54 protein-coding genes, 1 tRNA gene, 1 other RNA gene and 2 pseudogenes (2 of these 58 only partly in view) are annotated in these 56,983 nt (G+C 59.6%); 32 read left to right on the plus strand and 26 right to left on the minus strand.

Features of this window, described 5'->3' with window-relative positions; translation table 11 throughout:
* Positions 1–551 carry the 3' portion of an NAD(P)/FAD-dependent oxidoreductase gene (locus tag AC1RT6_RS10450; protein WP_079448297.1) on the plus strand. It extends 355 nt beyond the left edge of the window, so the window shows 551 of its 906 coding nt (coding positions 356–906); its start codon lies off the left edge, out of view; its stop codon occupies positions 549–551.
* Between the two features lie 359 nt (positions 552–910).
* Here AC1RT6_RS10450 and AC1RT6_RS10455 read toward each other — a convergent pair whose 3' ends face one another.
* Both AC1RT6_RS10455 and AC1RT6_RS10460 read right to left on the minus strand, forming a co-directional pair.
* A complete protein-coding gene (locus AC1RT6_RS10455) occupies positions 911–1,519 on the minus strand; it encodes a cysteine hydrolase family protein (protein ID WP_079448296.1) in 609 nt (202 codons plus the stop codon).
* A 608-nt stretch (positions 1,520–2,127) separates the two neighbouring features.
* Positions 2,128–2,748 carry a hypothetical protein gene (locus AC1RT6_RS10460; protein ID WP_079448295.1) on the minus strand — a complete coding sequence of 207 codons (621 nt, stop codon included), beginning with the start codon at positions 2,746–2,748 and terminating at the stop codon, positions 2,128–2,130.
* Between the two features lie 335 nt (positions 2,749–3,083).
* On the opposite strand from AC1RT6_RS10460, the gene AC1RT6_RS10465 reads away from it, so the two are divergent.
* On the plus strand, positions 3,084–5,486 hold the full coding sequence (locus tag AC1RT6_RS10465) for an AI-2E family transporter (RefSeq protein WP_493029485.1): 2,403 nt from the start codon (positions 3,084–3,086) through the stop codon (positions 5,484–5,486).
* A gap of 250 nt (positions 5,487–5,736) precedes the next feature.
* Here AC1RT6_RS10465 and trhA read toward each other — a convergent pair whose 3' ends face one another.
* From trhA to AC1RT6_RS10480, 3 genes are all read right to left on the minus strand, one after another.
* On the minus strand, positions 5,737–6,459 hold the full coding sequence (trhA, locus tag AC1RT6_RS10470; RefSeq protein ID WP_493029486.1) for a PAQR family membrane homeostasis protein TrhA: 723 nt from the start codon (positions 6,457–6,459) through the stop codon (positions 5,737–5,739).
* An 82-nt stretch (positions 6,460–6,541) separates the two neighbouring features.
* Positions 6,542–6,802 carry a hypothetical protein gene (locus AC1RT6_RS10475; protein WP_309775894.1) on the minus strand — a complete coding sequence of 87 codons (261 nt, stop codon included), beginning with the start codon at positions 6,800–6,802 and terminating at the stop codon, positions 6,542–6,544.
* A 107-nt stretch (positions 6,803–6,909) separates the two neighbouring features.
* Positions 6,910–7,059, minus strand: a complete 150-nt coding sequence (locus tag AC1RT6_RS10480) for a hypothetical protein (RefSeq protein ID WP_309775893.1) — start codon at positions 7,057–7,059, stop codon at positions 6,910–6,912.
* 1,099 nt (positions 7,060–8,158) lie between these two features.
* Between AC1RT6_RS10480 and AC1RT6_RS10485 the strand changes: the two are divergent.
* Both AC1RT6_RS10485 and AC1RT6_RS10490 read left to right on the plus strand, forming a co-directional pair.
* A pseudogene (locus tag AC1RT6_RS10485) lies at positions 8,159–8,319 on the plus strand (cold-shock protein).
* Between the two features lie 652 nt (positions 8,320–8,971).
* Positions 8,972–9,259, plus strand: a pseudogene (locus tag AC1RT6_RS10490) (DUF3489 domain-containing protein); the annotation flags it as partial.
* Positions 9,260–9,613: 354 nt separating this feature from the next.
* Here AC1RT6_RS10490 and AC1RT6_RS10495 read toward each other — a convergent pair.
* Positions 9,614–9,982: a GlsB/YeaQ/YmgE family stress response membrane protein gene (locus tag AC1RT6_RS10495; RefSeq protein WP_374708930.1), complete on the minus strand. Its 369-nt coding sequence runs from the start codon at positions 9,980–9,982 to the stop codon at positions 9,614–9,616.
* Positions 9,983–10,392: 410 nt separating this feature from the next.
* Here AC1RT6_RS10495 and AC1RT6_RS10500 point away from each other — a divergent pair, with 410 nt between their 5' ends.
* The 10 genes from AC1RT6_RS10500 to AC1RT6_RS10545 all read left to right on the plus strand — a co-directional run bounded on the left by AC1RT6_RS10500 (position 10,393) and on the right by AC1RT6_RS10545 (position 15,400).
* Positions 10,393–10,536: a hypothetical protein gene (locus AC1RT6_RS10500; RefSeq protein WP_493029487.1), complete on the plus strand. Its 144-nt coding sequence runs from the start codon at positions 10,393–10,395 to the stop codon at positions 10,534–10,536.
* Between the two features lie 97 nt (positions 10,537–10,633).
* Positions 10,634–10,873, plus strand: a complete 240-nt coding sequence (locus AC1RT6_RS10505; protein ID WP_472790392.1) for a DUF3489 domain-containing protein — start codon at positions 10,634–10,636, stop codon at positions 10,871–10,873.
* Positions 10,874–10,875: 2 nt separating this feature from the next.
* Positions 10,876–11,337, plus strand: a complete 462-nt coding sequence (locus AC1RT6_RS10510) for a DUF2924 domain-containing protein (RefSeq protein ID WP_472790394.1) — start codon at positions 10,876–10,878, stop codon at positions 11,335–11,337.
* Positions 11,334–12,935, plus strand: a complete 1,602-nt coding sequence (locus AC1RT6_RS10515; protein ID WP_493029488.1) for a recombinase family protein — start codon at positions 11,334–11,336, stop codon at positions 12,933–12,935. The genes AC1RT6_RS10510 and AC1RT6_RS10515 overlap by 4 nt, the downstream gene beginning before the upstream one ends.
* 215 nt (positions 12,936–13,150) lie before the next feature.
* Positions 13,151–13,369 (plus strand): zincin-like metallopeptidase domain-containing protein, encoded by a 219-nt coding sequence (locus AC1RT6_RS10520; protein ID WP_493029500.1) that lies wholly within the window; start codon positions 13,151–13,153, stop codon positions 13,367–13,369.
* A 45-nt stretch (positions 13,370–13,414) separates the two neighbouring features.
* Positions 13,415–13,549 (plus strand): hypothetical protein, encoded by a 135-nt coding sequence (locus AC1RT6_RS10525; RefSeq protein ID WP_472790399.1) that lies wholly within the window; start codon positions 13,415–13,417, stop codon positions 13,547–13,549.
* A 72-nt stretch (positions 13,550–13,621) separates the two neighbouring features.
* Positions 13,622–13,843, plus strand: coding sequence for a DUF6894 family protein (locus AC1RT6_RS10530; RefSeq protein WP_472790401.1), 222 nt, complete (start codon positions 13,622–13,624; stop codon positions 13,841–13,843).
* 102 nt (positions 13,844–13,945) lie between these two features.
* The gene (locus AC1RT6_RS10535; RefSeq protein WP_472790403.1) at positions 13,946–14,140 is read left to right on the plus strand and encodes a DUF6894 family protein; all 195 of its coding nucleotides are present in this window, start codon (positions 13,946–13,948) and stop codon (positions 14,138–14,140) included.
* Positions 14,141–14,357: 217 nt separating this feature from the next.
* On the plus strand, positions 14,358–14,675 hold the full coding sequence (locus tag AC1RT6_RS10540) for a RusA family crossover junction endodeoxyribonuclease (protein WP_493029501.1): 318 nt from the start codon (positions 14,358–14,360) through the stop codon (positions 14,673–14,675).
* Between the two features lie 290 nt (positions 14,676–14,965).
* Positions 14,966–15,400 carry a hypothetical protein gene (locus AC1RT6_RS10545; RefSeq protein WP_079447354.1) on the plus strand — a complete coding sequence of 145 codons (435 nt, stop codon included), beginning with the start codon at positions 14,966–14,968 and terminating at the stop codon, positions 15,398–15,400.
* A gap of 60 nt (positions 15,401–15,460) precedes the next feature.
* Here AC1RT6_RS10545 and AC1RT6_RS10550 read toward each other — a convergent pair whose 3' ends face one another.
* From AC1RT6_RS10550 to AC1RT6_RS10570, 5 genes are all read right to left on the minus strand, one after another.
* The gene (locus tag AC1RT6_RS10550) at positions 15,461–15,598 is read right to left on the minus strand and encodes a hypothetical protein (protein WP_158081537.1); all 138 of its coding nucleotides are present in this window, start codon (positions 15,596–15,598) and stop codon (positions 15,461–15,463) included.
* 679 nt (positions 15,599–16,277) lie between these two features.
* Positions 16,278–16,353 (minus strand) — tRNA-Lys (locus AC1RT6_RS10555).
* Positions 16,354–16,514: 161 nt separating this feature from the next.
* Complete coding sequence (locus tag AC1RT6_RS10560) at positions 16,515–17,114, minus strand: Spy/CpxP family protein refolding chaperone (protein ID WP_079447366.1); 600 nt, start codon at positions 17,112–17,114, stop codon at positions 16,515–16,517.
* Between the two features lie 197 nt (positions 17,115–17,311).
* Complete coding sequence (locus tag AC1RT6_RS10565; RefSeq protein ID WP_079447367.1) at positions 17,312–18,871, minus strand: 2-isopropylmalate synthase; 1,560 nt, start codon at positions 18,869–18,871, stop codon at positions 17,312–17,314.
* Between the two features lie 372 nt (positions 18,872–19,243).
* On the minus strand, positions 19,244–20,263 hold the full coding sequence (locus tag AC1RT6_RS10570; RefSeq protein WP_079447409.1) for a polyphosphate kinase 2 family protein: 1,020 nt from the start codon (positions 20,261–20,263) through the stop codon (positions 19,244–19,246).
* A gap of 245 nt (positions 20,264–20,508) precedes the next feature.
* Here AC1RT6_RS10570 and AC1RT6_RS10575 point away from each other — a divergent pair, with 245 nt between their 5' ends.
* The gene (locus AC1RT6_RS10575) at positions 20,509–21,315 is read left to right on the plus strand and encodes an ATP-binding cassette domain-containing protein (protein ID WP_079447368.1); all 807 of its coding nucleotides are present in this window, start codon (positions 20,509–20,511) and stop codon (positions 21,313–21,315) included.
* Positions 21,312–22,871 (plus strand): ABC transporter permease/substrate-binding protein, encoded by a 1,560-nt coding sequence (locus AC1RT6_RS10580; RefSeq protein WP_079447369.1) that lies wholly within the window; start codon positions 21,312–21,314, stop codon positions 22,869–22,871. Before AC1RT6_RS10575 ends, AC1RT6_RS10580 begins: the two co-directional genes overlap by 4 nt.
* A gap of 156 nt (positions 22,872–23,027) precedes the next feature.
* On the opposite strand, the gene ilvC is transcribed toward AC1RT6_RS10580, so the two are convergent.
* From ilvC to miaA, 5 genes are all read right to left on the minus strand, one after another.
* Entirely contained in the window at positions 23,028–24,047 is a 1,020-nt protein-coding gene (ilvC, locus tag AC1RT6_RS10585; RefSeq protein ID WP_079447370.1) for a ketol-acid reductoisomerase, read from the minus strand.
* Between the two features lie 150 nt (positions 24,048–24,197).
* Positions 24,198–24,899, minus strand: coding sequence for a class I SAM-dependent methyltransferase (locus AC1RT6_RS10590; protein ID WP_079447371.1), 702 nt, complete (start codon positions 24,897–24,899; stop codon positions 24,198–24,200).
* Between the two features lie 4 nt (positions 24,900–24,903).
* On the minus strand, positions 24,904–25,446 hold the full coding sequence (gene ilvN, locus AC1RT6_RS10595; protein ID WP_079447372.1) for an acetolactate synthase small subunit: 543 nt from the start codon (positions 25,444–25,446) through the stop codon (positions 24,904–24,906).
* Between the two features lie 166 nt (positions 25,447–25,612).
* Positions 25,613–27,391 (minus strand): acetolactate synthase 3 large subunit, encoded by a 1,779-nt coding sequence (locus tag AC1RT6_RS10600; protein WP_079447373.1) that lies wholly within the window; start codon positions 27,389–27,391, stop codon positions 25,613–25,615.
* 317 nt (positions 27,392–27,708) lie between these two features.
* Complete coding sequence (gene miaA, locus AC1RT6_RS10605) at positions 27,709–28,641, minus strand: tRNA (adenosine(37)-N6)-dimethylallyltransferase MiaA (protein ID WP_079447374.1); 933 nt, start codon at positions 28,639–28,641, stop codon at positions 27,709–27,711.
* Between miaA and serB the strand changes: the two genes are divergently transcribed.
* Complete coding sequence (gene serB / locus AC1RT6_RS10610) at positions 28,640–29,533, plus strand: phosphoserine phosphatase SerB (RefSeq protein ID WP_079447375.1); 894 nt, start codon at positions 28,640–28,642, stop codon at positions 29,531–29,533. The two genes, miaA and serB, sit on opposite strands and share 2 nt — an antisense overlap.
* Positions 29,534–29,660: 127 nt before the next feature.
* On the opposite strand, the gene AC1RT6_RS10615 is transcribed toward serB, so the two are convergent.
* From AC1RT6_RS10615 to AC1RT6_RS10640, 6 genes are all read right to left on the minus strand, one after another.
* Positions 29,661–31,151, minus strand: coding sequence for a Do family serine endopeptidase (locus AC1RT6_RS10615; RefSeq protein ID WP_079447376.1), 1,491 nt, complete (start codon positions 31,149–31,151; stop codon positions 29,661–29,663).
* 388 nt (positions 31,152–31,539) lie between these two features.
* Positions 31,540–31,740 (minus strand): DUF2065 domain-containing protein, encoded by a 201-nt coding sequence (locus AC1RT6_RS10620; protein ID WP_079447378.1) that lies wholly within the window; start codon positions 31,738–31,740, stop codon positions 31,540–31,542.
* 34 nt (positions 31,741–31,774) lie between these two features.
* On the minus strand, positions 31,775–32,671 hold the full coding sequence (gene hflC / locus AC1RT6_RS10625; protein ID WP_079447379.1) for a protease modulator HflC: 897 nt from the start codon (positions 32,669–32,671) through the stop codon (positions 31,775–31,777).
* On the minus strand, positions 32,668–33,813 hold the full coding sequence (hflK, locus tag AC1RT6_RS10630) for an FtsH protease activity modulator HflK (RefSeq protein ID WP_079447380.1): 1,146 nt from the start codon (positions 33,811–33,813) through the stop codon (positions 32,668–32,670). Before hflK ends, hflC begins: the two co-directional genes overlap by 4 nt.
* Positions 33,814–33,968: 155 nt before the next feature.
* Positions 33,969–34,502 (minus strand): dihydrofolate reductase, encoded by a 534-nt coding sequence (locus tag AC1RT6_RS10635; protein ID WP_079447381.1) that lies wholly within the window; start codon positions 34,500–34,502, stop codon positions 33,969–33,971.
* Positions 34,499–35,293, minus strand: a complete 795-nt coding sequence (locus AC1RT6_RS10640; protein ID WP_079447410.1) for a thymidylate synthase — start codon at positions 35,291–35,293, stop codon at positions 34,499–34,501. Before AC1RT6_RS10640 ends, AC1RT6_RS10635 begins: the two co-directional genes overlap by 4 nt.
* 116 nt (positions 35,294–35,409) lie before the next feature.
* Between AC1RT6_RS10640 and ssrA the strand changes: the two genes are divergently transcribed.
* From ssrA to AC1RT6_RS10670, 6 genes are all read left to right on the plus strand, one after another.
* Positions 35,410–35,768: a transfer-messenger RNA gene (ssrA, locus tag AC1RT6_RS10645) on the plus strand.
* 167 nt (positions 35,769–35,935) lie between these two features.
* Positions 35,936–36,487: an SspB family protein gene (locus AC1RT6_RS10650; protein ID WP_079447382.1), complete on the plus strand. Its 552-nt coding sequence runs from the start codon at positions 35,936–35,938 to the stop codon at positions 36,485–36,487.
* Between the two features lie 87 nt (positions 36,488–36,574).
* Positions 36,575–37,984 carry a class II fumarate hydratase gene (fumC, locus tag AC1RT6_RS10655; protein ID WP_079447383.1) on the plus strand — a complete coding sequence of 470 codons (1,410 nt, stop codon included), beginning with the start codon at positions 36,575–36,577 and terminating at the stop codon, positions 37,982–37,984.
* Between the two features lie 228 nt (positions 37,985–38,212).
* Positions 38,213–38,401, plus strand: a complete 189-nt coding sequence (locus AC1RT6_RS10660) for a DUF4169 family protein (protein ID WP_079447384.1) — start codon at positions 38,213–38,215, stop codon at positions 38,399–38,401.
* On the plus strand, positions 38,398–38,652 hold the full coding sequence (locus AC1RT6_RS10665; protein WP_079447385.1) for a ribbon-helix-helix domain-containing protein: 255 nt from the start codon (positions 38,398–38,400) through the stop codon (positions 38,650–38,652). Before AC1RT6_RS10660 ends, AC1RT6_RS10665 begins: the two co-directional genes overlap by 4 nt.
* 309 nt (positions 38,653–38,961) lie before the next feature.
* Entirely contained in the window at positions 38,962–39,294 is a 333-nt protein-coding gene (locus AC1RT6_RS10670) for a ribbon-helix-helix domain-containing protein (protein ID WP_472790416.1), read from the plus strand.
* A gap of 110 nt (positions 39,295–39,404) precedes the next feature.
* Here the strand turns inward: AC1RT6_RS10670 and AC1RT6_RS10675 are convergent, their stop codons facing one another.
* Together AC1RT6_RS10675 and AC1RT6_RS10680 are read right to left on the minus strand one after the other, a co-directional pair.
* Positions 39,405–43,016, minus strand: coding sequence for an AsmA family protein (locus tag AC1RT6_RS10675; RefSeq protein WP_079447386.1), 3,612 nt, complete (start codon positions 43,014–43,016; stop codon positions 39,405–39,407).
* Between the two features lie 621 nt (positions 43,017–43,637).
* Positions 43,638–43,811, minus strand: coding sequence for a DUF1328 domain-containing protein (locus AC1RT6_RS10680; protein WP_079447412.1), 174 nt, complete (start codon positions 43,809–43,811; stop codon positions 43,638–43,640).
* Positions 43,812–44,077: 266 nt separating this feature from the next.
* Here AC1RT6_RS10680 and AC1RT6_RS10685 point away from each other — a divergent pair, with 266 nt between their 5' ends.
* From AC1RT6_RS10685 to AC1RT6_RS10695, 3 genes are all read left to right on the plus strand, one after another.
* The gene (locus AC1RT6_RS10685) at positions 44,078–46,528 is read left to right on the plus strand and encodes an ATP-dependent helicase (protein WP_079447387.1); all 2,451 of its coding nucleotides are present in this window, start codon (positions 44,078–44,080) and stop codon (positions 46,526–46,528) included.
* 119 nt (positions 46,529–46,647) lie between these two features.
* Complete coding sequence (locus tag AC1RT6_RS10690; RefSeq protein WP_079447388.1) at positions 46,648–47,568, plus strand: ABC transporter ATP-binding protein; 921 nt, start codon at positions 46,648–46,650, stop codon at positions 47,566–47,568.
* A 2-nt stretch (positions 47,569–47,570) separates the two neighbouring features.
* On the plus strand, positions 47,571–48,332 hold the full coding sequence (locus AC1RT6_RS10695; protein WP_079447389.1) for an ABC transporter permease: 762 nt from the start codon (positions 47,571–47,573) through the stop codon (positions 48,330–48,332).
* A 79-nt stretch (positions 48,333–48,411) separates the two neighbouring features.
* Here AC1RT6_RS10695 and AC1RT6_RS10700 read toward each other — a convergent pair whose 3' ends face one another.
* Positions 48,412–48,750, minus strand: a complete 339-nt coding sequence (locus tag AC1RT6_RS10700; RefSeq protein WP_079447390.1) for a hypothetical protein — start codon at positions 48,748–48,750, stop codon at positions 48,412–48,414.
* Positions 48,751–49,016: 266 nt separating this feature from the next.
* Between AC1RT6_RS10700 and AC1RT6_RS10705 the strand changes: the two genes are divergently transcribed.
* The 6 genes from AC1RT6_RS10705 (at position 49,017) to AC1RT6_RS10730 (ending at position 56,322) form a co-directional block, all read left to right on the plus strand.
* Positions 49,017–49,814 carry a L,D-transpeptidase gene (locus AC1RT6_RS10705; RefSeq protein ID WP_472790421.1) on the plus strand — a complete coding sequence of 266 codons (798 nt, stop codon included), beginning with the start codon at positions 49,017–49,019 and terminating at the stop codon, positions 49,812–49,814.
* A 150-nt stretch (positions 49,815–49,964) separates the two neighbouring features.
* The gene (locus tag AC1RT6_RS10710; RefSeq protein ID WP_079447392.1) at positions 49,965–51,572 is read left to right on the plus strand and encodes a phytoene desaturase family protein; all 1,608 of its coding nucleotides are present in this window, start codon (positions 49,965–49,967) and stop codon (positions 51,570–51,572) included.
* Between the two features lie 299 nt (positions 51,573–51,871).
* Entirely contained in the window at positions 51,872–52,141 is a 270-nt protein-coding gene (locus tag AC1RT6_RS10715) for a hypothetical protein (protein ID WP_079447393.1), read from the plus strand.
* Between the two features lie 133 nt (positions 52,142–52,274).
* Positions 52,275–53,171 carry a 50S ribosomal protein L11 methyltransferase gene (locus AC1RT6_RS10720; protein ID WP_087881178.1) on the plus strand — a complete coding sequence of 299 codons (897 nt, stop codon included), beginning with the start codon at positions 52,275–52,277 and terminating at the stop codon, positions 53,169–53,171.
* A gap of 51 nt (positions 53,172–53,222) precedes the next feature.
* A complete protein-coding gene (locus AC1RT6_RS10725) occupies positions 53,223–55,046 on the plus strand; it encodes an aminopeptidase P family protein (RefSeq protein ID WP_079447395.1) in 1,824 nt (607 codons plus the stop codon).
* A gap of 250 nt (positions 55,047–55,296) precedes the next feature.
* Positions 55,297–56,322, plus strand: a complete 1,026-nt coding sequence (locus tag AC1RT6_RS10730) for a class I SAM-dependent methyltransferase (RefSeq protein ID WP_079447396.1) — start codon at positions 55,297–55,299, stop codon at positions 56,320–56,322.
* A 119-nt stretch (positions 56,323–56,441) separates the two neighbouring features.
* Here AC1RT6_RS10730 and AC1RT6_RS10735 read toward each other — a convergent pair whose 3' ends face one another.
* Positions 56,442–56,983: the 3' portion of a DUF899 family protein gene (locus AC1RT6_RS10735; protein WP_079447397.1), read on the minus strand. Its footprint extends 178 nt past the window's final position; the window shows 542 of its 720 coding nt (coding positions 179–720); the start codon falls outside the window, past its right edge; it ends in the stop codon at positions 56,442–56,444.

A 56,983-nucleotide genomic window follows, 5' to 3' on the forward strand; every position in this document is an offset into this window, starting at 1 on the left:
GCATCGAACCGCTCTACGGGATTTCAATCCATCATTGTCTTTACTGCGATGGCTTTGAGTACGCAGGAAAGCCTGTAGCCGCGTTGGGGAAAGGGGATAAAGGCGCGGAGCTTGCCCTTATGATGAAACACTGGATCCAGGACATTGTGGTTTGCAGCGATGGGAGTGAAATCAGCGCGAAAGCTATGCGAAAGCTTGACAAACATAATATTCTAGTGCGTCCCGAGCCCATTCAACGTCTCGAAGGCACGAACGGGGAGCTTACGAAGATCATATTCAAAAGCGGACCTGATTTGCCCCGGGTCGGCCTATTCTTCTCGACCGGCTGCCATCAGGCATCTGACCTTTCGAAGCGTCTCGGCTGCCAGCGGGATGCGAAGGGTGGCGTCGTGATGGACACTGATACAGAGGAGACTAGTGTCCCCGGCGTATATGTTGCCGGCGACGTGTCGCGCGACGTCCTTCTTGTCGCAGCAGCCATCGCGGAAGGAGCGCAGGCGGCCGTCGCCATCAACAAGGTGTTCCTTCGCCGCGATGGATTTTGCGACTGAGGCATCCTTGCTATTTCCTTCGGCGCGTTTGTATACCAGCGCCACAAGCCGCCAAGAATTGCGTGATTCGTTGGCCCGAGTGGCAATCGCCCGCCGCGGGAGCTCCCCGGCCAATCTATCCTACAAGGACCGCCAGAAGTGCGGTCGCCCCACATGACTTCGACGACCGCAATGCTTCCTCGGTCTCGCCGCCGCCGCTGAGTCAGAAACCCAAACCCGAAGGGCGCTGAAAGCTCGTGGCCCGCCGAACTTATCCGCTAAGTCTTCGAGAAAACCGCCGAACCAGTTCTTGCTGCCAGTTTCCTGGGGCAGGAGGATCCGCACGAGATGCGAGGGGCCCGAATTCAAGAGATTTTGCCTTACCAGCACTCAAGGAGAGTCTCCGTCGTGACGGTCTCAACCTGCTCTCCGAACCGATTCATGTAGATATTCATCATCGCGTCGTGCGTTTCATCAGCCGAACTGCAAAGCGCGTCCTGTACGAGGATGACCCGAAAGCCCCAGTCGATCGCTCCCAACATCGTGCACAGAACGCAAACGTCCGTTTCCCCGCCGGTTATGATAAGGCTGTCGATTCCAGCACCGCGCAGTTGCTGATGAAGGTCGCTTCCGGTCCAAGGGGAGTAGACATGCTTGTCAAAGACCCTGCCGGGAGGGACGAACGCGGCGAGGTCAGGGACCAGCCCCACCATGTCAGACCCGATTCGGTCGATAGTCATTGAGGCCCATCGCTCGTAATAATGCCGCCACATCCCCACGCCGTGTCCGGGCTTCTCGGCCGGGATAAATCGGGTGAAAAACGTTCTCTCGGGATGAGCGGACGTGATCGCGATGATGTTCGGCAACACCCGCTCAAGCCAGGGCATCTTCCATTCGGTGCCTTCGGCAAACATTCTCTGCATATCGACGCAAAGATGCACCGCGCGCTCTCCCGGAGGGCCGTACCGTAATGTATCGCTCTTTGACATGACATTCCTCGAGAGCCCAATCCAACCGGCAGCCAGGGGTTAGTTCCTGGGAAGATATGAGGCGGCATTGTTAAATGCGATCGAAACGTCCGGCATCGAGCAGGCGAAACTTGAAGTCGAACGCACCTCATGATGTTTGACAACATTCATTATTCTTTGGCGCCTCCGCGACCAGACATCACGGCCCAGGGCGACGATTAAGCGTACCGGTCTGCTGGATAAAAATGGCAACCTGATCGACGAAGAGGCCTACGCTGAAATTCCTTACGAGGGGACCCAAAAACATATCCAGCCAGGGCGAAAAAAGGTACATCGCGCACTTCAGCGACGATCCCGAAGCACCGACGGGAAGGTGCTAGCAAGTCAAGGATGCCCTGGAGGCATGCCTGGAGAGCGCGCCCGGCAGGCGTGAGGAGCGGCAGCTGATCGTGCTCGACAAGCTCCCCTGATCGACGCTTCGTTCGAACGGCGAGGACCGCCAAGCCAAGGGTGGCGCACCTTCGCCGCCTGGCGACCGGATATAACAAAATCGCCGAAGCTATCTCGGCTTCGCAGCCATCCGCCTCTGGATCAGACACTTTGTCAAACCGACCTAGAATGTTGCTACGTCAATCGGTTCCTGACGCAGAGACAAAGTCACCTTGAAGAACAACCAGACGGGCCAGGGTCTGGGTAATGGCCTGGCGTGCGGGCAACACCTCTCGGCGAGCAGTGCGAATGTTCTGCTGGGCCTCGGCTACCTTGCCTGCATCGATGAGATCGAGCGTCTCGCTGGCCGCCGTACCCAACCAGCCGGCCAGTTGGTGAATGGCCAGATCCATCTGGGAATCGCCATAGCTCAGCGCTTCGAAGAGCCGCTTCATGGTTTCCGCCTCCTGTGGCGACAGCACCCGGTGAAACCAGCGGTCGAGGTGCTTCTGGTAGATGTTGTAAATCTTGTGACAGTGGCCCCGGGCTTCGCCCATTCGAACCGTGAGCTGACCGCTTTCCAATGTGAGTAAGACCTGCCGCTCGGCCGCCAGATTACCCGCCGGTTCGAAATGCAGGCTGAGGAAGCGGACCAACTCGGATTCGAGGGTGGAATAGATTTTCGACAGCTCGTCGAGCACGGTCGCCAACTTGTCTGTGGCTGCATCCGGATTGCGGAACAGCTTTTTCTTGACGCCGTCTAGCAGGCCAAGTTTGTCGGCGATGTCAAGGAGGGCAGTCGGATCGAATGGGATGGTCATTTGGTTACATGCGTGCTGTTCAGGAGGGCTTTCTATAGCCCATAGGAGCGGCTTAGTGCATTCGATTCTCGCGCCAACAATAACACCGACGGACCCGGTTCAGCTTGGCGAGCTTCCGTCCACCTCTCGATGATTACGTCGTGTTTCTTGAAAACCATTATCGTCGTCCACTCATTCCACCGTATTTGCGCGTTCGTGGCGCCGTTAGTAGCACAGCGGATTTAAGCGCGCCCTGATCTGGGGCAGTGCGAAATCGGCGTGACGAGGCACGCTCGCGACATTGGCATGAAGGAACTTGCTGGGTCCGTTCGCGTTTTGGTGTGAGGCGGAGCAGAATGCCTGATTTTCCTACAGTCCCAGGACGTCCCTTACCAAGCCAGGTCCGTGCGGATCCGGTCACGTCTCGCGAACTGGATATTGTGAAAATTGCGGCCGCCCTGGCGACGGCCACTATCCTCCTTGCCGGCCTGTACTACGGCCGCGATATACTCATACCGCTCGCGATCGCCTTCCTGATCACGTTTGCACTGAACCCGCCGGTCACCTGGTTTGTCCGAAAAGGCCTCCCCAGACCGCTTGCGACGGGTCTCGTCATAGTGACCGTCGTGTGCGCTCTGCTGGGACTAGGCGTCGTTCTCGGCGCCCAGGTCCGTTCGATGGCGGTCGAATTGCCGACCTATCAATCGACCATACTGACGAAGCTGTCAGATCTACGCGAGAATCTCAAAGCACCCGGATTTTTGGACGGCGTGCTGAGAACCGTCGAACGCTTACAGAAAGAGGTGGAGTCAAAGGACGATAAACCAGCGGGCGGCCCCGTCCCGCAGCGCGTCGAAATCGTTCCCATACCGCCAACACCGTTCGAGCAGGCATTTGGCTGGCTTGTGCGTTCAGTGGAGCCCCTGGCTACCGCCGGCATCGTCTTGATCTTCGTCATTCTGGCGCTGCTTGATATCGGCGATCTTCGCGACCGGCTTCTGCGCCTATTCGGAGGGAACTTCCATCGCTCAACGGATGCGATTCAGGAGGCCGGTGCGCGTATCAGCAGATATCTTCTGATGCAGCTGCTCGTGAACGTCAGTTACGGTGTGCCGCTCGCTGCCGGCCTCTGGATCATCGGCGTACCCGGCGCACTGCTGTGGGGCGCCGTGGGCGCGGTCATGCGCTTCGTTCCCTATGTCGGCCCGCTGATTGCTGCGATCTTTCCGATCGCGCTCGCCTTTGCCGTCGACAGCGGCTGGAGCATGCTGCTCTGGACCATTGCGCTGATCGTCATCCTCGAGTTGATAAGCAACAACATCGTCGAGCCGCTGCTCTATGGGTCCAGCACCGGCCTGTCGGCCATATCGCTGATCGCCGCGACGATATTGTGGACAGCGCTCTGGGGCCCAGTGGGGCTGATCCTCTCCACCCCCCTCACCGTTTGCCTGCTGGTTCTCGGGCGCAATCTGCCACAACTGCGCTTCCTCGACACCATGCTCGGCTCGACGCCTGCACTGGACGTTCCGGCCCGCATCTATCAGCGGCTGATTGCAGATGACGCCGACGAAGCTGCCGAGATCGCAAGCACCGAGATCGAGAAGACTTCAGTCATATCGTTCTACGATGCAATCGGCATTGAGGTCCTTCGTCTGGCAAGCGAGGCGTACCTCCAGAACGCAAGCGCCGAGCACCGCATGCGCCTAACAAGCGGAATGGACTCGCTCCTCGACGATCTAAGAGATGAATACCCCTCCTCCCTGGGTCCGGAGGCAAAGCCCAGGGTCCTGTGCATCGGAGGAAAATGGGAGATTGATGCCCTCTCCGGCGAGATGCTGGCCCATGCGCTCGCATTCGAAGGGATCGCCGCAGTTTCCCAACCCGCTGCAAGCGTAAATGCCGACTATCTGGCCAAACTCGACCTGAAGGGCGCGGACATTGTCTGTCTCAGTTACGTTACGCCGAATCCAGCCATCCCCGCTCGCCACGCCTGCCGGCGTCTGCGACGACGATGGCCGAATATGCGCATCGTTCTGGCGCTGTGGAACGCGCCGCCAGAGCTGTTGACCAACGAATCCCTTGCAAAGCTCAAAGCCGATGCTGTCGTGACTTCGGTCGAGGAGGCGGTTCGCCGTATTCACCGTATCATCGACCCTGAAGAAGCCACGGTTGTCCAACAAGCCCCCGTGCCTGACAACGACGCAGAGCGTGTCGACGCGCTGAAAGCGACCGGGGTCTTGGAAGGTAATAAACGTGAAGCGCTGGATGCTCTCGCCAAACGTGCGGCCGACGTATTCAACACCAGCGTTGCCGTGATCACCACTATTGATAAGGACCGCGAATACTTCGTCGGACAAAGTGGAAAATTGCCGGACGCCATCACTGACGATACAGGCACGCTGCTGCCGATGGACCGCGAACACGCAATCTGCAACTACGTTTTGGCCAACGACAAAACGCTGGTGGTTTCGGATATCGAGCGCGACCCACGGTTTGCCGATAACGAGACGATCGAGCAATGGAACGTGCGGTTTTACGCTGGGGCGCCGCTACGTGCAGCTGATGGTCTAATAATAGGAGCGCTATGCATTCTCGACTCCGCACCCCGTACCCTTGAAGCAAACGAGATCGCATTGCTTGAAACGATGGCCGCCGATGTCGTAGCAAACATTACAACGAGTGATGCGGACGAAGTTGCGTCGGTTAAATCAGCACCTGCTGCCTCATCGACAACGGTCGGTCAGGAGGTGCCTCAGTAGCCCGAGCGGAACGATAGCCAGTGTCGCTTTTTGACTTCAATGGATCCGCTTCTACTTCGTTATCATCGTCTCAGCTCTGCTGCCCCTCCTTGGCGCAACCGGCATATTCGTGACAAAGACCGCCGACCTCGTGCCGCACGCCCGCACGCCCGCACGGTCGACGTCGCTGGATCGAGATAGATCAATAAGAGCCCTCGCGACCCGCGCGGCTGGGTAAAGCCTCTGAAAAGAATTGCAGGCTTTCGATTCCTTAAGTGACAGCAAGATTCCAGACCGCATTAAAGTGGCAGGCGGCGCCCAACAACACGAATGCGTGCCAAATGGCATTTTGGTAGTGCAAGCGCTTCCATAAATGGAAGATAACTCCTAACGTATACAATACTCCGCCCGTTGCGATGAACGTTAGGATTGAGCCCGAGAGTGACGCGACAGCCTTGTCGTAAACAATAATGCCGCTCCATCCCATGGCAATATATAACACGAGGGAGAGGCGCTCGAAACGATCCGGGAAAAGCAACCTCAGGACGGTGCCGACAGCAGCCGCAGACCATATGGCGACTAATAAGGACGCTGCTAAGTCGCGGTCGTTAAATTGCGTGATGAACGGTGTATAGGTAGCCGCTATGAGGAGATATATCGCGGACTGGTCAAACCGCCTCAGCAGCCACTTCTGCGGCGATACCGGACAGAGGTTATAGGCCGCAGAGAACACCAGCATACTAAGTAAGCATAGTGCATAACCTGTAACAATGACCGGATGGATGGATGCACTAGAACCACTTGTCAGGACGATTAACGTGGTCGTTGCGCCCAATCCCATGCCAACGCCGACAACATGAATCGCTCCATCTGCAATTAATTCGGAACGATCATAATTCCATGGGATTTCACCTACTGTGGTGCGGCGGTTCGCGCTCTTATTCTTTTCCAACAGTCTGTCCGTTTCGAGCGCTTTGGGGTCACGTTGATTCATCGATTTCGACCCCGCTATGTTACCGAGTGTAAACGACGCCAACGTTGAAGTGTTCCTAGATGGCCACGCCACGATTCACGATCTAACTGTTTGAATTACGCTCATGATCGTCAGTCCTTTCGATTCTCGCGCCGAAGGGAAGCTGAAGTGCCGTCAGAGTTGAGGCCGCGGTCCCTGCCGACAGAAGTGTCTTGAACCCAAGATGCCAGAGTGGGACATTGCCGGGGAAATAGTCCGCCAATCCCTGCTCCGCCCAAACCTCCTGATCAGAGGACTGCATTTCCTGATCGGACAGAATACCAGTCCGGCCTGCCTCAACATCACTCTTTATCTTGAGAAACACGTTCGAAGCGATCTCGTAAGAAAATGTATCGAGATCGATATTGTAGTTGTCCGCTTACTATTCTTTGCGACGGCACTCCCGACCAAAGCGGGCCCCCCAGAAAGCCGCTATAGGTTGGTAATATGGGCCTGCAGAAGCGCTTGCGTCGACCCCGTCAATTCATAATAGCGGAGATAGAAGCCTCCCCTGTCGTGATTGACAACGAGGAGGTTGTTGAGTTCAGCGGTATCGGCAGCGTTCGGTTGGCTGACGGTCATCGAATGCTCTCCTCATTTGGGCCACAAGACGTTATCCAGGATCGAAGCGTCGCCTTCCGATAACGCACGCGCTCGTTGGCATAACGCAGCCAGCCGTGCAGACGTAGGTCCATGAAGCTGGCACTGGCACTTATGTGGTCACAGACTTCCAACTCATAAGTGCACCAAAAATCGGGATGGGTCGGTTCGCAACATCTCGCGGCGAAAAACTCTTCGGTATTATTCGGCGATTAAAGGTCGATAGACGCTCCAAACGACCCTAATCTGCTCACGATGAGCCCCTCAAAGGAGCCCCGATCGACGTACTGAGAACTCTCGTATCGCTTTAGAATTACCTGCGAGGCGGAAGGGACAGTGTAGCCTAGCCTGACAGTGGCAACCTCCGCTCGCAGCGTATCCCGGAGCAGGGTAGCAGAGTCCCTCTTGTCCTTATCGCAAATCAAATCCGGGTATATTGATGATGCAGTCCGCCCAGGATTGGTTGGCAGATAATACGCCCGGCTGTATCGGCGGCGCGTGGTACAGGTGCATCCTTGTTCAATGACAGGTGTGTTCGCGCGTCGTTCTTAACGGCGCGGAAAACCACCGACGCCGCGGAAGCGCTCCAACTGCATGCTCGCCGTGCTTTGCTCCTAGAGGGCCAACTGATTACGAGCAATAGCAGTACTCCCAACATAATGGCCGCCACCACAAAAGCGGCTCCCAGCAGGATCTTTTCAGGCGGCAGAAGCTCTAGTTTTGGCTCCCCGCGAATGACTCATTTGTCAAAAGCTCACCCTCTTCAGTCCCGAAGAAATCATCCGCCGGGGGGATCGCCTTTCGACGATCCGGAAATTGGACAATGTTGCAATTCTCACCCTCGGCGTGACCGTTGGGCTCTTGGACGGCTTTCTCGGGCCTACAGGAACGCCGGTCATCCATGGCTGCCTCCCTCCGTGAGAGAAGGCATGCAGCCAATTTCAACGCGACAAACGTCGTTCCAACGTGGGCCTTCACGACTGCTAGTACGAATAGGCGAGCTGACGGCCGCGGCCTCTGGGCTTGCGAGGGACGACGCAAGCGGTCATATCGGTGGATCGTTCAATAGGAGTTTGCGGCAGTGGCAATCGGTACTGTGAAGTGGTTCAACGGGCAGAAAGGTTACGGCTTCATTCAGCCGACAACGGCGGCAAGGACGTGTTCGTCCATATCTCGGCCGTGGAAAAGGCGGGCCTGAGCTCGCTCGATGAAGGCGCCAAGGTGAGCTACGAGGTTGTCTAGAACCGCGGCGAGGAGACCGCGGAAAATCTGAGGATCGGTTGATCCGCTTTGGCGCCGGCCATAACCGTTCATTCCGATGGATCGCGCGGATCGACAGGCGGCTGCAATCCCGGCGACCGGGACCGGAGCGAGCTCTTTCTTGCCGGTTGATTGTCTAGCTCATGATCCCCTCGCAGCTTGGCTGCGCACGGCGGATTATTGTGCGGCCGACAAAAAGGCCCGCCGGAGTTGGAGCCAAAGCGGGCCAATCCGAGTTCGGGGATCAAAACGGGCGGCGAGTGATCGAGCGTTCCGCCGGTTCAATACGGCGCCGGATGCATTTTGGGGCTCGATTGGATTGTCGGAGCGCCTGCTCCCATTGGATGTTCGACATCAGCATTGAGATTCTTGCAGAAAGGACTGGCATTCGCGGGCGGAGCGAGCATTGCTGTGGCGTGAGATGACCCTTAGATCGGCCCCGCAGCGCAACATCGCTGACGGGCCTCGAGTGGTGCGACGCTGATGTCGCATCATTCGGAGGGTCTATGGAGAAGTTATCTCGCAGTAGGAAGTCATCGAAGCGCGCTGGCCGTGCAAAAGCTGCTCGCGTGGCTAGACGGCAAAAGCGGCACGTCAGTCGTCCGCACGGCCTCCAACCCGGGAACGGGCGAACAAGCAAACAGAACTGCTCGACCTTCTGAGGCGCCCGGCTGGTGCCACCATTGCCGCACTCTCAAACGCCTTCGGTTGGCAGCAGCATTCCGTGCGCGGATTTTTGGCCGGCGTGGTCCGCAAGAGGCTTGGGCTCGAGTTGGTCTCAGCCGTTGAAACAGATCAGCGCATCTACCGCATCGTTGCAGCGAAGCAGGCCTGGGTGGCTACCGCCTCGAAGGGTGGGATCGCGCGTATGCGGGACGCGCGGAGGTGCCCTGAGACTGGCGTGGGTCATTCTCGATTTTGATTTATAGCCCAGCATCTCTGGCGAACTTCATGGCAACAACGATAATCCCAAGAAGCCCGACCTTACACGTCACGCGTGTCGGCGTGGGAGCGCTGCCTTTCACTAGAAAGTCGGACGACGAGCCGGGAACGCTTATGAACCTGCCGTCAGATGGCGCTTTATCTCGACGGCGACAACACCAATGTGCGTTTGGGCCAAGTCGTGGATCTGCACCGGAGAAAACGCAGAGACGTGCGTTCGGAAACAAAGCAGATAGCCGTTCACCAACCGCCACGGGACTTATCGGGTCGGCGTCACCCCACAGAAGCAATGGGAGGGCCTCAATAGCGGGAATCCGACTTGAGATGATTGAACTCAGGCGATAAGCCGAGCAGCCAGTATCACCAGCACCGCACCGATAGATGCTGTGACAATCCGGCTGGTGAGCGGGTTCCGGATGCCAAGTTCGATGCCTAGGCGATCTAAGAGAAACGCGCCTACGAAGGAGCCGACAACGCCAGTAAGCACGTATCGTAGCAGCCCACTACCGCCGACGATCCAGCTTGCCAGCCAGCCTGAGACGAGGCCGATGCCGAGTTGAGCGGCGAGGGCTTGCTTATCTAGGACGGCAAGTGCCTCGCGGTTGATGGTGATCCGGACAAGCGGACGGAGACGCGGCGGCTCAGGTGAGCCTCCACCATTTGGACGCCGCTTAGTGCAACCGCCGCTCGAAGTAGTAGTCATGGCGCTGTTACGGTGCCTACCTTGATGTTGTAGAGGCTCGCCTGAGGCTTGGAAATAATGAAAGCAGCTGACTGCGGCGGTATTTGGTCGGAGAAAGCGAGCAGGCGCCAGGCATCGTGTAGAGGGTCGGCATCTGATATTCTCCTTCCGCGCTTGTGTTCTGGATGCGCGGGCTACGCCAGTCGGGTCGTATGCCAGAGCCAAAAATCCAAACGAGGCCATTGCTGTGCGGTTACGCTAGCCCGTTTAAAAACCCAGCGACATTGTGCCTCTTAGGTAACCACCGCATCCACGTGAATGGAAGGCGATCACAGGACCGCTCCCCCGGATGTTCAACATTGGTATTGTTGAGACTCCTGCAGAAAGGACTGGCATTCTTGGGCGCAGCGAGCATTGCTGTGGCGTGAGAGATGGCCCTCGGACCGGCCCCGCAGCGCAACATCGCTGACGGGGCTTCGGGTGGTGCGACGCTGATGTCGCATCATTTTGGAGGGTCCCATGCAGAAGTCATCCCGCAATCGGAAGCTGCCATCGAACCGCCGCGGACGCGGTAAGGCCTCAACGAAGGCAGCAAGGACAGCAACTCGTCCTGTGAGCGAGCCGACGAAACGACGTCCAACGCTTCCTTCACGCCCGGCTCGAGCGGGCGGCGTGGTCAGCGCGACTGCTGAAGCCAACAAACGGGCGAACAAGCAAACCAATCTGCTCGATCTTCTGAGGCACCCGGCTGGTGCGACCATTGCTGCACTCTCGGAAGCTTCAGGCTGGCAGCAGCATTCCGTGCGTGGATTTTTGGCCGGCGTGGTCCGCAAGAAGCTCGGGCTCGAGTTGGTCTCAGCCGTTGAAGCCGACCAGCGTATTTACCGCGTCGTTGCAGCGAAGCAGGCTTGACGATGGCTGAAGCCTCGAAGGGCGAGCTCGCGCGTCGTCGCGATCTCGGTGGTCGGCGACCGCAGTCTCGTGGTCGTCGCTCAAGTCGGTCCACGCTGGCGCATCTTCCGAAGCATCTACAAACAGCCATCGTAAGCTATCGGCGACAGGCAGATCAGTCGGGCGATCTCGATCCGGCGATACGCCAGTTCCTTGATCGCATCGTCGAGGCACCCGAATCCGTTACGGCCAAGCTCGTCGCCTTCGACCGGGGCCAGGTCGAGCTGAAGGCCGGCACTATCCTGTCCCGTGAATGGAACGGCACCATCCAGCGAGCGATCGTCGTTGAGGATGGCTTACTGTGGGAGGGGACACGGTACGACAGCCTTTCGGCCATCGCCTTCGCCATCACCGGTACTCGCTGGAGCGGCCCCCGCTTCTTTGGCCTTCGGGATAACACGGTCTGTGGGGAGGATGGGCCGTGAGGACGGGAAAAGCGTTGCCCCGCGAGCTCGTCCGGTGCGCAATCTATACCCGGGTCTCGACCGACAACGGCCTGGACCAGGAGTTCAACTCGCTGGATGCTCAGTATGAGGCTTCCAGTGCCTATATCAAAAGCCAGGCCCATGCCGGTTGGGTTCAGGTCAAGACCCGCTATGACGATGGTGGCTTCTCGGGCGGATCAACCGACCGACCGGCGCTGCAGAGCCTGCTGGAGGATATCCGGGCCCGCAAGATCGATGTCATTGTGGTCTACAAGGTCGACCGTCTGACCCGCTCGCTCGCCGACTTCGCCAAGTTGGTCGAGCTGTTCGATGGCCATCGGGTGTCGTTTGTCTCGGTCACCCAGCAGTTCAATACCACAACGTCCATGGGACGCCTGACACTCAACGTTCTCTTGTCCTTTGCCCAGTTCGAACGGGAGGTCACCTCGGAGCGCATCCGGGACAAGGTGGCGGCCTCCAAGAAGAAGGGCATCTGGGTCGGAGGCCCCCTCCCCCTCGGCTACGTCACGGAGAACGGCAAGGTGACCGTCGTCCCAGAAGAAGCCGAACGGGTTCGTCACATCTTCAGCCGCTATCTCGAACTCGGCAGCGTCCGTTCTCTGATGCGCGACCTCAAGCACCGCAACATCGTCAGCAGGCGGCGCCAACTCAAGACCGGCGTAACCCGGGGCGGAGTTCCGTTCGGCTGTGGCGCCTTATTCCATCTGCTGCGCAACCGCTTCTACATTGGCGAGGTCAACTACAAGGGGCAGATCTATCCGGGCGAGCAGCCCCCGATCCTCGATCGCGACCTGTTCGAGCGCGTCCAGACGATGCTCACAGACCAGCGCAGTCATCAGACCAAAACCAGGACCTCCTTCAGCCATCTCCTGACCGGTCTGATGTTTGACGACGCCGGCCATCGCATGGCGCCGACCCAGGCCCAGAAGAAGGGTCGGCACTACGGCTACTATGTCTCGCGGCCACTTCTGTTCGGCAATGCAGCGACCGCCGCAGTTGGTTCAGTCTCACGGGTGCCTGCCCATGATATCGACGATCAGGTTCGCAAGGTTGTTCTGGAGCCGCGGATGAAAAACAAAACCACGAGCCCGATCGACAACACCTACGCCTCCTTGCTGATCGAACGGATCGAGGTCCAGCAAAACCGCCTCGTCGTGCAGCTGAAGCAGGATCCGGACAATCCCGCCGAAGAAGACCACTCCACCATCATCATCCCCTGGATCAAGCCACCCTCCAAACCCGCGCGATCAGTCCTGCGCCCAACCTCCGCAAAACTTCTACTCCACCCGATGAAGCTGGAGCGACGCGCCACGCTGGTCGCAGCAATCGCCCGCGGCCGGCGCTGGCTTGATGAACTCATCACCGATTCGGCGACAGATGCCCAAGCAATCGCAACGCGCGAGCGATGCAGCCTGCGACACGTCAACATGACACTGTCGTTGGCCTTCCTCTCTCCGGCACTCACCAAGGCTGCCGTTGAAGGCCGGTTACCTCGTGGCATCGGTCTCGAACAACTGCGCGAGCTCCCACTCGAATGGGATCGTCAGTTCGAAGCGCTAGGTCTCGATCTGATCTGACGAGCGATACCTCCGTTTGGTCTTGCCACTTCGATGGCGTGAAGGAAGCTCCCCCCGCCGGCAGGGTTTCGCGCAGACGGGCAGACCATCGACGTCCCGGTCTTTCATCAATTACGCGAACGCCGGCTATGTCCCGTTGAACCGATTGGCTGCAGGGTCGAATTGGCTGCCCCCCAGTCAGCGAACCGGTCTCTGCCGCTCGGCCAGGAACGAGAATTTTCGATGCAGAGACTAAGCTCGTGGCGGAGATAGGAGCCGCCATGACCTGCGCGCACCTGCAAGTCAAGGGAGAGCTTCGCCATGCGAGCCAAGTCGACCACTGGCTCAAAGTGCTCAAGCAGGACAGCCGACCAATACTGTGGCTGCCAGCATGGCATCCAAAGCCGCGGACTACCTTCATCCTTCTCCCAAGCCGGGCGAAAGCAGCCGCATGATCCGCATCAACCGCGCGTTCGTCAGGCGGCTCGAGGAACCTCATCGTGCAGCTCGATAGCTCGTTCTCCGATATCGAGAGCTCGCACACCAAAGGCTACCTGTCGCGGGACATGGCCGTCCTCCACAAGGAGGCCGACCACATCCGCGACAGCAGGAACGCAATGGCGAAGAAGACCTGAGGACTGATTGGCCGTCCTTTTCTTTGTGGGTGCAAATTAGGAACGCTGGCTTACGCGCGCTGTTCGGTCATCGTGCAGACTTTCACCTTCATCGTCACGGATCTTGCCGATTTCGAATCCGAGCCCATAAAGATGGAATTCGAAAGCGATGAGAAGGCCGTCACTTACGGCTCTCTCTTCGTCCGCGAGATGCTGGAGCAGATGCCTGACATCAGCGGCAGGGGCATTTGCGTCACCGTCTATGACGACGAAGGCGCGCCGATCGCTATCGTGCCCGTCGATCCGGTGAACTGAGGTGCCGCCGAGGGCCGCATGCCGCGAGCGGGCGGCGTTAGGAACCATCCAACCGCGCCCGCATTCAGCCGGATGACAGTCTTCAGATACACTATAACCGACATGGACGATTGCACGTCAGACCCAATCGCGGTGGCGTTGGAGTCGAATGATGAAGCCCTGGCATTCGGAAGCCGCATCGCCCGAGAGATGCTCGAGCGGATGCCCGACCTGACCCGCAAGAGCTGGTGTATTTTCGTATATGACAGCCAGGGAGGCTGCATCTCCGTCATGCCGATCGGGGCACTGAGCAGCTGAAAAGGCGCGCTTTTCTTCTGGTATCATCAGTGGATGGTGGTCGCATATTCAAAGCGCGCCTCACCCGCCTGCTGGGAGAGGCTGGAGAGAAAAAATGTTGGCCGCGGTGGCGCGACCTGCTTTGCCTGCCGCCCATTCCTGAACAGCGCATATAGCAGGAGCCATTACTACGCTAGCCATCCCGCAAAGTGATCATCACGCTCTCGGGCGAACCGAAATCGACGCAGCACATCTACGGCCTCGTATGCTACGGCGGCATCCTAAGCGTTACATGACCCACGAAGGGCGCGCGCTTAAGGAGAAGTACCATTGGGAAGCGCGGGCGCAGTGGAAGGGGAAGCCGCTCAAGGGCGAGGTGCGCATGCACGTTACGCTGTACTTCGGCACCAAGCGCCGCGCGGACTGGGACAATTTCCACAAGCACGCGCTCAACGGCATCGCCTACGAGGACGACAGCCAGATACGGCAGGTTACCGGCATGCTCGCGTACGACAAGCAAAACCCCTGGATAGAACTTGCGGTTGAGCCGTATTGAGGCCTTCCGGGGAAATTTCGCGCCTGTAGGAACGTTTGCCGTGGGCTCTTGTTGTTTCGCCTTCAAAGCGGAGGAGAAGCTGTGCAGAATCTAGGCCGGAGCACCAATGATCGGAACGAAGGCTCCGAACTGCTGGACGAGGAACGGCTCGTGCGGGGATCGAAGACTAGGGAGGGACGAGGAGCGATCCGGGACCGCGGACAGACCCCTGTGCAGGGCTGCGCGCACCCTGTCCCCGAGTTACGCAACACTCAGGTGAATTGTTCCCTGAACACGCATTGGGTTTCTTAATGTCGAAAGGCTCGATGTTCGCTGCTGCCGCGGTTGCCGCGTTAGTCCTTGCTGCAATAGCGGCGTTTGTGACCGCCCTGGTACCTTCGAGGGGCGGGCTAGAACGTCGCGCAGCCACGAGCCCCGACCGTAACCGCCAATGGGATACCTATTCAGTTTCCGATTACTACCGAGGCGAATACGACTGGCCGGGGCTGAAGCTTGGGGACCCGGCGACAAGGCAGAGCATCATTCATGACATCGTCCCGCAGATCGAGCGCCTCACTCCTGACCAGTTGGCGCGGCTCGCGAAGCAGCAGGATTTCTGCTCGGGTCCTCTTGCAATCAAATGCTTCGGGATTCCTGCCAGCAAGCTGAGGGGGTATGTCGAATGGACCCTGGGCAGGCATGTCCATGACATGGCAGTCCAATCCTCGAAGACAGTAGAGCGCTGAGCCGCCGCTTAGTTGGCGCCAGGAAGCCCCACCGGCGCCCGTCGCGGAAACGACCCAGCCTTACTCGGCTTGCGTAGACACTGCCGTTGAGCCTTCGGGCCGGTAATGCGTGCCCTTGCCGTTGTAAAACGACGAAAAGAGGAACAGCGCTATGACGACCGCGCCCCCGATAACCCAGCCTTGTCTGACGCTACTCATGTTTTCGAACTCCCATGGAATGCTGCCCAATACCATGCTGCGCTTTGAAGAAACAGCAGCCTGACAACGCGTCCATTCACGCGCGCGTGATACCATGAGGAAGAGCCGTAGGGTTCGCCGCTCGTCCGTTTGAATGCGGGCAACAAATAACGCGAGTTCGATTCCGCGCGCCGTGAAACTCGGTATGACTTCATAGCCTGGTCGGCTTATCCGGGGCGGCTGCGGTTCGACTCCTCACGGCTCAAAAGCGCGTGGTACGATTGGCGTACGCCGCCGCGCCATGAAACCTACCTCAGGCACATCCTCGAAGGCATCGTGCTCCAGCCCGAGCATATGCGCCTCGAGCGCACGGAGGACCCGCGCGGCATCCTCTCCGCATCCGAAAGCACGTTTCAAGCCGACGAGAGACCATCGCCGTCCCGAACTATCTTCGTTAGTACGACGCCGGCTATGTCCCTATGAAACGATTGGCAGCGGCTGAATTGGCTGCCCTACCCAGTCAGCGAACCGGTCTCTGCCGCTCCGCCAGGAACGGGAATTTTCGATGCAGAGACGGAGCGCCCTCTTGCGATATTTCTGGGGCCAGAGACGCACGCAGAGACCAGACGGATCGAGGAAACCCGCAATTTACGGGACAAATTGACGGATGTGTCACCGAGCTCGTTCCCTGCGAACTGGGTGGTGGGCGATGTAGGGCTCGAACCTACGACCCGCTGATTAAGAGTCAGCTGCTCTACCAACTGAGCTAATCGCCCGGAACTGTCCGAAATTCCCTTGCGGGAGGGGGTCGTTTAGCAAAGCGAACCCGCGATGTCCAGCAAAGCAGCCCTGCTTTCCCCTGCCGCCGCAACCTTCGGAGAGACGAAAAAGCCGCCGATTTCCGGCGGCTTCCTCTTGGCTATCTTATGTCGGCGGATCAGAGGCGTCCGGGCTTCTGCTGGTCATGGTGATCGGAGTCCCCGTCGCGGTCCTTGCTGTGATCGGACCAATCACCGCCTCGGTCAAAGTGATGATGGTGCCACCCGCTTCCCATTCCGAAGCCGTGATTCATACGGGTGAGAACCATCAGGCGCCGCTTTTGGCCATCGTCGAGGGTCTTGTAAAGCGGATCGGCAGCATCAGCGATCTTTTTCAAAGCCGCAGCTGTCTCGGCCATGCGATCGGCGTGCGCGCGAAGCCGCGCCACCTGATCGACAGGCGCCTGCTTTTCCGCGTCATCATTCTTGGCTTCGTTCTTGCTTTCCTTCTTGGCCTGCATCTTGGCGTCGGCACGATCGATCCGAAGCTTGGCAAAATCACGGATTGCCTTTTCCACCGGCGGCCACAGCTTTTCCTGATCCGGCGTCAGAGTAAGACCGGCGTGGACCGCCGCAATCCGCGCATCGGCGATAGCCGTTCGGTCCTGCTGACTGAGTTGTACGCGATCACGAGACCACAGGTGATGCGGGTGAGCGTACACCGCTGTCGAACCGGCGATGACGAGCGCTGCGACACCGGCGAGGATGGCCTTCTTCATTGGAACTCTCCTTTGCAAGGTCCAATCAAGATGGGGGCGCGCAGCACACCAAGCAAATTACATCTTCGAAAGGGAACCCTATCTTACGAAGATGTAATGTCGCCTCGCGATTCGTCGCGATGATATGTCGCGTCAGGATCTGTCGCGCGCACAAACGGCGGTTGACGCACCGTCCGTTTCGCTTGCGGAACGAGCAGTCAACTGGCAGCGGCCGAAGGAAGGTCGCGCTGATGTTTCATCACGATCTTGTTTAGCGCACCGAGATAGGCCTTGGCGGATGCAACCAGCGTGTCAGGATCGGCGGCCTTCGATGTCATCGCGCGGCCGTCCTGGCTGAGACGCACCGACACTTCCGCCTGTGCGTCAGTGCCCTGGGTCACCGCATGAACCTGATAGAGTTCGAGCTTGGCCTCGTGCGGCACTAGCCTCTTGATGCAGTTGAATACGGCGTCGACCGGCCCGTTGCCTTCGGCCTCCTCGATCCGGGTCTGGCCATTGACGGTGAGCTTCATGGTCGCTCGCTGCGGGCCATGGGTGCCTGCGATCACTGTCAACGATGACAGCTTGATTCGATCGTGCGACGCGGCCATTTCCTCGTCCACCAGCGCAATGATGTCCTCGTCGTAGATGTCCTTCTTGCGGTCGGCCAGTGCCTTGAAGCGCACGAACGCATCCTGCAACTGGTTCTCGGCCAGCTTGTAGCCGAGTTCTTCCAGCTTGTGCTGAAAGGCATGGCGGCCGGAATGCTTACCCATCACCAGCGAGGTCTGTTTCACGCCGACGCTCTCTGGCGTCATAATCTCGTAGGTCTGCGCGTTCTTCAACATGCCGTCCTGATGAATGCCGCTCTCGTGCGCGAACGCGTTCCGGCCGACGATCGCTTTATTATACTGCACCGGAAATGAGGTGGCGGCCGAAACCAGCTTGGAGGCACGAGTCAGCATGGTGCTCTCGACGTTGCACCAATACGGCATGACATCGCCGCGGGTCTTGATCGCCATCACGACTTCTTCCAGCGCGGCGTTCCCTGCCCGCTCGCCAATGCCGTTGATGGTGGATTCAACCTGGCGCGCGCCACCCTCGACGCCGGCCAGCGAGTTGGCGACGGCGAGACCCAGATCGTCATGGCAGTGCACCGAGAAGATCGCTTTATCCGCGTTCGGCACCCGCTCGCGAATGGTCTTGAACATCCGCCGGTACTCGTCAGGCACCGCATAGCCAACGGTGTCTGGCAGGTTGACGGTGGTGGCGCCGGCTGCAATCGCCGTCTCTACGCATTTGCACAGGTAGTCAATTGGGGTGCGGGTCGCGTCCATCGCCGACCACTCGACATCCTCGACCAGGTTGCGGGCCTGCGTCACCGTGGCGGTGATGATTTCCAGCACCTCCGCCTCGCTCTTTCGCATCTGATGCGCCAAATGGATCGGCGACGTGGAAACGAAGGTGTGGATGCGGCCCCGCCGTGCATGACGCACCGCTTCACCGGCACGAGCGATATCGCCGGAAATGGCGCGGGCCAGACCTGCGATCACCGCGCTTTTGGCGTTCTTCGCGATCTCCGCAACCGCTTCGAAATCGCCGACCGAAGCGATTGGGAAGCCGGCTTCGATGATATCGACTCCCATGTCGTCGAGCATCTCGGCGACTTCGATCTTCTCCTCGAAAGTCATGGTGGCGCCGGGGCATTGCTCACCGTCGCGCAGGGTGGTGTCGAAAATAACGACGCGGTCCTTGTCGGACTTATTCGCGGTAGTCATGGGGAAAGATCCTCTGGGTCAATGCGCCGTGCGGGCGCTCGAAGGGGTTCTGGTGTTTCCTGCGTTCCCCTGAGTGCCCAGGCAACAACTGCCCAGCCGGCGCTCAGGGGCCGATAAGAAGCAGAAGCCCGCCAGTCAGCAGACTGGGCATGGGCATAGCCGGAATCTCTTCGGAACAAGCAGCCGACGCCACCAGCCCGTGAACTCCTGCCATTTCGCTGCAAGCCAGCATTACCGAACCCTTTAGAGGGTCATTTTCAACAAGAACCGTTGACGGTTCGTTGCCGACCCTTCCTCTACAGATTTTAGACGAGAATGACCTGACATCGCAATGCCCAAAATTTGGTCAGGAATCGTGACCAACCACTCTGCTCAGTTCGTTCGTGCCGGCCTCCCTGTTCCTCGAGATGCCGACGAATCGGAAGCAACTTCGGACTTCTCCCCCGCAGCATGCTTCACCGCTGCCTTCTTTACGCGCAACGCGCTGTTGTTCTCATTTTGCAATGCCTTGCGAACCTTCTTGAATTCACCCAATTCGCTCTTGTCGACCTTGGGGAACCGCAGGTCCAGCCTATCCAGCGCGCCGACAATGGCAGATCCGACCACGACACGCGCGAACCACTTGTGGTCGGCCGGCACGATGTGCCACGGCGCATCGAGCGAGGATGTATGGCGGATCATGTCCTGGTAGGCCGCCTGATACCTGTCCCAGAGCTTTCGTTCGGCGACATCGCCCATCGAGAACTTCCAGTTCTTCGCCGGCTCCTCCAGGCGATCGAGAAAGCGCCGGCGCTGCTCCTCCTTCGAGACGTTGAGGAAGAATTTCAGCACGAGCGTGCCGTTACGGGCGAGATATTTCTCGAAAGCCGAAATATCCTCGAAGCGTTCGCGCCAGATGTTCTTCGTCACCAGCTTCGGTGGAACTTTCTGCTTTGCCAGAATTTCCGGATGCACGCGCACCACCAGTACTTCCTCATAATAGGAGCGGTTGAAGATACCGATGCGCCCGCGTTCGGGAAGCCGCCGCGCCGCGCGCCACATGAAATCATGATCGAGTTCTTCCGTTGAAGGTTGCTTGAAGGAATGCACGTCGCAGCCTTGGGGATTGACGCCGTCGAACACGCTCTCGATGGCGCTGTCCTTGCCGGCGGCATCCATGCCCTGGAAGATCAAGAGCAGCGACCAGCGATCCTGCGCATAGAGCTTTTCCTGCAAATCGCTAAGGCGGTCGCGGTTGGCCTTGATAATCTCCTGCCCGCTGTCCTTGTCGATGCCGCCGCGCTCCGCAGTTTTGTACGAGGCGAGACGAAACGCCCTGGTGTCATCGACACGAAAGGGCTCCACGTAGCGTTTTAATTGTTCTGGCAACAACGATGATGATGTCTTTCTCATAAGGGAATTGCGCCTTTGCTTCCCCATTTCCTGCGGAAGATGGTGGTTTCGAGCGTAGCGAGAAATCGGATCCAAAACAAAATAAAGGCGGGGACAACAAGATAAAATCGTCGATGCTTTCCAGCGTCACCGACCGGATCAAAACTCGAACTGAATTGTGGGTTCGGGCTTCGCCTAGAATTTACTGTTGCCACCAAGGGCATGGGCTTGGTGCGATGGCGACCGTGTGATAACCCCCGCAGGGCATGAGCGAAACCTCACCGCTGGTCGCGTTTTCACATGTCGCCAAAAGCTTCAAAGGCGGCTGTGCAAGAGACGACTATGTAAGAGCCGTGGACGACGTCTCGTTTGCCATCGGCGCGGGCGAATTCCTCGCCGTTGTCGGCGGTTCCGGCTCCGGCAAGACCACACTGCTGCGGCTCGCCAATCGCCTGATCGATCCCGACGCCGGAACTATCACCGTTGCGGGCGAGGATATCGCCGGAATCGACGCGATCGGGCTGCGCCGCCGCATCGGCTATGTATTCCAGAGCGGCGGCCTGTTTCCGCATATGACTATCGCCGCCAACATCGGCATCACGCCCCGCCTGCTCGGGACGCCGAAATCCGAAATCGCCGCGCGGGTCGACGAGTTGATCGATCTGGTGCAACTCGACCGCGCCCAACACCGCGATCGCTTTCCGCATGAACTTTCCGGTGGCCAGCGCCAGCGGGTCGGCGTAGCGCGAGCACTTGCCGCAGAGCCGCGCATCGTCCTGATGGACGAGCCGTTCGGTGCCCTCGACCCGGTAACGCGTGACGCGCTCGGCAACGACTATCGTGCGCTGCACGCCAGACTCGGTCTCACAACCATCATGATCACCCATGACATGACCGAAGCGCTGCTGCTCGCGGATCGCGTTGCTGTCATGCACGAAGGTCGCCTGGTTGCGCTGGGCACGGCAAAGGAATTGTCCCGCATCGACAACCCTTATGTCGGCGAGCTGCTCGGAACGCCACGCCGCCAGGCCGAGCGGCTTCAGGCAGCGCTCTCGCAGAGCACCACGTTATGAGCCTGCTCTTTGATCCGCGCTGGAATGAAGCGCTCGGTCACCTGCCCGACTATCTTGGCAACCACGTCCGCGTCAGTGTGACGGCGCTGGCGCTGGGACTCGTGATCAGTTTTCCGCTCGCGCTGGCCGCTCGCAACCGGCCGGTGCTGCGGAGTATGATTCTCGGTTTTGCAAGCATCGTGCAGACCATGCCGGGGCTGGCGCTGCTGGCTTTGTTCTATCCGCTCCTCCTGGCTCTGGCGACAATGACGTCGCGATGGTTCAGCCTCGGATTCTCAGCATTCGGATTCTTGCCTGCGGTCCTGGCGCTGGCGCTCTATTCGATGCTTCCGGTGCTGCGCAACACCATCACAGGCTTGCAGGGGATTGATCCTGCATTGACGGAAGCGGCTCGAGGGGTCGGTATGACGGCGCGGCAATCCCTCGTCATGGTCGAACTTCCGCTGGCGCTTCCTGTGATCATGGCCGGCATCCGCACCGCAGCGGTTTGGGTGATCGGCACCGCGACACTCTCTACGCCGATCGGCCAGACCAGTCTCGGCAACTACATTTTTGCCGGGCTGCAGACCCAGAACTGGGTGTTCGTGCTCTTCGGCTGCATCGCCGCGGCAGGCCTCGCGCTGGTCGTCGATCAGTTGCTGGCGCTGATCGAATCCGGCTTGCGGATACGTCGTCCCATCCGCGTGTCAGTCGGCCTTGTCGGAATCGCAATTCTCGTTGCGGCCACACTAGCGCCCTCCCTCACCCGCGCGAAACCCACCTACATCGTCGGCGCCAAAACCTTCACCGAACAATATGTGCTCGCGGCGCTGATCTCGCACCGGCTACAAGCCGCGGGTCTTCCCGTAGCCACCCGCGAGGGTCTTGGCTCCAACGTCATTTTCGATGCGCTAGCGAATGGCGACGTTGACGTCTACGTCGATTATTCCGGCACGCTGTGGTCCAATCAGTTCCATATAACAGACGTCAAGCCGCGTGAGGAACTACTCACCGAGCTCAAGGCGAGGTTGGCGCGGCAGAATATCACGCTGCTTGGTGAACTCGGCTTCGAGAATGCCTACGCGCTGCTCATGCCAAAAACACGAGCTGACGCGCTGAACATTCATTCGATCTCCGACCTCGCCGCCCGCGCCGGCACGATGTCAATCGCCGGCGACTACGAATTCTTTGCCCGGCCTGAATGGATGACTCTGAAGAAGATTTACGGATTATCGTTTCGCGAGCGGCGGCAGATGCAGTCGGACTTCATGTATGCCGCGGTGGATTCCGGTGAAGTCGACGTGATAGCGGGCTACACCAGCGATGGACTGATCGCCAAATACGGCCTGACCGTGCTTGACGATCCCCGACACGCCATTCCGCCCTATGACGCGATCGTGCTGATATCGCCGCGGCGCGCCAACGACGCAAAGCTGCGTGCCGCAATTCAGCCGTTGCTCGGAAGAATCAGCCTCACGCTCATGCGCGAGGCCAATCTTCGCGCCAGCGGCAGCGACGCGGACAGTTCATCGGCAATGGTGGCGCGGTGGTTATGGGCGAAGATCGACGAGAAATAAGGTGGTGGGTGCTTACTTGTATACCCTCACAGCGCGGCACCTTTCCCTCTCCTTGTGGGAGAGGGAGCCTCAACTCACTGTTAGTCGACCCGCGCACCACACTCCTGATCATTGAGATCGCACCGCGCGATCAATCATAGGCAGGAATGAAGAACTTCAGTTCTTCGCTTTGTCGACCAGTGCGGCCTTCTTGATCCACGGCATCATGTCGCGGAGTTTTGCACCGACCTCCTCGATCGGATGGGCGGCAAGCCTTGCGCGGGTCGCCTTGAAGGAAGTCTGGTTGACCTTGTTTTCCAGCATCCAGTCGCGAGCGAATTTGCCGGACTGAATATCGTCGAGCACGCGCTTCATCTCCTTCTTCGTCTCCGTGGTCACGATGCGCGGACCCGTGACGTATTCGCCGTATTCAGCGGTATTGGAGATCGAGTAGTTCATATTGGCGATACCACCCTCGTAGATCAGATCCACGATCAGCTTCACCTCGTGCAAACACTCGAAGTAGGCCATCTCTGGTGCATAACCGGCTTCCACCAAGGTCTCGAAGCCGTTCTTGATCAACTCGACCAGACCGCCGCAGAGCACAGCCTGTTCGCCGAACAGGTCGGTCTCGCACTCTTCCCTGAACGTGGTCTCGATGATGCCAGCGCGGCCACCACCGATCGCCGAGGCGTAGCTAAGACCAAGATCATGCGCGTTACCCGAGGAATCCTTGGCAACCGCAATCAGGCAAGGAACGCCGCCGCCGCGTTGATACTCCGCCCGCACAGTGTGGCCAGGGCCTTTCGGAGCGATCATCAGGACGTCGAGATCGGCGCGCGGGTCCAGCAGATTGAAATGCACGTTGAGTCCGTGCGCGAAGATGAGCGCCGCACCCTTCTTCATGTTGTCGTGCAGCTGCTCGCGATAGATGTCGCCCTGCAGTTCATCAGGCGTCAGCATCATCACGAGATCGCCCCACTTCGCGGCATCGGCGACTTCCATCACCTTGAAACCAGCAGCCTCAGCTTTCTTGGCGGAAGCAGAGCCCTTGCGCAGCGCGATCGCGACCTCCTTGACGCCGGAGTCCTTCAGGTTCAGCGCATGGGCGTGGCCCTGGCTACCATAGCCGACGATGACCACCTTCTTTCCCTTGATCAGGTTCAGGTCGGCGTCGCGATCGTAATAAACACGCATGGTTGGTCCTCTTTTGCGGCCACAAGTTGCGCCCGGTTTTAGGGCTACGGATGCCGGGAAACAAGTCCGCTGCAATGCCTTGAATGATGGAAAAACTTCAACGGTCGTCCGGTAGGAAAAGGTGAATAGCGCCGCGCGACAAACACAAGACTATGCCGGAGGCTCGTCGCCTGGCTTACGGCAGAGATAAGTGCCGTGAAGCGGCGCGTGATAGTCCGCAGATACCAGCGCAAAGCCGACGTCCTTCAGCATCCGCTCAATCACCCAGCCAAAGGTCGAATGTTCGTCGCGCATGTGGCTGGCGACCTCGCCGCTTGGGAAGTCGTGGTTGTTGATGTTGAATTCCGCCCATTGCTCGACCGTTCGGTCGGAGCCATCCGGTTCGCGGACGAACACGATGTCGCGCAGAAACAGCTGTCCGCCGGGCTTGACGACGCGGAACATGCGTGACAGCGCGACTGCCTTCCAGAAATCCGGCAGATGATGCAGCGTGAACTCGCTCACGACCAGATCCAGAGAATCCGATGCGAGAGCAAAACTGAGCAGACCGGCCGCCTGAGTCCGGATCGCAACGTTGCCGTCACGCGCCTGGGCCTCGGCCAGAGCGAGCGCTGCCGGCGCAATATCGACCGCATAGACTTCCGCACCCATCCTGGCGGCTTCACAAGCAAGCGTGCCCGTGCCGCAACCGATATCTGCGATCCGCCAGCCGGGCCGCACGCCTAGCTTGGCGAGAGTTGCGCGAGCCCGGCTGCCGCTATCATCGTGATCATAGATCGCGGAGCGCGCAGCAATGAGCGAATCCAATCCGATCCGCCCACGTTCACTGTAAAACCAGTCGCGCGCCAGCATGACCTTACATCCCCTCCGGTCCGCGCCCGATCGCAGCGACACCGGTTCGCGACACTTCGACCAGACCGATCGGCCGCATCAGATCGACAAACTGATTGATCTTCGAGGTGCCGCCCGTAATCTCGAACACAAAGCTCTCATTGGTGGCATCCACCACACGAGCACGAAACACCTCTGCGAGCCGCATTGCCTCGATACGTTGGTCCCCCGAACCCTTCACCTTGACCATGGCTAGCTCGCGCTCGATGGAGCGCCCGGTCAGTGTCATATCAACGACCTGATAAACCGGGATCATGCGGTCGAGCTGATGCTTGATCTGCTGGATCACCATTGGGGTGCCGGTGGTGACGATGGTAATTCGCGAGACGTGCTTCTGATTTTCGGTCTCGGACACCGTCAAGCTTTCGATGTTGTAACCACGACCTGAGAACAGTCCGATCACCCGCGCCAAAACGCCCGGTTCGTTGGCGACCAGCACCGACAGCGTGTGCGTCTCGTTCGGATCGCGGCGCTCTTCGAGAAAGTAGGCGGAAGCGGGCTGGTTCATGGATATGTTCTCAAATCGATATCGTGATTGCCGTCATTGCCGAGCGTAGCCGTTCGTAAAACGGCGTCGTTTCGTTCGCCTGTGCCCCGGCAAGCCGTCTTCACGATGGATGCGCAGATCAAGTCCGCGCATGACGATCTGTGCGTGGCGACACTTCGAGACATTTTCACACCAGCGCCTTGCCGCCGGCAAATGCGGCCGCGGTCGCATCGTCATTGGCTTCCGCCGGCAACAGCATTTCGTTGTGCGCCTTGCCGGATGGAATCATCGGGAAGCAGTTTTCCAGCGCTGCGACGCGGCAGTCGAACAGCACCGGCTTCTTCACCGAGATCATCTCCCTGATCGCGCCGTCGAGATCAGACGGCTTGGTCGCCTGCAGGCCGACACAGCCGAAGGCATCGGCGAGCTTGACGAAATCGGGAAGCGCCTCTGAATACGAGTGCGACAGGCGGTTGCCGTGCAGCAACTGCTGCCACTGCCGCACCATGCCCATGTACTGGTTGTTGAGGATGAAGATCTTGATCGGAAGCTCGTGCTGAACCGCCGTCGACATTTCCTGCATCGTCATCTGCACGGAAGCATCGCCGGCAATGTCAATGACGAGGCTGTCGCGATGCGCCACTTGCACTCCCAGCGCGGCCGGCAAACCGTAGCCCATAGTGCCGAGGCCACCCGAGGTCATCAAGTGGTGCGGCTCCTCGAATCCGAAGAACTGCGCGGCCCACATCTGATGCTGGCCGACCTCGGTTGTGATGTAGGTGTCCCGGCCTCGCGTCGCCTCGAACAGACGCTGGATCGCGAACTGCGGCAGGATTACATCGTCGTTCTTCTTATAAGCCAGCGAGTTGCGCGCGCGCCAGCGCCCGATCTCGAACCACCACGGATCGATTTTAGGATTTTTGCCTTCCGCCTTGAAAGCCTGCAACAGGTCGGCCATCACGCTGCCGGCATCACCGATGATCGGCACGTCGACGCGGATATTCTTGTTGATCGATGAGGGGTCGATATCGACGTGAATTTTCTTTGATCCCGGCGAGAACGCATCGGTACGACCCGTTATTCGATCGTCGAAGCGTGCACCGATGCACAGCATGACGTCGCAGTCATGCATCGCCATGTTGGCCTCATAAGTGCCGTGCATGCCGAGCATTCCAAGCCAGTTCTTGCCGGAGGCCGGATAGGCCCCTAGTCCCATCAAAGTGGACGTAATCGGAAAACCAGTGGCTTCGACCAGCGCGCGCAGCGTCTTCGACGCCTCTCGGCCCGAGTTGATGATGCCGCCGCCGGTATAGATCATCGGCCGCTTGGCATTCACCAGCAGCGCGACAGCCTTGCGGATCTGTCCGGCATCCCCCTTTATCTGAGGCTTGTATGACGCGTGGACATCGGTCTTGCGCGGCGGGTGATAGGTTCCGGTGGCGAACTGCACGTCCTTGGGCACATCGACCACGACCGGCCCGGGGCGGCCGGTAGTCGCCACATAGAACGCCTCGTGCAGCACCTTGGCGAGATCGTTGACGTCGCGCACCAGCCAGTTGTGCTTGGTGCAGGGCCTGGTGATACCGACGGTGTCGCATTCCTGAAACGCATCGTTGCCGATCAGGTGCGTCGGCACCTGGCCGGTGATGCAGACCAGCGGGATCGAGTCCATCAGCGCATCGGTCAGCGGCGTCACCATATTGGTAGCGCCGGGCCCCGAGGTCACGAGCACCACCCCCGGCTTGCCGGTGGAGCGGGCGTAGCCTTCGGCCGCGTGACCCGCGCCCTGCTCGTGCCGCACCAGGACATGCTCGATATCGCTCTGCTGAAAAATTTCGTCATAGATCGGGAGTACAGCCCCGCCCGGATAACCGAAAATGCTTTTGACACCATGGTCAACGAGGGCTCGAACAATCATGGCCGCACCGGTCATCTGATTGGAATCTTGGCGCTTGGTCTGACTCATGGTCGGCTCCGGATTCGCGCAGGCTTCGTGTCCGCCAGCGTCGCAAACAATAAAAAAGGGCCTTGAAGGCCCCCGGCACACCGCCTTCCATTCGGACGGCTCAGCCGTCCCGGGCGGTGCTCCAGGATACGATGATAACGGGGACGAGGTGGCGGATAACAAAGTTGCGCATTTTACAGCTAACGTTCCCAAAGGTTGCGCGGGTTATACGGGGCGGATTTGCGGCCGTCAACGGTGTTTCGATGCAAATAAGCCGGTTTCGGCGGTTTGGAAGGGGGCCGAGGGGCCGGTCGCCTCAGCGCGAAACGTCAACCCCCTTAGTCCAGCGCCTTTCTGGCCTCCTCAGGCCGCACCCAGGCGAACTCTGTCAACTGATGGCGAAACCAGGTGAACTGCCGCTTGGCATAGTGGCGCGTGTCGGCGCGCCCGATCTGGGCGGCCTCCGCCAGCGAAATCTCGCCGCGCAGATGCCGGACCAGCGCGGGCACGCCATGCGCCTTCATCGCCGGCAGGAGCGGGTCGAGACGCCGTTCGGCCAGCGCCGCGACTTCCTCCAGCGCCCCGGCCGCCAGCATCGCATCGAAACGGGCGTCGATCCGCGCGTAGAGCACTTCACGATCCGGAGCAACGAAGACCGCCCTCGCCCGCTCGGGCGGCAGCAACGGCGGTAAGCCATCGCGATGCCAATCGATCAACGAGCGTCCGGTCGCCTCGACCACTTCGAGGGCACGGGCGATGCGGGCGCGGTCGCGCGGTTTCAGACGTTGCGCCGCCGCCGGATCGCGCCGCGCGAGAACAGCATGAAGCACTTCGGCCCCATCACGTTCGAGGCGCGCTCGGACGTCATCGCGCACCTGAGACGGAATCGGCGGCACCGCCGACAGGCCGCGCGTCAGCGCTTTGAAGTAAAGGCCGGAGCCGCCGACGAAGATCGGCACCCGGTTTTGCGCGCGAGCTTCGGCAAGAGCGACCGCTGCATCGGCGACCCACATCCCGGCGGAGCAGTTCACGCTCGCATCGACATGGCCGTAGAGCCGGTGTGGCGCTCGCCCCTCCTCATCAGGGGTCGGCCGCGCGGTCAAGATGCGGAGATCTCGATAGACCTGCATGGAGTCGGTATTGATGACGACGCCGCCCGTCCGTTCGGCAAGTGACAACGCTAACGCAGACTTGCCGCTCGCGGTCGGCCCTGCGATAAGCACGGCATCCGTCGCCTGCCCGTTTACCTCGCCAGAGCTCTCCCCATCCATGTCGCTCGTCGCCACGCTGATCTGCAATCCGGTTAACCCCGCGCTCGATAGCACGGTGCTCGACGGCGCGCGCGCAATTCTGAGCAATGCCGGCCCGGCGCGCTGGCTGTGGGACGAAGTCGCGGCCGACATTCCCTTCGAAAGCGACGAGCCCATTCCGGCCATTGCGCAGCGCCTGCGCGAGGCGCGCGGCGATCTGCCGATCGACGTAGTGATCCAGCCGCAGCTCGGCCGGCGCAAGAAACTGTTTCTGGCCGACATGGATTCCACCATGATCGGGCAGGAGTGCATCGACGAACTCGCCGATTTCGCCGGTCTCAAGGCACATGTAGCAGCGATCACCGAGCGTGCCATGCGCGGCGAAATGCAGTTTGAAACCGCGCTGCGTGAGCGCGTGGCGTTGCTGAAGGGTCTTTCTGTATCAGTCGTAGACGAGGTGCTGGCAAAGCGCATCACGCTGACACCGGGCGGGCGCGAATTGGTCATGACCATGCGCTCCAATGGAGCCTATACCTGCCTGATCTCAGGCGGCTTCACCTTGTTCACCAAAGCAGTGGCCGCCATGATCGGCTTTCAGGAAAATCGCGGCAATACGCTACTGGTCGAAGACGGAAAATTGTCGGGCGCGGCCGCCGAACCGATCGTCGGTCGCGAGGCGAAACTTGCAACTCTGATCGAACTGCGCGATGCCTCCGATCTCGACAATCTTGATACGCTGGCGGTAGGCGACGGCGCCAACGACCTCGGCATGATCCAGCAGGCTGGCCTAGGTGTCGCCTATCATGCCAAGCCCGCGGTTGCCGCAGCGGCAGCCGCCCGAATCGATCACGGCGACCTTACCGCCCTGCTCTATGCGCAGGGATATCGACGCGACGAGTTTGTGAACGCTTGAGTCCATTCAGACTTAAAGCGCAATCAGCCGCCGTCTCCGCTTATTGTTCAGTGATCCACGTCTTTCGCCGCTCCATCGAACGGCGATTGCCCCGACCACGACAACCGCGCTCCGATGTGGTTCGTACCTACTTCAGGCTCAGCGCCACAAACCGCAGTTCGCCGGCGCCGTTCGAAACCATCAGCAACACTGCCTTTTTGCCGTCCTTCTTCAATTGATCGACGCGCTTGCGGATATCGGAAGCGCTACTCACGGCTTCCTGCGCCACCTCTACGATGACGTCGCCGGCGCTGAGCCGCTTCTCGGCCGCGTCGGAATCCGCGTCCACATCGGTGACGATGACGCCCTTGACACTGTCCTTAATCTTGTAGCGCGCACGCAGATCCTTGCTAAGCGTGGCGAGATCGAGACCGAGCGCCTTCTGCGTTACGGGCTTGTCGTCGTCATCAGGCCTGGTCTTGATCGAGACGGGCGTTGCCTTGTCGCTGTCGTCGAGGCGTCCCAGCGTTACCTTCTTGGTCTCTTCCTTGCCTTTGCGAATGATCGTGACCTTGACTGTCTTGCCAACTGCCGTGTCGGCGACAAGGCGAGACAAATCTTTCGGCTCCTTGATGTCCTTTCCGTCGAAAGCGATGATGACATCGCCGGGTTCAATGCCGGCAGGTTTAGCTGGACCTTTATCCTCCACGCCGGCAACGAGCGCCCCGCGGGTCGGTTTGATATTGAGGCTGTCGGCGATCTCGTCGGTGACCTGCTGGATACGGACACCAAGCCAACCTCGACGCAACTCACCGAACTGCCGTAATTGATCGACAACGCCTGCTACCGTCTTCGACGGCACCGCAAAGCCGATCCCGATAGAACCGCCCGACGGCGAGATGATCAGCGTATTCACTCCCACGACCTCGCCCTCGAGATTGAACAGTGGACCACCGGAATTGCCACGGTTGATGGAGGCGTCGGTCTGGATGTAGCTGTCATAGGGGCCGTTGTTGATGTCGCGGTTGCGCGCCGAGACGATCCCGGCTGTAACGGAACCGCCAAGACTGAACGGGTTGCCGATGGCGATCACCCATTCGCCGAGCCGCAACTTGTCGGAATCGCCAAACTTGACGGCGGTCAGCGGATGCGGCGGCTTGAACTTCAGCACTGCGAGATCGGTTTTCTTGTCGACCCCGACGGTTTCAGCCTTGACCTTGGTGCCATCATTCAGAATGACGTTGATCTCGTCGGAATCGGCGATAACGTGATTATTGGTGACCACTATTCCGGCGGCATCGACGATGAATCCGGAGCCGAGCGAGTTTGTCTTGTGCGTTTGCAGGCCGCCATTCTTGCCGCCGCGGCGATTCTTGAAGAAGTCGTCGAAGAACTCCTCGAACGGTGATCCCGGCGGAAGTTGTGGAATCGCGCGGCGGCTCTCGCCACTCTTTGCTTCAACGGTTTGGGTCGTCGAGATGTTGACCACCGCGTCGATCACCTTTTCCGCCACGTCGGCGATGCCATCGGGACCGCGGGCCAGCGCCGGCTCGGATATCATGGCGCTAGCGGCGCTGAGGCATAGCGCGATTAGCAGGGAACGCCGGCGAAAGCTCAACGCGTGAATCGCTCGGATCATGTTTCGAGTCTCTCCTGGAGAAGCATATTGCCGGGCATACACTGCGCCGGACGCCGAACACGCGCAAGCAGCGAAACGGCGCTCGCTGATCCATCGGGATTTCCGATTACGGCAAAAAGCTGGCACCACCTTCACGATACGTTGCAAGCTCAGGCTTTCGAAGCGCTCCCGCCCGTTGGCTCCGGTAGGCTTCCGCCACCGATAGACATAGAAGCGGCGCTCTATCTTTTGGTACGCTGGGTCTTCTTCATGCCGACCGACGGTCTTCGCGCGAAAACCTATGATATTCACTCGCATGATCTCAGCGATCGTCGCGGCGAATGCCTAGAATTACAGCATCACTGGCGGATCAAACTATAGAGTCGGTGGCCGCCAAGAGCCTGCCCCCCTAACGCCTGACCAGCCAGATCAGGATAAGGCCCACGATTGCCGACCCGATACCCACCATCCGCAAAATGTGTTCTGGAGCTGCCAGCGCACTTTTCATCGCTCGCCGCGTCCAATCCGGTGCCGCGGCAAACAGGATGCCTTCAAGCATGAAAAGGATACCGAGACCGATAAGAAAATCGGCGAAGGCGATGGAACCCATCGGCGGCGTCTCCCGGCATCGCGATCTTTCGGGTTTACGGCTTCGCCGCCGATGCCGCAGGCCTGCCGCTTGGATGCCCAAAGAAACGGAAGAAGTCGGAATCGGGCTTCAGCAGGAAGCGGGTAGCGCTGCCCTTCAATCCGTTCTGGTAGGCGGTCATTGACCGGTAGAACGCAAAGAAGTCCGGGGCCTTGTTGTAGGCATCGGCAAACAGACGGTTGCGCTCGCCATCGCCCTGGCCGCGGATCTGCTCGGCCGCGGAATTGGCCTCGGCCACGATCACGGTCGCTTCGCGATCAGCCTTTGCCCGGATCTCCTGCGCTTTCTGACCACCCTGAGCGCGGAACTCGGCGGCCTCCCGTTGTCGCTCAGTCTGCATGCGCTGATAGACCGCCTGACTGTTCTGGTCCGGCAGATCGGCTCTCCGAATCCGAACATCGACGACCGAGATGCCGTATCCGCTGGCCTCCTTGTCGAGCTGGTCGCGGATGCGACCCATCAGTTGTTCGCGCTCATCCCGCACCACCTGGATGAAGGTGACCTCGCCCAGAACACGACGCAGCGACGCATTAAGCAGTGTCGTCAACTGGATATTGGCTGCCTGGACGGAGCCGACGCTTTGGTAGAAGCGCAGCGCATCCTTGATTCGATAGCGCGCGAACGCATCGACAACGAGCCGCTTCTGGTCCGACGCAATGACTTCCTGCGACGCCTGCTCGAGGTCCAGAATTCGTTTGTCGATCTGGATCACGGAATCCACAAACGGCGCCTTAAAATGCAGTCCCGGCTCGGTGACGACACGCACCGGTTCACCCAGTCGCACCAGCAACACCTGATCGGTCTGGCTCACCGTGAAAACGGAACTATATCCCACCACCAGCAAGGCCAGCCCTACCAGTAGCCCGGCAATCCCTAAAACTCCGATTTTCATCGGGCGCTCCCGTTCGTCCTGGCTGGCTGGTTCGCGGTCCCGGCACCACGCGGCGATGTCAATTCGCTCAGCGGCAGGTAAGGCAAGATACCCGGCGACGATGAACCCGGATCGTATACGAGCTTGTCGGCGTCTCCGAGCACATGCTCCATGGTCTCCAGGTAGATGCGCTCGCGCGTCACGTCAGGTGCCGTTTTGTAGGCCTCATAAACCTGCAGAAACCGAGAACTCTGGCCCTTGGCTTCGGCGATGGCCTGTCCCTTGTAGCCTTCAGCATTCTGCACGATCTGCGACGCCCGGCCGCGCGCATCGGGAATAACTCGATTGGCGTAGGTCTGGGCTTCGTTCTGCAGCCGCTCGAGGTCAGCACGCGCCGCCTGCACGTCGCGGAATGAATCGATGACCTGAGCCGGTGGATCGACCTTCTGCATCTGCACCTGCTGAATCAGAACACCGGCACCATATTCATCCAGGGTCTTCTGCATCAGTTCATGCACCGAAGCTTCAATTTTGGTTCGCTCGGACGTTAGAATGGGTTGAATATCCGAACGTCCCACCAATTCGCGCATCGCACTTTCGGCCACCGCTTTGACGGTACCTTCCGGATTCTGGATATTGAACAGGAAGTCACCGACCCCGCCCGGCTTGATCCGCCACAACACCGTGAAATCGACGTCGACGATGTTTTCATCGCCCGTCAGCATCAGACTTTCCTCCGGCACATCACGCATCGTGCTGGTGTTCCGGGCCGGGTCCTGAGCCAGCGTCAAACCGATATTGAGGGTCGAGACACGCAGCGCCTTCGGCAGCAACACGGTCTCGATCGGATACGGCAGATGATAATTGAGGCCAGGCTGCACGGTCCGTACATGCTTGCCGAAGCGCAGCACCACACCGAGTTCTTCCGACTGCACCCGGAAGAAGCCGGACATCCCCCAAATCACGACCGCGCCGACCAGGATCAGCAAGATGCCCATGCCGCTCAGATGTCCGCCTGGCAACAGTTGCCGGATACGTTCCTGAGCCCGACGCAGCAGATCCTCAAGATCCGGTGGCTTGGGTCCAGTCGGCTGCGGGCCGGCTCCCCAAGGCCCTTTCGGACCCTGACCCCACGGCCCCCCGGTTTGATTCTTCCACGGCATCGACACTCTCCTCCGCGCGGATGGGCCTTTAAAGCCTAACCTCGCTCTCCATTCGACCTTATAGGGGACGCTCTCGGCCCTTACAACGCGGCTTGTTAGCTGCAAGGAGCTATATTCGATCAGACAAATGTCAATGCAAACATCAGGGAATGCGGTTAATGCATCCGACGGCGATATGTCACATAAGAATAATCGGCAGTGTCGCCGCTGGCCGCCGTGTTTCGGCAGCGGGCGACTTCGTGCCAGATCGAAGGATCGATCGGCGGGAAAACGGTGTCCCCATCGACTTGGGCATGAACCTCGGTCACTTCGAGGCGGTCGGCTACAGGCATGGACGCGGTATAGATCTCGGCACCGCCGATCACCGCAATCTCAGCGACCGAACGCCGCATGGCATCTCCTTTTGCGATGGCGAGCGCGTCTACCAGCGATCGTGTCACCAACGCTCCGGCCGCCGTAAAGTCCGGATCGCGGGTGATGACGATGTTGGTTCGTCCCGGCAGTGGCCGACGCAATGAGTCGAAGGTTTTGCGGCCCATTACGATCGGCTTGCCGATAGTGATCGCCTTGAAGCGTTGCAGATCGGCTTTCAGCCGCCACGGGATTCCATTGCGCTGACCAATTATACCGTTCTCGGCAACCGCAACCACCAGGGCTATTTCCGGACGCAGGGAGACAATCCCGGTCATACGGCGACCTCCGCCTTGATGTGCGGATGGGGATTGTAATTTTCGAGTTTGAAGTCCTCGTAGCGAAACGCGAAGATATCCTTCACCTCGGGGTTAATTGTCATCGTCGGCAGCGGCCGCTCGGGCCGCGCGAGTTGAAGCCGAGCCTGCTCAAGATGATTCGAATACAGGTGCGCGTCGCCCAGGCTATGTACGAAGTCGCCGGGATTAAGCCCCGTAACCTGCGCAACCATCATCGTCAGCAGCGCATAAGACGCGATATTGAAGGGTACACCGAGGAATACGTCGGCCGAGCGCTGATAAAGCTGGCATGACAGTTTTCCGTTGGCGACATAGAACTGAAACAGGCAATGGCACGGCGGTAGCGCCATCTTATCGACATCGGCCGGATTCCACGCACTGACGATCAACCGCCGCGAATCGGGGTTGTGTTGGATCATGTCAATGACGTTGGCGATCTGGTCGATACTGCGACCGTCCGGCGCGGGCCATGAACGCCACTGCGAACCGTACACCGGGCCGAGATTGCCGTTTGCATCGGCCCACTCGTCCCAGATCGAGACGCCGTGGTCTTTCAGATATTTAATGTTGGTCTCGCCCTTCAGGAACCAGAGCAGTTCATGCACGATCGACCGGAGGGGAAGCTTCTTGGTGGTCAGCATCGGAAAGCCAGAGGCGAGATCGAAGCGCATCTGATGTCCAAAGACAGACAGCGTTCCGGTGCCGGTACGGTCATGCTTCTCCGTACCTTCGCCGAGTATTCGTTTGAGCAGATCGTGATATTGATTCATGCCAGTGGCGCTTTCGGGCGATGAACTTAACGTCGGATCGGTTGATCTGACAGCGCCGCGCCTCATTATACCCGGGAAAATGGATCGCCGAGACGGCAAAAAATGTGCCGTCTGGCACCCTTTTTTCCTCACGTTTTGCAGACTATATTGAAAGCGCCGGTTCGCCGGCTATGGAAATAAATGGCCGCCGCAATAAACCATTCGGACCCGGGGGCAGTACCCGGCGCCTCCACCAGAGCCCGACCCGGCAGATTTCGGGTTCTGGCGGGGGCGAAACAGGATCGACGAGGGCGTAAAGGGCTCGCTTTTTCCCGGTATGGTTCCGCCGTTATCGGGCTATGCAATAGTTGCAAACGACAACTATGCTCCGGTTGCTCAGGCTGCGTAACGCAGTTTGAAAGACCACTCTGAAGTCCTGATGGGTTAAGCTCCGTCAGGCGGGGTTCGGAGGCACCTGGCAACAGAAGCCTCCACTTTAATCCGTTCACCGCTCCAGCCCAACTGGCGACGAGAAACTTACCGGTCCGACCCCAACCGCTGCTGACCTCGCAAGATCGTGGGAGTATCATCGCGAGACGGCGCGAGTCGGCTTAGACGTTCGCGGCGATTTGCGCATACTGCCGAGGCGACGAGACCTAATCGATGCAAACCGATCATATTCGCTACGATTTGCTTACGAGCGACGCAATGCGCGGTGTCCTGCGCCGCGTGCTGATGGACGCCGCCGAGCACGGGCTGCCGGGCGAGCACCACTTTTTCATCACCTTCATGTCGACGGCCGACGGAGTGACGATATCGTCCCGCCTTCTGGCGCAATATCCCGAGGAGATGACCATCATTCTCCAGCATCAGTTCTGGGATCTGACGGTGACCGAAGATCACTTCGAGGTCGGGCTGTCGTTCGGCGGGGTGCCGGAGCGCCTCGTGGTTCCCTTCAGCGCGATCAAGGGCTTCTTCGACCCATCGGTACAGTTCGGATTGCAGTTTGAGCCGGCTGCGACAGAAACAACCGAGACGGAGAAAGCTGAGATCGAGACAAGCGCGAGCGAGACCTCGAGGACGACCCCGACTGCGCCCTCCCCGACGGCGCTGGCCGTTCCGGCCAATCCTTCTCAGCCGGCCGAAACCGAGGACAAACCTAAACCTGGCCAGGGCGCCGAGGTTGTCAGACTGGACCGCTTTCGCAAGAAGTAACCCGGGGTTGCATTTGCCGGATTGTCCTTTCGCGGGCGGAGGATTGGGCTGCGCCCCACAGCGGCATCAAACATAACGGACCGGACCATGGTTGCGTCATCACGCACGGCGAAAACGCGCACGGAAACCGATAGCTTCGGTCCCATCGAAGTTCAGGCAGACCGCTACTGGGGAGCCCAGACCGAACGCAGCCGACAAAACTTCCGCATCGGAGACGACCGGATGCCGATGCCGCTGATTCGAGCGCTCGGCATCGTCAAACTCGCAGCAGCACAGACCAATCGGGAGCTTGGCCTGCTCGACCGCCGGCGCACGAACGCAATCATTCGCGCGGCACGCGAAGTGATCGACGGCAAGCTCGACGAGCATTTTCCGCTGGTGGTCTGGCAGACCGGTTCCGGCACACAGACCAACATGAACCTCAACGAGGTCATCGCCAATCGTGCCAACGTGTTGCTCGGTGGCGAACTCGGCCATAAGAAGCCCGTTCACCCAAACGACCACGTCAACATGAGCCAGTCGTCGAATGATTCATTTCCGACGGCGATGCATATCGCGGCAGCTCATGGCATCGTGTCAGACTTGGTTCCCGCCCTGGCCGCTCTGCTCAAGGCGCTACGCGAAAAAGAAAAGGTCTTCGCTGATATCGTCAAGATTGGGCGGACTCATACCCAGGATGCAACTCCGCTGACGCTCGGCCAGGAATTCTCCGGCTATGCGGCGCAGATCGAGAGCGGTCTGGCCCGACTTCACATAGCACTGAAGGATCTCTATCCGCTGGCGCAAGGCGGAACCGCGGTGGGGACAGGACTGAACTCGAAGCCAAAATTTGCCAAACTGTTTGCGAAAAATGCAGCGCTGCTTACAAAACTCCCCTTCACAAGCGCTCCAAACAAATTTGAGGCGTTGGCTTCAAACGACGCCTATGTTTTCGCTCACGGCGCGATCAATGCAGTCGCAACGGGCCTGTTCAAGATCGCGAACGACATCCGCCTTCTGGGTTCCGGACCTCGGTCTGGCCTCGGAGAGCTGATTCTTCCCGAGAACGAACCTGGGTCATCCATTATGCCGGGGAAGGTCAACCCTACTCAGTGCGAAGCGATGACAATGGTCTGTTGTCGGGTGTTCGGAAACCATACGACCGTGACTGTGGCTGGCAGCCAGGGGCATTTCGAACTTAACGTTTACAAGCCGGTTTTGGCTTACTGTATGATCGATTCCATACAGCTGCTCGCCGACGTCGTGCGCTCATTCACCGAACACTGCATCAAAGGCATCCGTGCCGACGAGCAGCGGATTCGCGAATTGATGCAACGCTCGCTCATGCTGGTCACGGCTCTCGCGCCAAGGATCGGCTACGATAACGCGGCGAAGGTCGCCAAGGCCGCCCACGCTCGCGGATCAACATTAAAGGAGGAGGCTCAGCGGCTCGGCTTTGTTACGGCTGCGGAGTTCGACCGATTGGTGCAACCCAGCAAAATGACCCGACCAGGATAAAATGACCGGTCGGAGTTTTGTAGTTCTATCATTCTCTAACAGGCTGATATTCTAATGATCAGGGTTTCGGCAATTATTATATTCTAATATTGCGTAGCATATTAGACAAAATTTTCTACCCTGCTGCGATGCATCATGGTACATCCCCAATTATAGCCGCTTTTGGCGGAATGAATTTTCGATGTTTGCGGCTGCGCGTTCCCGGCATTCAAGACAGCGGAATTGGTCATGGGGGATGTGATTAACTTAAACAAGCGCAGGAAGCGCGCCGAACGCAAACAGGCGGCCGCCACCGCTGACGCTAATCGCGCGCGCTTCGGCCGCAGCAAAGCCGAGCGCGATCTTTCCGAACAGCGGAGGATGCGAGAACTGCGTTTGCTCGATCAACACCGCATCGACGGCGAGGACGCGTCATGAAATCGCCAGTAGTGAAACGATCGATCGTAGTGGCTGGTCACAAGACAAGCGTGAGCCTCGAGGAAGCATTCTGGAACGGGATGAAAGAAATTTCGAGTCACCGCGACATGACGCTGTCCGAACTCGTCGGGGAAATCGACAGCAACCGCCAACAGGGCAACCTCTCCTCGGCAATCCGTCTCTTCGTGCTGGACTACTTTCGAAGCCGCGCGACGACGTCCGGATCCGAACACAGTCCTAGCCTCGGATAGCAAGCGCGATTCTCCGCAGATCACCGGCGCAATTCTCATCCGTATGTCTGCGAAGGTCCGCGTCACGATAGTGAGCCGGGCTAGGTTGTTTCCCGAATACCGACGTCGGGTACTTTCAGCTACTATTTACCTGCCTTGACGATCTGCCATCGCGCCGATCAGAGGTAGACCGCGAAGTCACCTGCATGCCCGCAGCGCGGTCCACCGACGGTCCGCAGCACCGCTTTCGCAGTTGGACCGAACAAACATCCGGTGAGATCTCATCGTGCGACGATGATGAGGCTTGCCGGAATACAGATGGAGTCAATCATGCAAAACGACGAAAGCGGCGACCGCCGCGGAAAACCAGGACCATTGCGCGAATATGCCGTCGTCAAAAGATCCGTGGTCGTCGGTGGTCACAAGACCAGTGTCAGCCTCGAAGATGCGTTCTGGACCAGCCTGAAGGATATCGCGACACGGCGGGGCATAACCCTTTCCACACAAATTGCTTCGATCGATACCAATCGCAGGACCAGCAACTTGTCTTCGGCGATTCGTCTGTATGTCCTCGAGCATTTTCGCACGCGAGCGGTAAGCACCATGTTCATCGGCGAACGTCAGGCACCGTCAACGCGGCTTGCGCCGCTTGGCCCGAAGTAGCTCCACTCCTGTCGGCTCGGAGCAAATCAGAAGGAATACCCGGACTTGGTCGGGGACACTTCTTCGCGAGTTGACGCACTGGCTTCGTTCCTCCGGGGAGACGGGCGGCCTCAGCGCTGGCGCACCGGCCTTGGCGCCACGAGCTGTGTCTCCACCGGCAAACGCGCAACCGACGGCGGTGTCGGCACACGGGATACCCGGGCGGCAGTCGTCGGACGCCGAGACGGTAGCGGGACAGCCATCCGACCTCTTGCCGCGAACCGCCGAGGATCCCGCTTTGGTCTTGGTGGATGAGTGACGGGTGCTGCGTCCGAAGCCAGTAGACTAGCGGAAAGATTTGAGGGTTCAGCCTGCAGGGATGCCTGCGCCGGGGAAACGCTCGGAGCCGGCTCCAGGCTTTGCTCGATCGAGTCGAGTCTGCGAGACTCGCGATCAATCGACCTCACCGCAAGCCATGAGGACAGCGCCGCGACATCAATAGCCCGGTTTATCGCGTGGGACGGCCCAACTGCGAATATCTGAACTTGCGGACGATCGTTCGCAGACCCGGTCGAGGTTGACGCAAGGCCAGCGCGCATATCGACTTGATCCGACGTGATGTCATAGCCGCCGGAGACAATCGCCTGCGCACCTTCGCCGTCTAACGGCGTTGGGCTAACACGCACACGGCCATCCCTCACCGTGAACGGAATTTGCGCCGATACGACCGACAGCGGACCGGCGGTGAGAGACTGCTCTACGATCTCCTGCAATCTAGCATCGTCCGATCCCCGCTCGACATTGCCATTGATCGCAACTTCGAACACGCGCGGATCGAGCCCTGAAATCCGCGCGTGATCGAGCGTGACCACCCCGTCGCCGGACAACGCTCCCACCATCGCCGACGCGCTGCGGCCCCGGCTGGCGAGTGTGATCCGCGCCGAGATGCGGCCGGCAGGCATCGCCAGCGCACCGTATTGCAATGCTGCCCCCTCGACGTTGGTGAATTGGACGTTCGCATTCAAGGCAACGCCTTCGGCGGTCTGCCCAACATGGAGGCTTGCCGTGGCATCGCCATCGCCGATTTTCCCCTTCATCGCATCGAACGTCAGGGAATGGTCGTCCCCTTTGACAACGCCGCTGACGGGTCTCAATTCAGCGCCTCCCGGCAACGTGCCGCGCAGCGCCGCGAAAGCCAGTTGACCGCGCCAGCCCTCCGGCAGGCCGACATTCAACGGCTCCGCCGGATCACGCCCCCCGAAGTCGACTGCAAGCCCGAACACCGTCGCCAGATCGAGCGTATTGATTCCGAGTTCGCCTTCGAGGCGCCTTTCGTTTCCTAGACTGACCGTAACATGCCCGCGCATACGCGAGTCGCCGATCGCGCTATCGAGATCGCTGAAAATCAGCTTGTCGTCGGCCAGGATGACATGGGACGAGAGCCTGACCTCCTGACCGTCGGGACCGGACGGCTGAAGATTCAGTCGCGGCTTGAGATCGACGCGGTGAACTGTGAGATTAAGGTCCGCCTTCCGATCCGATGACCATGGCTGCACCATTCCTTTTATTTCGGCATCCAGATCGGTTCCTGACATCCTCGCATTTAGCTGAGCCGGGGTACGCCAGGTTCCCGTCGCTGTAGCTTCCAATACAGATGGGTTCGCAACCGCGATCACACGATCAAGACCCAGCAGCATCGGCACGCCCCCGCCGCGCTCCGACGTCAGATTCGTCCGAAGCGTCACCTCGCTGCGTGCCAATACATCAAAATCGGCGGCGCGTACCGCCGCGAGTGAAGGTGCTGCAACCAGTGACAGTGAGCCTTTCAGTTGCGGCAGATTGACGTCGAGTGTAGCGCTGGCATCTGCCTTGTTGTTGTCGGCAAGGCTCTTACCAACGTTGAGCGTGAGGCGAAGCTGGGCAGCCCCCGCGGCCGCCGGTATCGCATCGAGGCGCGCCGCAACGCTCGGTGCGAGCGGAGCAATCACGCTCGCCATAGGGGCAACCGACTCAGATGTCGCATTCAACGATAACTTCCCGGTGGTATTGATGCGGTCGAATGCACCGGAGCTATCGATCATGAGTCCGCCGGAGGAGCCGACTTTCAATTGTTCGAGCGAGATTGCCGTTGGCCCATAACTCAGTTCGGCGAGAAATGGACCGAACTCCCGTGTCGCCCACATCGCGTGATCAACATTTAAGGACAATCGTCCCTCACTGGGCCAACTGTCTTGCAATGCCGCGACCGCGCGCACCAGACTTGCCGCCGCATCAAGATCGAGACGATCCGCTTTGAGTTCAGCTTCGGCCCGCGTACCGTTCTCCGGTGTCAAATCGACAAACGCCAGCCGCCCTTCAACGCTGCCACCCTCGATATCGGCCTTGAGCTGTTCGAAGACCACCTGGCTTTGATCAGCAGTCAACTTGCTTTGCACATGCAGCGGCTTTCGGCTCAGATGAGTGACTTCGCCACGGCCCTGCAACCATGCGATGAAAGTATCGGGATCAGACGATTCAACGTCGAGTGCACCGTTGAGTCGCGGCGACGGTCCGGGCAGCAGGATCGCGCCGTTAACAGCCATACGCGTGGCGCCGGGAGCGTGGAATTCCAGCCGGCTGATCGTCCATGAAGCAGCGTCGCTGCGTAAGTCAGTGCTGAAATTTTGTATCGGGCGGCCGCCCAGCATGATCTGGTCGGCGCTGATCTCTATGTCGGCGGCGAGCCATGGTTTCGGGATTTTTGTTAGATAACGTTGCATTGTCTGCAACATCTTTGCGGGATCGGCCTGTTCCTTGGCAAACAGGCGGTCGGCGTCGAGTTGACGCGCGGAGAATGCAGCGCGAAGCCGGGGCGACGAGCCGAAACGAATGTCTCCTTTGCCTGTGAGCCTCAGCGCAGAGTCGGCATGACCATAACTAGCATCAACCTGCTCGAGACGCGCGCCTTTCGGATCTGCTTTTACGTTGGCCGATACACGCCATGGTCTTTGAGAGGGGGCGACCGAAAAGTTTTTGCCGACAGATTCCCCAGCACCTGCCAGCGTCAGCGCGCCATCGAAGCGCGGGATCTGTTCGTCGAATGACAAGATCCCATCGACGTCGATGAACTCCGCCCGCGTTCCGGGATCGATCGCGACGTGAACACGGCTGGCACCGCCGGCACTCGCCTGTGCGAGCGAAATTTGGAAGGGATATCGCGTTCCTGACAACACGAAATTGCCGTCGCCGCGCACGGAAGCTCCCGATGGCCGCACCTCTCCACTGAACGCGATGTCGTTCAATTCCAAAGTGCTGCGGCTTGCAGCATCATGAAGCGCTACGCGGCCGGTGAGATTCAACTGATCAACAGAAAGCGAGCCGAAATTGAGCGATAGTGGCCAGCCCATCCGCTCTCTGTCATTGAGACCGAGGTCGAGCGCAACACCGTTGATCGTCAATTCGGTTGCGCGCCACTCTCCACGCATCAGCGAACCAAGGCTGAATTCGACGGCGAGACTGTCGGCCTGTACCTGTCCCGGATCGTTCGGCCTTCCAACGAATACCGACTCAAGCCGCAATGACGGCGACGGCAGCAGCCGGGCGTCGATCCTACCCTCGACCCGCACCGGCGCGCCGATCACGCGCGCCGCCTCTGTCTCGAACTGGGACCGAAACCGGCTCCAGTCGATGAAATGCGGCCCGATCAGCGCGGCGATGAGCGCAACAATGAATGTAATCGCCAGGCCGAGCAGCGTCGTCTGCACGGTGTCCCCCTCTGACCCTTCCGACAGAATTGCATTCGTTCGGGTCGCCCTTCCGCAAATGGTAGACCCGGGTTCGTGCTTCCGGACTCCGCGAGGCGCACTAAAACGAATGCCGTATCCTTATACTAATAACAACTGTGGCAAAGTCGCAGCGACGGCAGGCAGCGCATTGTTCCTGGAAGGGGCGGCGCAGACAGTGCGAAGCGATGATGGCGGTCAAGTGATCCATCATCGCGCACCGACCTGTTCTGGCTCGAACTGGGGAATCGGCCTCGATTACATGAAAGCGTGCCCGCGCCTCCCGCGTTCATGGCCGAATCCCATTTGCGCTATTTGCGGGAAATCGCCTGGACGGCCCAATTGTAGATCCAACTCTTCGGATTGATCGACGAAAAGCATCTGCGTGAGGGAGAGGAAATTACAACACGCTCACCGAGAAGCCTCTCGGCAACCTCCGAACGATGACGCTTCACGTCGAGATGGCCGCCCGCTGTCCCCCTCGCCTCCGATAGCGGTGCCCACTTCAGGCCGTCGTTGCCCTTGCAGCATCGCCGCGCGTCCCCGAGGGCACAGCGCCGGACAATCGCGATGCCCTCGACACCCCAGGTTAAAACCCGCGCGCTATGCGCCGGGTCGGCCGCGCAACAACCCGACCACCGCTGAAACCACTAACAGAATCAGCGCGATGAAAAAGATGATCTTCGCGATTTCGATCGAGGCGCCCGCGATACCTCCAAAGCCCAAAACGCCGGCAATCAATGCAATGACCAGGAACGTCACTACCCAATTCAACATGATCTGGCCTCCATTTTTGCGCGCTTTGCGCGTGACTGAAAAACAATCCGTCACCGGAACAATAGTTCCGCCCGGTCCTACACGAGAAAGTTCTGAAAATGAGCGGCTTTTGGGGAACAAAACGTCGAACGCGGCGAGATCATTCCATTGGCTTGGACGCAGAAAAGCCGATACGAAGCGCGTCACCCCTATATATTTCATTGATCCGACTAAGAGGCTCTCCCCTTCGCTGGCCAGCAGTGTCATCGTGGGGAAAGACGATTCGCATGACCGATCCAGGTAGACTGATCCATAGCAACGTTTCCGAGCACCAGCCCGCCGCCGGCGGCATCGCTGCGCGCGCGCGGGCCGCAGCAACGCCACGATATCTGAGCGGGCTCAATCCGGAACAGCGCGAGGCCGTGGAAACGCTGGACGGACCGGTTCTGGTGCTGGCCGGTGCGGGAACAGGCAAGACCCGCGTGCTGACGACCCGCATCGCGCATATTCTCAGCCAGGGCCGCGCCCGCCCTGGCGAGATCTTGTCGGTGACTTTCACCAACAAGGCCGCTCGCGAGATGAAGCATCGTCTCGGCCAGATGCTCGGGCAAGCAGTCGAAGGTATGCCGTGGCTCGGCACCTTTCATTCCATTGCGGGCCGGATCCTGCGCGTTCATGCCGAACTGGTGCAACTCAAATCCAACTTCACGATTCTCGATGTCGACGATCAAATCCGCCTGCTCAAACAGCTTCTGCAGGCCGACAACATCGACGACAAGCGCTGGCCCGCACGGATGCTGGCCGGGTTGATCGACGGCTGGAAGAACCGCGGACTGACGCCCGCACAGGTGCCATCGGGCGAAGCCTCCGTATTCGGCAACGGTCGCGGCGGCAAGCTTTACGCCGCCTACCAGGCGCGGTTGAAAATCCTCAATGCAGTGGACTTCGGTGATTTGCTGCTGGAGAATGTCCGGTTGTTTCGCGAGCATCCGGACGTGCTGCGGCAATACCAGAACCGCTTCAAGTTCATCCTTGTCGACGAGTATCAGGACACGAACGTTGCGCAATATCTATGGCTGCGGTTGCTGTCGCAGGCGCCGCCTTCATCGCAAGCGCATTTTCCCGCTTCCTCTCCGGGAGAGGATCCGAGCCCGCGCACGGCCCAGCCCAAAAACATCTGCTGCGTCGGCGACGACGACCAGTCGATCTACGGCTGGCGCGGCGCCGAGGTGGATAACATCCTGCGCTTCGAGCACGATTTTCCAGGCGCCAAGGTGATTCGACTGGAGCGTAATTATCGCTCAACCGGCCATATCCTCGCCGCTGCCTCGCACCTGATCGCGCATAACGAAGGCAGGCTCGGCAAGACATTACGTACCGAGGATATCGACGGCGAGAAGGTCACCGTCACCGGCTCCTGGGATTCCGAGGAGGAAGCCCGAGCCATTGGCGAGGAAATCGAACAGCTCCAGCGCGCCGGCGAAAAATTGAATGAAATCGCAATTCTGGTGCGCGCCTCATTCCAGATGCGCGAGTTCGAAGACCGCTTTGTCACGCTTGGCCTGCCCTATCGCGTTATCGGCGGTCCTCGCTTCTACGAGCGCGCCGAAATCCGCGACGCGCTCGCCTATCTGCGCCTCATCAACTCGCCAGCTGATGATCTTGCCTTCGAGCGCATCGTTAATGTGCCCAAACGTGGCCTGGGCGATGCCACCGTCCAGACGCTGCATGGCATCGCGCGAAAGCGGCAGATCCCGCTCAGCGAAGCGGCCCGCACCGTTGTCGAAACCGACGAGTTGAAACCGAAAGCGCGCGGATCGCTGCGCGCTTTGGTCGAGAGTTTCGACCGGTGGCGCGTGCAGCGAGAGGCCATACCGCACACCGAACTTGCCGAGATCGTGCTGGACGAGAGCGGCTACACGGAGATGTGGCAGAAGGATCGCTCGGCTGATGCTGCTGGTCGCCTGGAGAATCTGAAAGAACTGGTACGCTCGATGGAGGAGTTCGAAAACCTGCAAGGCTTTCTCGAGCATATATCTCTGGTGATGGATCGCGACGGCGGCGCCGACGAGGATGCCGTCTCGGTCATGACGCTGCATTCCGCCAAAGGGCTCGAATTCGACAGCGTCTTCCTGCCAGGCTGGGAGGAAGGTCTGTTTCCCCATCAGCGCGCGCTGGATGAGCAGGGACGCTCTGGTCTCGAAGAAGAGCGCCGCCTCGCGCACGTCGGGCTGACACGGGCGCGCCGACGCGCAAAGCTCTATTTCGCTACCAATCGCCGTATCCATGGCTCATGGTCGACGACGATTCCGTCCCGCTTCCTCGACGAACTGCCGGCTGAAAACGTCGAGATCACGGAATCGAAGGGTGGGTCGGGATGGGGCGGAACGGGCGGTTACGGCCCCTCGCGGTTCGACAACATCGAGGCGTTTGGCTCGAGCTATGCAACGCCTGGCTGGCAACGCGCACAGGCCAATCGCGGTCGGGGCGGATTTAATGAGACCAATGCACCCTATGCTGCGAGCCGACCGAAGTCGAAGTACACGCCATTGACCATCGAAGGCGAACTGGTCGCGAAATCTACCGGCACGACATCCGAGTTCTCACTTGGCGACCGGGTCTTTCACCAGAAATTCGGCTACGGAAAAGTGGCGCGGATCGATGGCAACAAGCTGACCATCGCTTTCGAAAAAGCCGGCGACAAAAAGGTGGTCGATAGCTTTGTGAAGCGGGTGTAGCCGAATTGCGAACCACCGCACGTGTTCTTATCTAACCTCCATTCCATCATCCTGCCATTCGACGCGATAGCATCTTCTCGTCGTCCCTTTTCCACCAGCTTACAGCGTGTCAAGCTCGCATGTCGCCCATCATATCTATTTCCGGCTTGTCGAAGACCTACGCGTCCGGCTTCGCAGCACTGAAGAGCATCGACCTCGATATCAAACGGGGTGAGATTTTCGCACTGCTCGGCCCTAATGGCGCCGGCAAGACAACGCTCATCAGCATCATTTGCGGCATCACCAACGCGTCCGCAGGTCAGGTGCGGGTCGACGGTCGGGACATCCGGCGCGACTATCGAACTACCCGCGCGCTGATCGGCCTGGTGCCGCAGGAACTGCATACTGATGCGTTCGAAACGGTCTGGGCAACCGTGAGTTTCAGCCGTGGGCTGTTCGGAAAGCCCAAGAACCCGGCCCATATCGAGAAGGTCCTGAGAGATCTCTCGTTGTGGGACAAGAAAGATAGCAAGATCGTCACGCTGTCCGGAGGCATGAAACGACGTGTTATGATTGCGAAGGCCCTTTCACACGAGCCGCAAGTGCTGTTTCTCGACGAGCCCACAGCGGGGGTCGATGTCGAATTACGGAAAGCCATGTGGGAGATGGTGCGCGCGCTGCGAGCCTTGGGCGTCACGATCATTCTGACGACGCATTACATCGAAGAAGCTCAAGAAATGGCGGACCGTGTCGGCGTCATCAATAGGGGCGAGATCATTCTCGTCGAAGAAAAGGCAGCGCTGATGCAGAAGCTCGGCAAAAAGCGGTTGAAGCTTCATTTGCAGTGCAAGGTCGAAGCCATACCTGCAACGTTGGCGGCTTACAATCTCGAACTTGCCGCAGACGGAATGCAAGTGATCTATACCTATGATACCCAAAGTGAGCACACCGGCATCACCAGCCTGCTGAGCGATCTCCGTGCCGCGGGTATCAGATTTTCCGACCTCGACACCACTGAAAGCTCGCTGGAAGAGATCTTCGTCAGCCTGGTAAGGACCTGACCATGAATTTTGGAGCCGTGCAGGCGATTTACAAGTTCGAAATGGCGCGCACTTGGCGCACGCTGCTGCAAAGCATCGTGTCACCGGTGGTTTCGACCTCGCTTTATTTTGTGGTGTTCGGCGCGGCAATCGGATCGCGCATCACTCAGGTCGAGGGCGTCAGTTACGGCACTTTCATTGTGCCCGGACTCATAATGTTGTCGGTGCTGACGCAAAGTATCACCAACGCATCGTTCGGGATCTACTTCCCAAAGTTCATAGGCACCATTTACGAGATACTGTCGGCGCCGGTCTCCTATTTCGAGATTGTCCTCGGCTATGTGGGGGCGGCTGCGACCAAATCGATTATTCTAGGCCTGATCATTCTGGCCACCGCCGGTCTGTTCGTGCCATTGCACATTCATCACCCGATATGGATGCTGACCTTTCTGATATTGACCTCAGTGACCTTCAGTCTTTTCGGCTTCATCATCGGGATTTGGGCCGACGGTTTCGAGAAACTGCAGATGATTCCGATGTTGATCATCACGCCGCTAACATTCCTCGGAGGAAGTTTTTATTCGATCAACATGCTGCCGCAGACTTGGCAAACCCTCGCGCTTTTTAATCCCGTCGTCTATCTCATCAGCGGATTCCGGTGGAGTTTTTACGAGATTGCTGACGTCAGCGTGTCCGTGAGTATTGGCATGACAGTCGGTTTTCTTGCGGCCTGCATGTTGATGGTATGGTGGATATTCAGAACCGGCTATCGGCTTAGACATTAAATTGTGATGCGCAAACGCAGACCGCGACGGGTTCAACCCCCGACCGCGGTCTGCTCATACGTCATACGGGAAATCCTTATCAACGGTAGCAGTGGAAATGCCCGTGCTTCCAATAACCACGGCATCGATGCCCCCTTCGGTATCCGCGATCCGGAATGCCGAGCACGCCGTTGACGCCGCCCACGGCACCCCCGACGCCGGCGCCAATCGCGCCGCCGATTGCGCCACCCACCGGCCCTGCCGCACGATGACCCTCGTACGCGCCTTGGTTGGCACCACGCTCCATGCCATTGAAGACGCCCTGAGCATGCGCTTGATGCGGAATGGCGAATAGGGCCAGCGCCGCTGCAGCAGCGGCTACCGCGATCCGCAATCGGAAAGAAGGCTCGGTTGGCAATGCTATGGTTCTCATCCTCATCGGCGTTTCTGTCCTTATTTTGAATCTAGCTAGGTTGCCCCAACAGGCCGTGATCGCTGGATCTGAGGTGATATAATGTGGAATCCCGCCGAAAGTTCCAAGCCGTGCGCGAGGGCGCTTTCCAAGGTCTCACCCGACTTTTCCTCCCCGCCGCCTTGGTCGTGCCGCCTCGTGAGTTAACGATGACGCAAACCCGCTACTGGAAGCACATCCTGTTTGAGCGCATATATGGCTCGGGGACGTAGGCTGAAGTCGAGGCCGAGGTAATGCGCAAGTTTCTTATTCCTGTTTCCGCTCTGCTGTTTCTCGCCGCTGGTAGCGTCGCCCACGCAAAGGTGTCCATTGTGGTCGACAAGGACAATCAGCAAATGACCGTTTCCGTCGACGGCGTTGAACGCTATCAATGGCCGGTCTCGACTGGAAATCCGTCGCACGAAACTCCGAATGGAAAATTCCAAACTTTCCGGATGGAAGCCGACCATTTCTCCAAGGAGTTCGACGACGCGCCGATGCCGCACTCGATCTTCTTCACCAAGATCGGTCATGCCATCCACGGCACGTTCTCCGAGGGCAGCCTCGGCGTCCCCGTCTCTCACGGCTGCGTCCGTATCTCGCGCGCCAACGCCAGCACACTGTTCTCTCTCGTGAAGACAGAGGGCGTCCTCAACACCACCGTCACACTGACTGGATCGTCGCGCGTGGCGCTGGCGCGCAATCCTCGTAGCAGGCGGCAAACCGATGTCGCCCGTCGCGATCCGGCGTCGGCCTATCAATCTTACGATGCCGCCGGAAATCCGGTCGATCTGACGCCCGGACAGATCGCACCCGGTCGCCAGCCGCAAGCCACCGTTCGCGGCGACGACGGCTATATCTATCCGGCGGACGGCAGTTCCAACGATCAGCGTTATCCTGCTCCGCGCGGTTATCGTCGCGGTGCGCAGAACGTTCCTCAACCACAGCAATACTACTACGGCGATCAAACAGGCTACGGATACGCGCAGCCTCAGGTCTATGCGCCACGACCCTATCGGTCGCGTGGCCTGTTCTCTGGCTTCGACGACTGACCGCTACTATCTTCACCATTGCGCTGTTACCGCCAACGCAGAGCGTGTCATCAGGCTGAACTCGGCTCTTAAGCCTTGTGCCGTCCATCGGACTTTCCGATAAGAGCTTGAAGGACGGCAGTCAGACCGTCTGAGGACTTTGAAGCGGATATGTCAGACACTGACGTCGTTATCATCGGCGCAGGCCACAACGGCTTGACGTGCGCGGCCTATCTCGCAATGGCCGGACTCCGCGTCAGAGTCGTGGAGCGGCGCAAGGTGGTAGGCGGCGCAGCGGTGACCGAGGAATTCCACCCAGGTTTCCGCAATTCGGTCGCGGCCTACACCGTCAGCCTGCTCAATCCGAAAGTCATCGCCGACCTGCAGCTTCACGACCACGGCCTGCGGATCGTCGAACGCCGCGCGCAGAACTTCTTGCCCGCTCCCGACGGCCGCTTCCTGCTCACCGGCGAAGGCCGCACCCGGGCATCGGCGGCTCGCTTGAGCGAACGGGATGCAAGCGCGATCGGCGATTTCATGCGCGAACTCGAAGAGATCGCCGACGTTGTCCGCCAATTCGTGCTCCGCGCGCCACCAAATCTCGTTGAGGGGCTTGGCCTCAAGGCGGCGCACGAGTTCGTCAACGCCGCCGGAACGGTGGGTATCTTGCGCGGGCTTTCGCTGGAGCAGCAACGCAGCCTGCTCGATCTCTTTACGCGATCGGCAGGAGACATGCTCGACGATCGCTTCGAAACCGATCTTATCAAGGCTCTGTTCGGCTTTGACGCCATCGTCGGCAACTATGCGAGTCCCTACGCGGCCGGCTCGGCCTACGTGATGCTGCACCATGCTTTCGGGGAAGTGAACGGCAAGAAGGGCGTTTGGGGACACGCCATCGGCGGCATGGGCGCGATCACCCAGGCGATGGCAATGGCCGCCCGCGCGACCGGTGTGGAAATCGAAACGAACGCAGGCGTGCGTGAGATCGTTGTCGAAGGAAAGCAGGTAGCAGGTACCGTGCTCGACGACGGACGGACGATCCGCGCAAGATATGTCGCGGCGAACGTCAACCCAAAACTACTGTATACGCGGCTGTTGCCCGCAGACGCGCTGCCCGCCACCTTTCTGACCCGCATCAAGAACTGGCGCAATGGCTCCGGGACATTCCGGATGAACGTCGCGCTCTCCGCCCTCCCCTCATTCTCCGCCTTGCCGGGCGCCGGCGACCATCTCAGCGCCGGTATCATCATTGCACCCGGTCTCGACTACATGGACAGCGCCTGGCGTGACGCGCGAAAGTTCGGCTGGAGCCGCGAACCGGTGATCGAGGTTCTGATCCCCTCGGTGATCGACGATTCCCTCGCACCGCCCGGCCGCCATGTGGCCAGCCTTTTCTGCCAGCATGTCGCGCCGCAATTGCCTGACGGCGCGTCTTGGGATGACCATCGCGATGAGGTCGCCGACCTCATGATCGCGACCGTCGACCGCTACGCGCCGGGCTTTACCGCCAGCGTGATCGGCCGGCAGGTCCTGTCACCGCTCGACCTCGAACGCGAATTTGGATTGCTGGGCGGCGATATCTTCCACGGCGCGCTGACGCTGAACCAATTGTTTTCGGCCCGGCCGATGCTGGGCTACGCAGATTATCGGGGCCCGCTGAAGGGGCTCTATCACTGCGGCGCCGGCGCGCATCCCGGCGGAGGTGTCACAGGCGCACCCGGTCATAACGCCGCCCGCGCCATCCTGCGGGATCACCGGGCGCTGTTCGCTCGCCGCTAACAATCAGCACCACATAGACTATCGCCAGCGAAGCCAATTCCGACCACAACCCAAGCCGATGCCGAGGCGACGGATAACGCTGTCGAAAACCCTGTGCGAAACCGAGGATCAGACTGTGGAAATCCTGTGGATATCTTTGTGGAAAGCTTCCGCATCCCCGGCCGCCCTTCGTGACAATCGCGACGCCTGTCGCCGTCACTCCGCCCACGCCTTCCGGCCCGCGCATTTTCCATCGTCTAAGTTTCCGATTTGCACTAAAGCAAAGGCCTGACGAAAGCAGGCAAGTTCTGGGGGGTGAGGTGCTACAAATTCTTGGCCGGGTTTTTCTGGCGATTCTTGTCCCGACTTATCTCGGTTATGTCGGCGCATCGTTGAATATGTTTGACGTCTACCTGCTCGTGGCCGCCTCCTGGTCGCTGTGGGCCTATGGGCAACCGGGACCGCAAGAGCTCTGGGAAAGCGGCGGCATCATCGCAATTATAAAGGGCTGGCTTGTCATGGTGTTCGCCATTCTCCTGGTCGCCGGACCGGCCTATGGCATCGGCTATCTCATTTCCAAATATGTATGAGGCCCTGCGGGATCTCCGTTCCCCTTTCCGCTTCTCATGAAATCCGAGGCGGAGCTATGATCTTGATTTAATGCGTTTTCTTCACGCGAACCGGTCCACTTCGCTCGAAAACGCTATGGACCCCGGGCTGTCGATGACAAATGCCATTTCGCCGGCAACAAGCTGCGCCGCCTTCGCCATCGGGGCAGAGCAGATCGCGCGTCGGGTCGTCGATCTCCTGACCGAAAGCCTTGAGGATAGCGAGGCCGCGGTTACCGCATTCGAACGCAGCGACGGCTGCTGGAGCATCGCGGTCCACTTCGCCGATCCGCCGGACGAAAAACGAATCCGCGCGCTGATCGCTCTCGCCGCTGGCGATGAGATCGCCCGGACCGTCGTCTTCGATAGCGTTGCCGCCAGGGACTGGGTCGAGGCCAGCCTTGAAGGGCTGGCTCCGGTCCCCGCTGGCCGCTTCATCGTCCACGGTCGGCACGACCGCGCACGCGTCCCGCCGAACAAGCTGAGCATCGAGATCGAGGCCGCGCTGGCATTCGGCACCGGCCATCACGGCACCACCCGGGGCTGTCTGCTGTTGCTCGATCAGGTACTGCGCGCCCGGATGCCGCGGCGCGTTCTCGATCTCGGCGCTGGCACGGGCGTCCTGGCCATCGCCGCGGCCAAAGCGCTGCGTCGGAACGTGCTGGCCAGCGACATCGACCCGCGTTCCACGTCCGTGGCAAGAGAGAATGCCGTATCGAACGGCGTCGGCAATCTTGTCGAGGCAATCTGCGCGACCGGCTTTTCCGCGCCGTCGTTTCGCATGCGCGCGCCGTTCGATCTGGTGCTGGCGAATATCCTTGCCAATCCGCTGCGGCAGATGGCCCCGGCCATGGCGCGTCACCTCGCGCCTGAAGCCATGGTGATCCTCTCGGGGCTGCTGCCGCAGCAAACTCGCGGCGTCATCGCGGCCTACCGCGCGCAGGGGCTGGTGTTGATCCGGCAGATCCGGATCGACGGGTGGTGCAGCCTGCTGATGCAGAACAGACGATGACCCCCCGGCTGCGTTGCGCAGCCCTGCCCTCGATCCTATGATGCCGGGACAATGTTCGAGGCCCATTTCCAGACATTCGAGGACCCCGAAGGCGGCGTCGCGCTGACCGCCCGTCTCGCCGCGTTTCGCGAGGAGCTGGTGCGGCGGCAACTGACAGGCTTCGTGATCCCGCGCGCGGACCGGCAGCAGAACGAGTATGTCCCGCCTTCCGAGGAGCGGCTGGCGTGGCTCACCGGCTTCACCGGATCGGCCGGCCTTGCCGTCGTGCTCGCGACGGAAGCTGCCGTATTTGTCGACGGCCGCTACACTTTGCAGGCGGCGCAACAGGTGGACGTTCGGGCCTGGAGCATCGCTTCGCTGGCCGATCCGCCCCCGGAAAGCTGGCTGGCGGAGCATCTCACGGCGGACGATCGCCTTGGTTACGATCCATGGCTGCACACCTCGGCGGCGGTCGAACGTCTCGCGACGGCTTGCACGAAGGCGGGCGCCGAACTCGTTCCGGTGGAGAGCAACCCGGTCGACAGCATCTGGACCGACCGACCCGCGCCTCCGCTCGGCCCGGTAACGATCCATGGCGCGACGTTCGCCGGCGAAGCCGAGGCCGACAAGCTCGCGCGCATCCGCACTGAGATGACAAAGCTCGGCGTCGATGCGCTGGTGTTGTCGGATTCCCATGCGGTGGCGTGGACCTTCAACATTCGCGGCGCCGATGTCTCGCATACGCCGCTGCCTCTGTCCTACGCCGTGGTGCCGAAGGATGGCCGTCCCACGATCTTCATCGACACCCGCAAACTTTCCAACAGCGCACGCGATCATCTCGAGCGCAACGCCGAGGTCCGCGAACCTGATGAGCTGACCGACGCGCTGACGCAGACGGCCCAATCCGGCGCGGCCATCGCGCTCGACAAAGCCACCGCCGCCGACGCGTTGAGCCGCCTGATCACATCCGCCGGCGGAAAGCCGGTGCGCGGCAACGACCCCGTTGCGCTTTTGAAGGCGGTGAAGAACCAGACCGAGATCGAGGGCGCCCGCGCCGCGCATCGGCGCGACGCCGTGGCGCTGGCGCGGTTTCTCGCCTGGATCGACCGCGAGGCGCCGAAGGGCACGCTGACCGAAATCGACGCGGTCGAGGCACTGGAAACCTTTCGCCGCGAGACCGGCGCGCTGAAGGACGTCTCCTTTCCCACCATCTCGGGCACCGGGCCGAACGGCGCCATCGTCCACTACCGCGTCACCCGCATGAGCAACCGCCGCATCGTGCCCGGCGATCTGCTGCTGATCGATTCCGGCGGGCAATACGAGGACGGCACCACCGACGTCACCCGCACCATCGCCATCGGCACGCCGACCGACGAGATGCGCGACCGCTTCACCCGCGTGCTGCGCGGCCACATCGCCATCGCCCGCGCGATGTTTCCTGATGGCACCACCGGCGCGCAACTCGACACGCTGGCGCGGCAGTTTCTCTGGCAGGCCGGCATCGACTTCGACCACGGCACCGGCCACGGCGTCGGCAGCTATCTGTCGGTGCATGAAGGCCCGGCGCGGATTTCGAAACTCGGCACCACACCGCTGAAGCGCGGCATGATCCTGTCCAACGAGCCGGGCTATTATAAACGTGATGGGTTCGGCATCCGGATCGAAAATCTGGTGCTGGTCACGGCCGCGGAAATTGCGCATGCCGAGAAACCCATGAACGGCTTCGAGACCCTGACGCTGGCGCCGATCGACCGCCGCCTGATCGATCACCGCATCAGCAAGAAAGAGCTGATGTGGCTTAACGACTATCACGCCCGCGTCCGCCGCGAGGTGCGCCCGCATCTCGACGAAGCCACGAAACTCTGGCTCGACGCAGCGACCGAGCCGCTGCCGTAGCGCGCGCGAGGCTTGCCTCGTTCGCGTCACGAAAACTCGCGTGACGTTTGCGCCATTCGCGCAAAATATTCAACGTCGATCTCCTGCCTGCGCTCCTGACGCTAGTTAAAACGTAACCCTGCCATTAAACCGTCTCTGTTCCGGCTCCGATTGTCTGTAGTGAGCATCTGTGGGCCTAGCGTAGATCAAATGCGCTCACAGAACGCATCCGGCGTGACCTTACGAGGGCTCGCCAGTCGGGGAGGCTCAGATGCAAAACGGAATTTCTCCAGATCACATACTGCAAATTGGCTTTGGGTTCTGGCCAGCCAAGACATTGTTGAGCGCGGTGGAACTAGGGCTCTTCTCGCTGCTTGCGGACGGCCCCAAAACCGGCCTCGAACTGCAACGCGCCATGGGTCTGCATCCGCGCGGGACGTATGATTTTCTCGATACCCTCGTCGCGCTCGGATTGCTGCGGAGGGACGGCGCCGGTGAAACTGGCAGATACGGCAATACGCCATCAACCGAGCTATTCCTGGTCGAGCGGAGCCCACAATACATCGGTGGAATCCTTAAGATGGCGAACGCGCGCCTATATCGGTTCTGGGGCAATCTCACACCGGCATTGCAGACTGGAAAGCCTCAAAACGAGATCAAGGAGACAGGCAAGTCCATGTTCGGCGAGCTCTATGCGGACCCGGCGCGCCTGGAGCAGTTCATGGACGCGATGAGCGGCATCTCGATGAGGAATTTCACGACGTTTGCCGAGAAGTTCGATTTTTCCAAACATAAGACGCTGGCCGATATAGGCGGCGCAACCGGGCAGCTTTCGGCCATCATCGCGGCGCGGCATCCGCACATGCAATGCCGGACCTGCGATCTCTCAGATGTGCGGCCGATCGCCGAACGGCGCTTGAGGGAGTGCAATCTCGGCGGCAGGGTCACCGCCGAGACGATCGACTTCTTTGCTGATGAATTTCCCAAGGCGGATATCATCACAATGGGAATGATCCTTCACGACTGGAACCTCGAGAACAAGAAAATGCTGATCGCCAAGGCCTACCGTTCATTGCCAACCGGCGGCGCACTGGTCGCCATTGAAAATATCATCGACGATGAACGCAGGCAAAACGGCTTCGGTCTCATGATGTCTCTGAACATGTTGATCGAATTTGGTGAGGCGTTTGACTTCACTGGCGCCCAGTTCACCGAGTGGTGCAAAGAGGCAGGGTTCAGTCGCTGCGAGATTATTCCGTTAGCAGGACCTGCAAGTGCAGCGGTGGCTTACAAGTAGGGGCTTCGCATTGCTACTCCTTGAGCCAGAAATAAGTCTCGATTCATAAATGGTCTTTCGGAAGCCGTAGATCTTTACCTCTCCCCTCAGCGTGGCCCTATGACGGTCCGGTCCGGACGCTAATACTCCACCTCCGGAAACCACGTCTCCCCTCGCCCCTCCGGTGTCATGTCGAGCAGATTCCACAAGGGATCGGCCATGTCGCCGGCGCGGTGGTGCTGGCCTGGCACCGGGCGCGCGAAGGCCATCTCCGAGCCCCAGAAGTGATGGATTTTTCCGTTGCGTTTTTTGAAGACGTTGAAGATCGTTTCGTCCCAGTTCTTGCCCACCGGCACACTGTGCTGAAGCCGCATGGCTTTTGACAGCTTCGTGGTGTCGCCAAAATAGTCGCCGTCGTAACAGTTGCCCGCGGTCGAGAGCAGCGACATATGCTGCCAGCCGCGCTCGCGTGCGAGCGCCATCAGCCGCGCGATCGGCGATTTGGCGACAACATGAAACGCCGCGCGCTGGGTGAGGTGTCGCGCCGCGCCGTCGATGCCATCGAGAAGATGCGTGCAACCGGAGCATGGGGAGTCGCGCTCGGGGCCATACATGAAACTGTAGAGGATCATCGTGTCGTGCGGCCCGAACAGCTCGGACATCCTCACCTTCTGCGGCATGA

The organism is Nitrobacter sp. MLSD-S21 (genome assembly GCF_058809865.1).

Excerpts from the sequence above, each read along its gene's own strand:
- ilvN (WP_079447372.1), bottom strand. The coding sequence starts at position 25,446 with ATGAACCAGCCCGCTTCCGCCTACTTTCTCGAAGAGCGCCGCGATCCG.
- AC1RT6_RS10495 (WP_374708930.1), bottom strand. The coding sequence starts at position 9,982 with ATGACTACTACTTCGAGCGGCGGTTGCACTAAGCGGCGTCCAAATGGT.
- AC1RT6_RS10665 (WP_079447385.1), top strand. The coding sequence starts at position 38,398 with ATGAAATCGCCAGTAGTGAAACGATCGATCGTAGTGGCTGGTCACAAG.
- hflK (WP_079447380.1), bottom strand. The coding sequence starts at position 33,813 with ATGCCGTGGAAGAATCAAACCGGGGGGCCGTGGGGTCAGGGTCCGAAA.
- AC1RT6_RS10720 (WP_087881178.1), top strand. The coding sequence starts at position 52,275 with ATGACAAATGCCATTTCGCCGGCAACAAGCTGCGCCGCCTTCGCCATC.
- AC1RT6_RS10700 (WP_079447390.1), bottom strand. The coding sequence starts at position 48,750 with ATGAGGATGAGAACCATAGCATTGCCAACCGAGCCTTCTTTCCGATTG.
- AC1RT6_RS10705 (WP_472790421.1), top strand. The coding sequence starts at position 49,017 with ATGCGCAAGTTTCTTATTCCTGTTTCCGCTCTGCTGTTTCTCGCCGCT.
- AC1RT6_RS10660 (WP_079447384.1), top strand. The coding sequence starts at position 38,213 with ATGGGGGATGTGATTAACTTAAACAAGCGCAGGAAGCGCGCCGAACGC.
- AC1RT6_RS10620 (WP_079447378.1), bottom strand. The coding sequence starts at position 31,740 with ATGGGTTCCATCGCCTTCGCCGATTTTCTTATCGGTCTCGGTATCCTT.
- AC1RT6_RS10690 (WP_079447388.1), top strand. The coding sequence starts at position 46,648 with ATGTCGCCCATCATATCTATTTCCGGCTTGTCGAAGACCTACGCGTCC.
- AC1RT6_RS10500 (WP_493029487.1), top strand. The coding sequence starts at position 10,393 with ATGGCCCTCGGACCGGCCCCGCAGCGCAACATCGCTGACGGGGCTTCG.
- hflC (WP_079447379.1), bottom strand. The coding sequence starts at position 32,671 with ATGAAAATCGGAGTTTTAGGGATTGCCGGGCTACTGGTAGGGCTGGCC.
- AC1RT6_RS10685 (WP_079447387.1), top strand. The coding sequence starts at position 44,078 with ATGACCGATCCAGGTAGACTGATCCATAGCAACGTTTCCGAGCACCAG.
- AC1RT6_RS10570 (WP_079447409.1), bottom strand. The coding sequence starts at position 20,263 with ATGAGAAAGACATCATCATCGTTGTTGCCAGAACAATTAAAACGCTAC.
- AC1RT6_RS10650 (WP_079447382.1), top strand. The coding sequence starts at position 35,936 with ATGCAAACCGATCATATTCGCTACGATTTGCTTACGAGCGACGCAATG.
- AC1RT6_RS10550 (WP_158081537.1), bottom strand. The coding sequence starts at position 15,598 with ATGAGTAGCGTCAGACAAGGCTGGGTTATCGGGGGCGCGGTCGTCATA.
- AC1RT6_RS10670 (WP_472790416.1), top strand. The coding sequence starts at position 38,962 with ATGCAAAACGACGAAAGCGGCGACCGCCGCGGAAAACCAGGACCATTG.
- AC1RT6_RS10695 (WP_079447389.1), top strand. The coding sequence starts at position 47,571 with ATGAATTTTGGAGCCGTGCAGGCGATTTACAAGTTCGAAATGGCGCGC.
- AC1RT6_RS10510 (WP_472790394.1), top strand. The coding sequence starts at position 10,876 with ATGGCTGAAGCCTCGAAGGGCGAGCTCGCGCGTCGTCGCGATCTCGGT.
- AC1RT6_RS10710 (WP_079447392.1), top strand. The coding sequence starts at position 49,965 with ATGTCAGACACTGACGTCGTTATCATCGGCGCAGGCCACAACGGCTTG.
- AC1RT6_RS10575 (WP_079447368.1), top strand. The coding sequence starts at position 20,509 with ATGAGCGAAACCTCACCGCTGGTCGCGTTTTCACATGTCGCCAAAAGC.
- AC1RT6_RS10640 (WP_079447410.1), bottom strand. The coding sequence starts at position 35,293 with ATGAATCAATATCACGATCTGCTCAAACGAATACTCGGCGAAGGTACG.
- AC1RT6_RS10480 (WP_309775893.1), bottom strand. The coding sequence starts at position 7,059 with ATGACCGTCAGCCAACCGAACGCTGCCGATACCGCTGAACTCAACAAC.
- AC1RT6_RS10460 (WP_079448295.1), bottom strand. The coding sequence starts at position 2,748 with ATGACCATCCCATTCGATCCGACTGCCCTCCTTGACATCGCCGACAAA.
- AC1RT6_RS10565 (WP_079447367.1), bottom strand. The coding sequence starts at position 18,871 with ATGACTACCGCGAATAAGTCCGACAAGGACCGCGTCGTTATTTTCGAC.
- AC1RT6_RS10455 (WP_079448296.1), bottom strand. The coding sequence starts at position 1,519 with ATGTCAAAGAGCGATACATTACGGTACGGCCCTCCGGGAGAGCGCGCG.
- AC1RT6_RS10580 (WP_079447369.1), top strand. The coding sequence starts at position 21,312 with ATGAGCCTGCTCTTTGATCCGCGCTGGAATGAAGCGCTCGGTCACCTG.
- AC1RT6_RS10680 (WP_079447412.1), bottom strand. The coding sequence starts at position 43,811 with ATGTTGAATTGGGTAGTGACGTTCCTGGTCATTGCATTGATTGCCGGC.
- AC1RT6_RS10590 (WP_079447371.1), bottom strand. The coding sequence starts at position 24,899 with ATGCTGGCGCGCGACTGGTTTTACAGTGAACGTGGGCGGATCGGATTG.
- AC1RT6_RS10615 (WP_079447376.1), bottom strand. The coding sequence starts at position 31,151 with ATGATCCGAGCGATTCACGCGTTGAGCTTTCGCCGGCGTTCCCTGCTA.
- AC1RT6_RS10635 (WP_079447381.1), bottom strand. The coding sequence starts at position 34,502 with ATGACCGGGATTGTCTCCCTGCGTCCGGAAATAGCCCTGGTGGTTGCG.
- AC1RT6_RS10545 (WP_079447354.1), top strand. The coding sequence starts at position 14,966 with ATGTCGAAAGGCTCGATGTTCGCTGCTGCCGCGGTTGCCGCGTTAGTC.
- serB (WP_079447375.1), top strand. The coding sequence starts at position 28,640 with ATGTCGCTCGTCGCCACGCTGATCTGCAATCCGGTTAACCCCGCGCTC.
- fumC (WP_079447383.1), top strand. The coding sequence starts at position 36,575 with ATGGTTGCGTCATCACGCACGGCGAAAACGCGCACGGAAACCGATAGC.
- ilvC (WP_079447370.1), bottom strand. The coding sequence starts at position 24,047 with ATGCGTGTTTATTACGATCGCGACGCCGACCTGAACCTGATCAAGGGA.
- trhA (WP_493029486.1), bottom strand. The coding sequence starts at position 6,459 with ATGAATCAACGTGACCCCAAAGCGCTCGAAACGGACAGACTGTTGGAA.
- miaA (WP_079447374.1), bottom strand. The coding sequence starts at position 28,641 with ATGGATGGGGAGAGCTCTGGCGAGGTAAACGGGCAGGCGACGGATGCC.
- AC1RT6_RS10560 (WP_079447366.1), bottom strand. The coding sequence starts at position 17,114 with ATGAAGAAGGCCATCCTCGCCGGTGTCGCAGCGCTCGTCATCGCCGGT.
- AC1RT6_RS10600 (WP_079447373.1), bottom strand. The coding sequence starts at position 27,391 with ATGAGTCAGACCAAGCGCCAAGATTCCAATCAGATGACCGGTGCGGCC.
- AC1RT6_RS10730 (WP_079447396.1), top strand. The coding sequence starts at position 55,297 with ATGCAAAACGGAATTTCTCCAGATCACATACTGCAAATTGGCTTTGGG.
- AC1RT6_RS10725 (WP_079447395.1), top strand. The coding sequence starts at position 53,223 with ATGTTCGAGGCCCATTTCCAGACATTCGAGGACCCCGAAGGCGGCGTC.
- AC1RT6_RS10465 (WP_493029485.1), top strand. The coding sequence starts at position 3,084 with ATGCCTGATTTTCCTACAGTCCCAGGACGTCCCTTACCAAGCCAGGTC.
- AC1RT6_RS10535 (WP_472790403.1), top strand. The coding sequence starts at position 13,946 with ATGGACGATTGCACGTCAGACCCAATCGCGGTGGCGTTGGAGTCGAAT.